Annotated in this window: 37 protein-coding genes; 26 read left to right on the top strand and 11 right to left on the bottom strand. The window is 61.7% G+C overall.

Annotation, left to right across the window (positions count from 1 at the left end; genetic code table 11):
• The coding region (locus BLU76_RS24805) for an OprD family porin (protein ID WP_371915047.1) at positions 1-906 on the bottom strand (906 nt) is incomplete at its 3' end.
• A gap of 902 nt (positions 907-1,808) precedes the next feature.
• On the opposite strand from BLU76_RS24805, the gene BLU76_RS24800 reads away from it, so the two are divergent.
• Positions 1,809-2,171 (top strand): DUF6124 family protein, encoded by a 363-nt coding sequence (locus tag BLU76_RS24800; protein WP_092146055.1) that lies wholly within the window; start codon positions 1,809-1,811, stop codon positions 2,169-2,171.
• Between the two features lie 233 nt (positions 2,172-2,404).
• Positions 2,405-3,025 (top strand): TetR/AcrR family transcriptional regulator, encoded by a 621-nt coding sequence (locus BLU76_RS24790; protein WP_092146051.1) that lies wholly within the window; start codon positions 2,405-2,407, stop codon positions 3,023-3,025.
• A 71-nt stretch (positions 3,026-3,096) separates the two neighbouring features.
• Here BLU76_RS24790 and preA read toward each other — a convergent pair whose 3' ends face one another.
• From preA to hydA, 3 genes are all read right to left on the bottom strand, one after another.
• A complete protein-coding gene (gene preA, locus BLU76_RS24785) occupies positions 3,097-4,371 on the bottom strand; it encodes an NAD-dependent dihydropyrimidine dehydrogenase subunit PreA (RefSeq protein WP_092146049.1) in 1,275 nt (424 codons plus the stop codon).
• On the bottom strand, positions 4,372-5,739 hold the full coding sequence (locus BLU76_RS24780) for an NAD(P)-dependent oxidoreductase (protein WP_092146047.1): 1,368 nt from the start codon (positions 5,737-5,739) through the stop codon (positions 4,372-4,374). It abuts the gene before it with no gap.
• 183 nt (positions 5,740-5,922) lie between these two features.
• Positions 5,923-7,362, bottom strand: coding sequence for a dihydropyrimidinase (gene hydA / locus BLU76_RS24770; protein ID WP_092146043.1), 1,440 nt, complete (start codon positions 7,360-7,362; stop codon positions 5,923-5,925).
• A gap of 608 nt (positions 7,363-7,970) precedes the next feature.
• Between hydA and BLU76_RS24765 the strand changes: the two genes are divergently transcribed.
• The 4 genes from BLU76_RS24765 to BLU76_RS24750 all read left to right on the top strand — a co-directional run bounded on the left by BLU76_RS24765 (position 7,971) and on the right by BLU76_RS24750 (position 12,849).
• Positions 7,971-9,449, top strand: coding sequence for an NCS1 family nucleobase:cation symporter-1 (locus BLU76_RS24765; protein ID WP_092146041.1), 1,479 nt, complete (start codon positions 7,971-7,973; stop codon positions 9,447-9,449).
• 59 nt (positions 9,450-9,508) lie between these two features.
• Positions 9,509-10,792, top strand: a complete 1,284-nt coding sequence (locus tag BLU76_RS24760; protein WP_063320667.1) for a Zn-dependent hydrolase — start codon at positions 9,509-9,511, stop codon at positions 10,790-10,792.
• An 84-nt stretch (positions 10,793-10,876) separates the two neighbouring features.
• Entirely contained in the window at positions 10,877-12,361 is a 1,485-nt protein-coding gene (locus BLU76_RS24755) for a helix-turn-helix transcriptional regulator (RefSeq protein ID WP_092146039.1), read from the top strand.
• A gap of 239 nt (positions 12,362-12,600) precedes the next feature.
• Positions 12,601-12,849 carry a DUF1652 domain-containing protein gene (locus tag BLU76_RS24750; RefSeq protein WP_092146037.1) on the top strand — a complete coding sequence of 83 codons (249 nt, stop codon included), beginning with the start codon at positions 12,601-12,603 and terminating at the stop codon, positions 12,847-12,849.
• Positions 12,850-13,617: 768 nt separating this feature from the next.
• On the opposite strand, the gene BLU76_RS24745 is transcribed toward BLU76_RS24750, so the two are convergent.
• Positions 13,618-15,003, bottom strand: a complete 1,386-nt coding sequence (locus BLU76_RS24745; protein WP_092146035.1) for a sensor histidine kinase — start codon at positions 15,001-15,003, stop codon at positions 13,618-13,620.
• Positions 14,981-15,664, bottom strand: a complete 684-nt coding sequence (locus BLU76_RS24740) for a response regulator transcription factor (protein WP_047230191.1) — start codon at positions 15,662-15,664, stop codon at positions 14,981-14,983. Before BLU76_RS24740 ends, BLU76_RS24745 begins: the two co-directional genes overlap by 23 nt.
• 266 nt (positions 15,665-15,930) lie before the next feature.
• Here BLU76_RS24740 and hcnA point away from each other — a divergent pair, with 266 nt between their 5' ends.
• From hcnA to hcnC, 3 genes are read left to right on the top strand one after another with little or no spacing between them, the layout of a single operon-like run.
• The gene (gene hcnA, locus BLU76_RS24735) at positions 15,931-16,257 is read left to right on the top strand and encodes a cyanide-forming glycine dehydrogenase subunit HcnA (protein ID WP_092146033.1); all 327 of its coding nucleotides are present in this window, start codon (positions 15,931-15,933) and stop codon (positions 16,255-16,257) included.
• Positions 16,254-17,663, top strand: coding sequence for a cyanide-forming glycine dehydrogenase subunit HcnB (hcnB, locus tag BLU76_RS24730; RefSeq protein WP_092224813.1), 1,410 nt, complete (start codon positions 16,254-16,256; stop codon positions 17,661-17,663). Before hcnA ends, hcnB begins: the two co-directional genes overlap by 4 nt.
• Positions 17,656-18,918, top strand: coding sequence for a cyanide-forming glycine dehydrogenase subunit HcnC (hcnC, locus tag BLU76_RS24725; RefSeq protein ID WP_092146029.1), 1,263 nt, complete (start codon positions 17,656-17,658; stop codon positions 18,916-18,918). The genes hcnB and hcnC overlap by 8 nt, the downstream gene beginning before the upstream one ends.
• Positions 18,919-19,198: 280 nt before the next feature.
• On the opposite strand, the gene BLU76_RS24720 is transcribed toward hcnC, so the two are convergent.
• Together BLU76_RS24720 and BLU76_RS24715 are read right to left on the bottom strand one after the other, a co-directional pair.
• On the bottom strand, positions 19,199-19,804 hold the full coding sequence (locus tag BLU76_RS24720; RefSeq protein WP_092146027.1) for a glutathione S-transferase: 606 nt from the start codon (positions 19,802-19,804) through the stop codon (positions 19,199-19,201).
• 30 nt (positions 19,805-19,834) lie between these two features.
• Positions 19,835-20,758, bottom strand: coding sequence for a MurR/RpiR family transcriptional regulator (locus BLU76_RS24715; RefSeq protein WP_063320674.1), 924 nt, complete (start codon positions 20,756-20,758; stop codon positions 19,835-19,837).
• 313 nt (positions 20,759-21,071) lie between these two features.
• Between BLU76_RS24715 and iolC the strand changes: the two genes are divergently transcribed.
• The 14 genes from iolC to BLU76_RS24650 all read left to right on the top strand — a co-directional run bounded on the left by iolC (position 21,072) and on the right by BLU76_RS24650 (position 38,025).
• Positions 21,072-23,009, top strand: a complete 1,938-nt coding sequence (gene iolC, locus BLU76_RS24710) for a bifunctional 5-dehydro-2-deoxygluconokinase/5-dehydro-2-deoxyphosphogluconate aldolase (protein ID WP_092224811.1) — start codon at positions 21,072-21,074, stop codon at positions 23,007-23,009.
• A 193-nt stretch (positions 23,010-23,202) separates the two neighbouring features.
• Positions 23,203-24,096, top strand: a complete 894-nt coding sequence (gene iolE, locus BLU76_RS24705; RefSeq protein WP_092146023.1) for a myo-inosose-2 dehydratase — start codon at positions 23,203-23,205, stop codon at positions 24,094-24,096.
• On the top strand, positions 24,093-24,902 hold the full coding sequence (gene iolB, locus BLU76_RS24700) for a 5-deoxy-glucuronate isomerase (protein ID WP_092146021.1): 810 nt from the start codon (positions 24,093-24,095) through the stop codon (positions 24,900-24,902). The genes iolE and iolB overlap by 4 nt, the downstream gene beginning before the upstream one ends.
• Before the next feature lie 30 nt (positions 24,903-24,932).
• Positions 24,933-26,435 (top strand): CoA-acylating methylmalonate-semialdehyde dehydrogenase, encoded by a 1,503-nt coding sequence (locus BLU76_RS24695; protein WP_092224809.1) that lies wholly within the window; start codon positions 24,933-24,935, stop codon positions 26,433-26,435.
• A 35-nt stretch (positions 26,436-26,470) separates the two neighbouring features.
• Positions 26,471-27,292: a TIM barrel protein gene (locus BLU76_RS24690; RefSeq protein ID WP_092224807.1), complete on the top strand. Its 822-nt coding sequence runs from the start codon at positions 26,471-26,473 to the stop codon at positions 27,290-27,292.
• A 75-nt stretch (positions 27,293-27,367) separates the two neighbouring features.
• Positions 27,368-29,299, top strand: coding sequence for a 3D-(3,5/4)-trihydroxycyclohexane-1,2-dione acylhydrolase (decyclizing) (iolD, locus tag BLU76_RS24685; protein WP_092224805.1), 1,932 nt, complete (start codon positions 27,368-27,370; stop codon positions 29,297-29,299).
• Positions 29,300-29,330: 31 nt separating this feature from the next.
• A complete protein-coding gene (locus tag BLU76_RS24680; RefSeq protein WP_092224803.1) occupies positions 29,331-30,341 on the top strand; it encodes a bifunctional inositol 2-dehydrogenase/D-chiro-inositol 1-dehydrogenase in 1,011 nt (336 codons plus the stop codon).
• A gap of 39 nt (positions 30,342-30,380) precedes the next feature.
• A complete protein-coding gene (locus BLU76_RS24675; RefSeq protein ID WP_092224801.1) occupies positions 30,381-31,433 on the top strand; it encodes a Gfo/Idh/MocA family protein in 1,053 nt (350 codons plus the stop codon).
• A 142-nt stretch (positions 31,434-31,575) separates the two neighbouring features.
• Positions 31,576-31,728, top strand: a complete 153-nt coding sequence (locus tag BLU76_RS31610) for a hypothetical protein (protein ID WP_170845916.1) — start codon at positions 31,576-31,578, stop codon at positions 31,726-31,728.
• 51 nt (positions 31,729-31,779) lie between these two features.
• A complete protein-coding gene (locus tag BLU76_RS24670) occupies positions 31,780-32,706 on the top strand; it encodes a sugar ABC transporter substrate-binding protein (protein WP_092224799.1) in 927 nt (308 codons plus the stop codon).
• A 77-nt stretch (positions 32,707-32,783) separates the two neighbouring features.
• On the top strand, positions 32,784-34,337 hold the full coding sequence (locus BLU76_RS24665) for a sugar ABC transporter ATP-binding protein (protein ID WP_092224797.1): 1,554 nt from the start codon (positions 32,784-32,786) through the stop codon (positions 34,335-34,337).
• Between the two features lie 148 nt (positions 34,338-34,485).
• Positions 34,486-35,508, top strand: coding sequence for an ABC transporter permease (locus tag BLU76_RS24660; protein ID WP_057451073.1), 1,023 nt, complete (start codon positions 34,486-34,488; stop codon positions 35,506-35,508).
• A 327-nt stretch (positions 35,509-35,835) separates the two neighbouring features.
• Positions 35,836-36,240 (top strand): TraR/DksA family transcriptional regulator, encoded by a 405-nt coding sequence (locus BLU76_RS24655; protein ID WP_003202859.1) that lies wholly within the window; start codon positions 35,836-35,838, stop codon positions 36,238-36,240.
• Between the two features lie 180 nt (positions 36,241-36,420).
• Positions 36,421-38,025, top strand: a complete 1,605-nt coding sequence (locus BLU76_RS24650) for a methyl-accepting chemotaxis protein (RefSeq protein ID WP_092146013.1) — start codon at positions 36,421-36,423, stop codon at positions 38,023-38,025.
• A 314-nt stretch (positions 38,026-38,339) separates the two neighbouring features.
• On the opposite strand, the gene BLU76_RS24645 is transcribed toward BLU76_RS24650, so the two are convergent.
• From BLU76_RS24645 to BLU76_RS24635, 3 genes are all read right to left on the bottom strand, one after another.
• Complete coding sequence (locus BLU76_RS24645) at positions 38,340-38,576, bottom strand: DUF2789 family protein (protein WP_072341896.1); 237 nt, start codon at positions 38,574-38,576, stop codon at positions 38,340-38,342.
• A gap of 87 nt (positions 38,577-38,663) precedes the next feature.
• Positions 38,664-38,894, bottom strand: coding sequence for a hypothetical protein (locus BLU76_RS24640; protein ID WP_063320688.1), 231 nt, complete (start codon positions 38,892-38,894; stop codon positions 38,664-38,666).
• A 129-nt stretch (positions 38,895-39,023) separates the two neighbouring features.
• Complete coding sequence (locus BLU76_RS24635) at positions 39,024-39,260, bottom strand: hypothetical protein (RefSeq protein ID WP_092146011.1); 237 nt, start codon at positions 39,258-39,260, stop codon at positions 39,024-39,026.
• A 426-nt stretch (positions 39,261-39,686) separates the two neighbouring features.
• Here BLU76_RS24635 and BLU76_RS24630 point away from each other — a divergent pair, with 426 nt between their 5' ends.
• From BLU76_RS24630 to BLU76_RS24620, 3 genes are all read left to right on the top strand, one after another.
• The gene (locus BLU76_RS24630) at positions 39,687-40,136 is read left to right on the top strand and encodes a hypothetical protein (RefSeq protein WP_003202850.1); all 450 of its coding nucleotides are present in this window, start codon (positions 39,687-39,689) and stop codon (positions 40,134-40,136) included.
• Between the two features lie 171 nt (positions 40,137-40,307).
• The gene (locus BLU76_RS24625) at positions 40,308-41,318 is read left to right on the top strand and encodes an ABC transporter substrate-binding protein (protein WP_063320691.1); all 1,011 of its coding nucleotides are present in this window, start codon (positions 40,308-40,310) and stop codon (positions 41,316-41,318) included.
• A 140-nt stretch (positions 41,319-41,458) separates the two neighbouring features.
• The gene (locus BLU76_RS24620; RefSeq protein ID WP_063320692.1) at positions 41,459-41,896 is read left to right on the top strand and encodes a DUF3995 domain-containing protein; all 438 of its coding nucleotides are present in this window, start codon (positions 41,459-41,461) and stop codon (positions 41,894-41,896) included.
• The last annotated feature ends 124 nt before the right edge of the window (positions 41,897-42,020 follow it).

Genomic DNA, 42,020 nt, shown 5'->3' with positions numbered 1-42,020 from the left:
CTTGGCGTTGTCGTAGCTGGAGTTGTAGCTGTCGTTGGCCAGGGTGCCGCCGCTGGTGCCGTTGACGCGCATCCAGGCATCATCGCCGCCGACTTTCTGCAGGCCGACATAAAAGGTGTTGCCGCCGTACTTGGCCGAGAGCATGGCGAACGCGGTTTTGTTGTCCAGGTCGCCGGCCAGGGCACTGCCGTTTTCCTTGCCGGTGAAGTAGCCGAGGTTGGCGCCCAGGGTCCAGTCGCCGATGGGCTGGCTGTGGGTCAGGTTGAAATATTGTTGCTGGTAGATGTCGGACAGTTCCGCGTACCACACGCCGACCTGGGTGCGTTTTTCGTTGAAGGCGTATTCACCGCCGCCGAAGTTGAAACGGTCGGAGGTGAACGCGCCGCGGCCGTTCATGGACATGTCTTCCATGCTCGCGTCGTTGCGCGGGCTGTTGGCGCGGAACTGGCCACCGTACAGCGTCAGGCCGCTGATTTCGGTGGAGGTCACCTGGCCCCCACGGAAGGTTTGCGGCAGGGAACGGCCGTCGTCGGAGCGCAGGATCGGCAGCACCGGCATCCATTCGCCGACCTTCAATTCGGTCTTCGACACCTTGGCCTTGAGGGCCACGCCCAGGCGACCGAAGTCATCGGCGGGGCGACCGTCGTCATGCACCGGCAGCAGTTGCGTGCCGGTGGTGCCGCGCCCGCCGTCGAGCTTGAGCGAGTACGTGCCGAGCACGTCCACGCCGAAACCGACCACGCCCTGGGTGAAACCGGACTTGGCGTCGAGGATGAAACTCTGGGTCCATTCCTCGGCTTTGCCTTGGGCATTGTTCGGGTTGGTGAAGTTACGGTTGAAATAGGCGTTGCGCAGGTTCAGCGTGGCTTTGGCATCATCGACGAAGCCTTCGGCGCTGGCGGTCATCGGGAGAAACAGAGACAGGCTGCTGCAACCGAGCAGGATCAGTGCAGGGCTGGTGTTGAGAAGGGTACGGTGGTTTGGACGGTGCTCGGGCGAAAAACGGACACGTGTGCTCACTATGACGCTCCCTACTTTTTTGTTGTTTTTATTTGTTATACGTCGTCGTACAACATGAGGGCGATTATTTGGAAGCCGCACGTCGTTGTCAACTGGCCATTATCGGAATTATCCAAGCCGAGGGTGCTTCAAAATGAGGCGTTTCGATGGTTGCAGGTGAGCGAAATGAAGATAGAAGGCTTTGACGCCAGGCCTGTACGGGACTCTGAAAACAGTTGTGCGGGGTGTAGTTGTGCGATGACTGGTCTAAGACATTAGTCGAATGCCCACGATCTAATGGATGCAGAAGTCTCCTGTGGCGAGGGAGCTTGCTCCCGCTGGACTGCGAAGCAGGCCCAAGTTCTTTGTTTCAGCACAAATTTTTGGGGCGGCTTCGCCACCCAGCGGGAGCAAGCTCCCTCGCCACAGGTGTGCTGTTGACCCTATTCCCAGTCCAAACAGGGCAGTGTTTATCCGAATGTAGGATCCTTCTGGATCGGGCTACGTTGTCTTGCGCCATTGCCTACACCTGCGCCAGAATCCGCCGGCTTGTGCGCCTGGCGGTCGGGTTTTATCGTTTCCGGGTCGCTGAGGAATCAGCGATCGGGTTTGGTAGCCCTGGTGTCGGTGCATAGCGTCATCTCTTGCAAGTGCAATCATGCACTTCGCTTTTTGGTGGCCATGCGCAGGGTCTCTTCGGAGGCGCCGGCTCCGATGCCCGGTCTACCAACCTTCGTATGGCCGCCACCCTAATTCGTTTGGTAGCGAGAGGGTGTTGGCTCCCTTACTACAGCATCGGAGCTTCAACTATGTTCAAAGTAACCCCCAACCCACCGGACACCGACCCGACTCCACCACGCAAAAAAACCAAGAAACTCGACGAAGCCGCCGAGCGCGTACTCGACTATTACCTGAACCCCAAGCCGGACAAGCCCGAAGCCGAGGCTGCGCCCGTCCAACTCTTCACCGTCATCCAAAACGTCGACACCGAAAGCCTGCTCGCCAACCTCAGCGAAACCCTGGCCTCGGCCAATGTCATGGTCAACGACCTGGCTTTCGACCTGGATGGTTCACGCCGGCATTTCCTCCTGGGCATCCAACAACTGATCGAACTGGGCAGCCTGCTGGCAAACCGTGCACTGGACAACATCGAAACCCGTCAGCCGACATAACCCCCCGTGGCGAGGGAGCTTGCTCCCGCTGGGTGGCGAAGCCGCCCCAAAAAAATTGTGCTGAAACAAAGAACCTGGGTCTGCTTCGCAGTCCAGCGGGAGCAAGCTCCCTCGCCACAAGGGCACTGTGCACATCCGCCTGAACATGCACGGTCAAATAGGGAGCGAGCCCCCAGTGTTATCGAAAGTGAGTGAATGCTAACCTTGGCCAACGCTGTCCCCAGGGAGCCCTCATGGGCAATCACAAGATCGAGATTCGTCGCAGTAACGTCGAGAAAATCCTGCTGGCCGCCGAGAAGGTCTTTGCCGAAAAAGGCTTCGGCAGCACCGCCATGGCCGACATCGCCGCCGAAGTGCAATTGCCCCGTTCCAACCTGCACTATTACTTCAGCACCAAGAGCGAACTCTACAGCGCCGTGCTTTTCGACCTGCTGGAGGTCTGGAAGCAGGACGCCTTGTGCTTCGAAATGTTCGACGACCCCCGGGTGGTGCTCAGCAGCTACATCCGCGCCAAGATGAACCACTCCCGCAGCCGCCCCTATGGCTCGAAAGTCTGGGCCAACGAAATCATCCACGGCGCCCCGACCCTAGGCCAGGCCTTGGACGCCAGTCTCTACGACTGGGCCAAGATGAAGGAAGCGAAGATCCGCCAGTGGGTGGAAGACAAACGCATCCTCCCGATAGAACCCTCAAGCCTGCTCTACATGATCTGGGCCTCGACCCAGCACTACGCCGACTTCGACCACCAGATCAACATCCTCAACGACCACCAGCCGCTGTCGGACATGCAGTTCGAACGGGCGGTGCAGACGGTGACGAGTGTGATTTTGCGGGGGATTGGGTTGGAGCCCTGAGGTTTTATGCTGTGGCTTAGGGCCTCATCGCGAGCTTGCTCGCGATGGCGTCAGCCCAGGCACCTCAACTTTCAAACCGCCACATGATAGGGATTACGCGGATCATGGTTCCAATCCAGGAACGGCTTGCCCGTGTCCACCGTCACCATTTCGATGCAGTCCTGCACCGGGCAGGTGATCTGGCACAGGTTGCAGCCCACGCATTCTTCATCGATCACTTCATATTTACGCGTGCCGTCTGCTTGCTTGAGGCTGGCGATGGCCTGGTGTGAGGTGTCTTCGCAGGCGATGTGGCAGCGACCGCAGCCGATGCAGGCCTCCTGGTCGATTTTCGCGATGACCTGGTAGTTGATGTCCAGGTACTTCCAGTCGGTGGTGTTGCCCACCGCGCGCCCGGAGAAGGCCTGGAGGTTGGCGTGGCCGTGCTCGTCCATCCAGCGTGACAGGCCGTCCTTCATTTCTTCGACGATACGAAAGCCATGCAGCATTGCGGCGGTGCAGACTTGCACCGCGCCGCTGCCCAAGGCGATGAATTCCGCCGCGTCGCGCCAACTGCCGATGCCCCCTATGCCGCAGATCGGCAAGCCGTGGGTCTGTGGGTCGCGGGCGATTTCGGCGACCATGTTCAGGGCGATGGGCTTGACCGCCGAGCCGCAATAACCGCCATGGGTGCTCTGGCTGCCGACGCTGGGCAGGGCGACCATGCGGTCGAGGTCGACGCTGGTGATGGAGTTGATGGTGTTGATCAACGACACCGCGTCCGCACCGCCGCGATGGGCGGCCCGGGCGGCGACGCGGATGTCGGTGATGTTCGGCGTGAGCTTGACGATCACCGGCAACGAGCAATAGGTCTTGCACCAGCGGGTCACTTGCTCGACGTACTCCGGCACCTGGCCGACCGCCGCGCCCATGCCGCGTTCCGGCATGCCGTGGGGGCAGCCGAAGTTCAGTTCGATGCCGTCGGCGCCGGTGGCCTCCACCAGGGGCAGGATGCGTTTCCAGGATTCTTCGACGCAGGGCACCATCAGCGACACGATCAACGCCCGGTCTGGCCAATCCTTTTTCACCTGGGTGATTTCCCGCAGGTTGATCTCCAGGGAACGGTCGGTGATCAGCTCGATGTTGTTGATGCCCAACACCTCGCGATTGGCGCCGTAATGGGCCGAATAACGCGAGGACACATTCACGGCCGCTGGATCCTCACCGAGGGTTTTCCAGACCACGCCACCCCAGCCGGCCTCGAAGGCGCGGACCACGTTATAGGCCTTGTCGGTGGGCGGCGCGGAGGCCAGCCAGAACGGATTGGGGGCTTTGATACCGGCGAAGACAATCGACAGATCGGCCATTTACGCAGCCTCCACGTTGAGCATGAGTTGAGCGTTGATCGCCTCGGCGGCGAGCTTGCCGTGCTGCACGGCCTGCACGGTGAGGTCCTGGTCCAGGCTGGTGCAATCGCCGCCGGCGTAGACACCGGGAATGCTGGTGCGCAGGTGTTCGTCCACCAGGATTCGTCCGTCCTGGCGCTTGAGCTCCCGGGCCAGCGGGTCCACCAGTGCGTTGTCATCGAAGGCTTGGCCGATGGCTTTGAAAATGGCGTCGGCGGGCAGGTCGAAGGTGTCGGTGCCGATGACCAGCCGACCGTTTTCCAGATGGGTGCGGGAGAAACGCATGCCGCGTACCTTCCCCGCGTCATCGAGCAACACCTGTTGCGGCTGCGCCCACGTCAACAGGCGCACCTGATTGGCCTTGGCGATGTCCTGTTCATGGCCGGTGGCGCCCATGTCTTCCAAGCCTCGGCGGTACACCAGGCTAACGTCCCGGGCGCCGAGGCGAGCCATTTGCACGGCCATGTCGATGGCGGTGTTGCCGGCGCCGAGCACGATGCAGCGGTCGGCCAGGGGCAACTGGCTGAGGTCGTCGGCCTGGCGCAGTTCGCGGATGTAGTCGGTGGCGGCCAGCAGCCCCGGCGCCTGTTCGTCGCTCAGGCCTAGTTGTTTGCTGGCCGCCAGGCCGAGGCCGAGGAACACCGCGTCAAACTGCTGGTGCAGGTCGCTCAGGCTCAGGTTCTCGCCGAGTTTTTGGCCGTGACGGATTTCGATGCCGCCGATCTCTAACAGGAAGTCCAGTTCACGTTGGGCGTAGTCGTCCACCAGTTTGTACTTGGCGATCCCGTATTCGTTGAGGCCGCCGGCTTTTTCACGGGCTTCGAAAACCACCACGTCATGGCCGTGCATTGCGCTGCGATGGGCGCAGGACAAGCCCGCCGGGCCGGCCCCGACCACGGCGATGCGCTTGCCAGTGGTGGCGGCACGCTTGAACGGGTGTTCGCTGAAATGGGCGTTATCCACGGCGTAGCGTTGCAGCTGGCCGATCAATACCGGCGCGCATTCATGGACGTTGTTGCGCACGCAGGCTTGCTGGCAAAGGATCTCCGTGGGGCAGACCCGGGCACAACTGCCGCCGAGGATGTTGGCCGAGAGGATTTTCTGGGCCGCGCCTTGGACGTTGTCCTGGTGGATGTTGCGGATGAATGAAGGGATATCGATTTCGCTTGGACAGGCGTTCACGCACGGTGCGTCGTAGCAATACAGGCACCGGGAGGCTTCCAGGTGGGCCTGGCGCGCATTGAGCGGTGGCGCCAGGTCGCTGAAGCGGGCGGCGAGGGTGGCCGGGTCTTCCTGGGAATGGGGGAGGTGACTCAAGGGCTGGATCATGGAGTGGGCCTCACGGTGTTTGAGGTGCTGCCTCTGGTGGGCAGTGGTTTTTTTCGTTGCCTTGATCGTTCCCGCGCTCTGCGTGGGAATGCCTCTGGGGACGCTCCGCGTTCCGCTCTGGGACGCAGAGCGTCCCGGGCTGCATTCCCACGCGGAGCGTGGGAACGTTCAAAGGCCCGGGTTTCAGCGTTTCACGGCGGTTGGCTTGTTCAACTCCGCCCGCTTGCTCAGCAAATCGAACACCGCCGGATACGCCGGCCGCTCGATATAGCGCCCCGCGCCGCGCTCGGCCCGCAGGTCGCCGTCGGCCCACACCAGCCGGCCCTGGCTGATGGTGTGGCTGGGCACGCCGCGCACGGTCTTGCCTTCGAAGATGTTGAAGTCCACCTGCTGATGGTGGGCTTTGGCGGAAATCGTGCGGCTGCCTTGCGGGTCCCAGAGCACCAGGTCGGCATCGGCGCCGACGCGGATCGCCCCTTTGCGCGGGTAGAGGTTGAAGATCTTCGCGGTGTTGGTGGAGGTGAGGGCGACGAAGTCGTGCATCGACAATTTTCCGCTGTTGACCCCCTCGTCCCAGAGCACGGCCATGCGGTCTTCGATACCGGCGGTGCCGTTGGGGATCTTGCTGAAGTCGTCGCGGCCGGCAGCCTTCTGTTCGGCGCAGAAGCAACAGTGGTCGGTGGCGGTGGTGTGCAGATTGCCGGACTGCAAGCCGTGCCAGAGAGCCTCTTGATGCCCGCGTGGGCGAAAGGGTGGGCTCATCACGTAGCCGGCGGCGGTCTGCCAGTCGGGGTCGCGATAAACACTGTCGTCCAGCAACAGATGCCCGGCCAGTACTTCACCGTAGACCGGTTGGCCCTTGCTGCGGGCGTAGGTGATTTCGTCCAGGGCCTCTTTGGTCGACACATGCACCAGGTACAGCGGTGTGCCCAGGGTTTCGGCGATGCGGATGGCCCGGCTCGCGGCTTCGCCTTCCACTTGCGAAGGACGCGACAACGGATGGGCCTCCGGCCCGGTGATGCCCTGGGCCAGCAACTTGCGTTGCAGGTGATAGACCAGTTCGCCGTTTTCGGCGTGCACGGTGGGCACCGCGCCCAGTTCCAGGCAGCGCTCGAAGCTTGCGACCAAGGTGTCGTCGGCCGCCATGATCGCATTCTTGTAGGCCATGAAATGCTTGAAGCTGTTCACCCCATGATGGCTGACCAGCTCGGCCATTTCTTCGCGGACCTGTTCGCTCCACCAGGTGATTGCCACGTGAAAACCGTAGTCGCTGGCACTTTTCTCGGCCCAGCCACGCCATTGGTGAAAGGCTTCCATCAACGATTGCTGGGGGTTGGGAATCACGAAATCGATGATCGAGGTGGTGCCCCCGGCCAGACCTGCCGCCGTGCCGCTGAAGAAGTCCTCGCTGGCGACCGTGCCCATGAATGGCAACTGCATATGCGTATGGGGATCGATGCCGCCGGGCATCAGGTATTGGCCGCCGCCATCGAGCACTTCGACAGCGGCCGGAACATCCAGGTTGTCACCGATGGCCTTGATCACGCCGTCGGCGCAAAACACATCGGCGCGATAACTTTCATCATGGGTAATAACGGTGGCGCCACGGATTAACAGAGACATTCCGAGTTCCTCGCAGGCATGACCGACTGTTGCCGGTTCTTTATGTTTTATCGATCACGGTAGGTAAAGTCGTGGCGGTTTATATTCTTGTCACGACTGTCAGGATTAGACGCTAGCTGGAGTTTATGAAATGAGCAAGATTATTTTTTATAAGCTTATGCGTTAATTAACTTATTGAAATTAAAGTATTAATTTATAAATTCACCAAAATGGTGAGCCTGCTCACCATTTTGACGCACTTGACAGGATCGTTATTTGAGCGAGATTTGTCATGGTAAATCAGCGGCTTGAAAGCGTTGCAAGTGCGGTCTAGACACCTTGCGTTGATCCGGGGTGCACCACTTTGAATCTCCCCCTCGACAGGGCGTGAAGGTCATCTAGCCTCAAGGGCGGTAAGCAGGGAGTGAAACAAGGCAACAACGTGGCTTTAAAACGTTAAACATCAAAAGGTTGAAAGGGTTATATCGATCATCCGGTCAGCTCAGCGCATTATCCGGCACGGTTATTGAGTGCCGTCGTGGGTCTGGCGGGGTGGTCGGTAGCACGCGTGCAAGTACTCCGGCCATCGCCCGTCGATGAGCAAAAATAATGAAAACAGTGGAGCGGACATGACCAGATCAACAGTGACCGAGCGCGACGGATTGTTCGAGCTTGAAGCCGGCAGCGACGTCCTCGACAGCCCCCGTTATAACCACGACATCGCGCCGACCAAGGTGCATGAGCGAACCTGGAACAAATGGCACATCACTGCACTGTGGGTGGGCATGGCGATTTGCGTGCCGACCTACACCCTCGGTGGCGTGCTCACCGCCTATTTCGGCCTGACGGTGGGCGAGGCGCTGCTGGCGATTCTGTTTGCCAACATCATCGTGCTGATCCCCCTGACCCTGAATGCCTTTGCCGGAACCAAGTACGGCATTCCGTTTCCGGTGCTTTTGCGCTCATCCTTCGGCGTGATTGGTTCCAACGTGCCGTGCCTGATCCGCGCCCTGGTGGCCTGTGGCTGGTTCGGGATCCAGACCATGTTCGGCGGGCTGGCGATCCACCTGTTTCTCGGCTCGGTGTTCGAAGGCTGGAAGAGCCTGGGTGGCACCGGCGAAGTGATCGGCTTCATGGTGTTCTGGGTCATCAACCTGTGGGTGGTGCTGCGCGGTGCCGAGTCGATCAAGTGGCTGGAAACCTTGTCAGCGCCGCTGCTGGTGCTGGTGGGCGTCGGTCTGTTGGTGTGGGCATTGCCCAACGTTTCATTGACTGAACTGATGGCGGTCCCGGCCAAGCGTCCCGAAGGCGCCGGCGTGACCAGCTACTTCCTTGCCGGCCTGACGGCCATGGTCGGTTTCTGGGCCACGCTGTCGTTGAACATTCCTGACTTCAGCCGTTATGCCAGGAGTCAGAAAGACCAGATCGTGGGGCAGATCATTGGCCTGCCATTGACCATGTTCCTGTTCGCCTCCCTCGGCGTGGTCATGACCGCCGCCTCGGAAAAACTGGTGGGGGTGACCGTCTCCGACCCGGTGACCTTGATCGGGCACATCCAGAGCCCGGTATGGGTGGCCCTGGCCATGGTGCTGATTATTGTCGCCACGCTCTCGACCAACACCGCCGCCAACATCGTCTCGCCCACCAACGACTTCCAGAACCTGGCGCCGAAACTGATCGGCCGCACCAAGGCGGTGATGCTCACCGGGTTGGTGGGGCTGGCGCTGATGGCCCACGAACTGCTGAAGAAGCTTGGCCTGATTGTGTCCGAGGTCAGCCTGGAGTCGGTCTATTCCAATTGGCTGCTGGGTTATTCGAGCCTGCTGGGGCCGATTGCCGGGATCATGGTGGTGGATTATTTCCTGATCAAGAAACAGCAACTGGACCTGGCCGGGTTGTACCGCGACGACACTTACCCGGCGTGGAACTGGAATGGCTTCATCGCCTTTGGCGTGCCGGTGGTGCTGACGCTGCTGTCCCTGGGCAGCGATGCGTTCAGTTGGTTCTACAGCTACGGCTGGTTCACCGGCTCGGCGCTGGGCGGGGTGATTTATTACGGGTTGTGCAGTATGCGAGCGAGCCCGTCCGTCGCTAAAACCGCGGTGTGAGGGAGGGCCTCATCGCGAGCAAGCACACCAAAAACATGCCTGAAAAAATGGAGATCCCCATGAACGCAGCCATCGACGTCCTGCAATCCACCCACCCGCACATCAATCGCGATCGCCTGTGGCAATCGCTCATGGACCTGGCCCAGCTCGGTGCCACGGTCAAGGGCGGTGTGTGTCGGCTGGCCCTGACCGACCTCGACCGCCAGGCCCGCGACCTGTTCGTGCAATGGACCCAGGCGGCGGGCTGCACCGTCAGCATCGATGCGGTGGGCAACATCTTCGCCCGTCGTCCGGGGCGCAATCCGAACCTGCCACCGGTGATGACCGGCAGCCACATCGACACCCAGCCCACCGGTGGCAAGTTCGACGGCTGCTTTGGCGTGCTCTCCGGGCTGGAGGTGCTGCGCACCCTCAATGACCTGAACATTGAGACCGAAGCACCGTTGGAGGTGGTGGTCTGGACCAACGAAGAAGGCTCGCGTTTCGCCCCGTGCATGATGGGCTCCGGCGTGTTCGCGGAAAAATTCACCCTCGAAGAAACCCTCGCCAAGGTCGACGCCGAGGGCATCAGCGTGGGCCAGGCGCTCAATGCCATCGGCTATGCCGGCCCGCGCCCGGTCAGCGGGCATCCGGTGGGGGCGTATTTCGAGGCGCACATCGAACAGGGGCCGATCCTCGAAGACGAGGGCAAGACCATCGGCGTGGTGATGGGCGCATTGGGGCAGAAGTGGTTCGACCTGACCTTGCGCGGCGTCGAAGCCCACGCCGGCCCGACCCCGATGCACCTGCGCAAGGACGCCCTGGTGGGCGCCTCGATCATCGTTGGCGCCGTCAACCGCGCCGCCCTCGGTCATCAACCCCATGCCTGCGGCACGGTCGGGTGCCTGCAAGCTTATCCGGGGTCGCGCAATGTCATCCCCGGCGAAGTGCGCATGACCCTGGACTTTCGTCACCTGGAACCGGCGCGGCTGGATTCGATGATCGCCGAGGTCAAGCAGGTGATCGAAGACACCTGCCAGCAGCACGGCCTGACCTTCGATTTGAAACCCACGGCCGATTTCCCGCCGCTGTATTTCGACAAAGGCTGCGTCGACGCCGTACGCGGCGCTGCCCAAGGGCTGGGCCTGTCCCACCTGGACATCGTCAGCGGTGCCGGTCATGACGCGATCTTCCTCGCCGAACTGGGCCCGGCCGGGATGATCTTCGTGCCTTGCGAAGGAGGTATCAGCCACAACGAAATCGAAAACGCCGCCCCGGACGACCTCGCCGCCGGTTGCGCAGTGCTGCTGCGAGCGATGCTGGCCGCCTCACAAGCGATTGCCGAGGGGCGCATGGCGGCTTGAAGGGCCGATGCACTATTGCAAACCCATGTGGTCGTAACCTTCAACGCATCCATGCTTGAAACCTACTGACCACATGGAGACCCAATGAATCAGCAAGTCCCGACCACCGATACCAACCGTCGTCAATTGCTGCAGATCATTGCCGGGCTGTCCGACGGGGTGATGTTGATCGAGGTCGACCAGACCATTGCCTGGGCCAACGCAGCGGCCTTGGCGATGCACGGGGTCAAGGATCTCAGTGAGCTGGGCACCACGGCCAGGCAATACGCCCGGCGTTTCAATTTGCGTTATCGCAACAATCACCCGCTGAGCGACGACAACTACCCCATCGCCCGGGTTGCCCGTGGCGATGAGTTCAGCGATGTGCTGGTGGAAGTCACGCCCCAGGCCGACCCGGATCGGACCTGGGTGCATCGGATCCGCAGCATGGTGCTGGCCGACCGCAACGGCGAGCCGGAGCTTCTCGTGCTGATCCTCAGCGATGCCACCGAATGGGCCAGCGCCGAGCAGCGCTTCGAGAAAACCTTCGGGGCCAACCCGGCACCGGCGGTGATCTGTCGCCTCAGTGACCTGCGTTACATCAAGGTCAATCCGGGATTCCTGGAGATGACCGGCTACAGTCGCGAGCAGGTGATTGGGCGTTCGGTCTATGAGCTTGACGTGCTTGAAGCCGCCGAAAGACGCGACCTGGCCATCGAACGCCTGGGGCAGGGCGCGACCATTCCGCAAATGCAGGCCGAGTTGAAATTGCCTGACGGCACCTGCAAACAGGTGATCGTCGCCGGCCAGCCGCTGGACCTGCACGACGAAGACTGCATGCTGTTTTCCTTCATGGACATGGAGCCGCGACGCAAGGCAGAAACGGCCCTGCGCCAGAGCGAGGAGCGCTTTGCCAAGTCGTTCCGCCTGTCGCCCGTACCCACGCTGGTGTGCAGCGCTGAACAGCAGTTGTTGGAAATCAACGAGGCGTTTCTCCAGACCACCGGTTACGCCAGCGAAGAGCTGTTGGGAAAAACCGTGGAGGAAATCGGCTTTCTCGACAAGGACGCCAGCGCCGCGCTGTTTGCCCGGCTGGAAAAGGCTGCCGCTGTCTCGAGTATCGACGTCAAGGTGCACAAGAAGGGCGGCGAACTCATCGACTGTGAGGTCGCCGCCGATACGGTGCTCATCCAGGACAAACCTTGCTATCTGTTGGTGCTGATGAACATCACCGAGCGCAAACGCTCGGAGCTGGAGCTGGTGGCGGCTATCGAAGAGGTGATGAAAGATGCGTCCTGGTTCAGTCGGACCCTGATTGAAAAATTGGCTAACGTGAAGAGCATCAACGCCCAGGTGCCCAGTGTGTCATTCACCGAGCTGACGGCCCGGGAGCGCGACGTGCTGGGGCTGATTTGCGAAGGCTTGGCGGACAAGGAAATCGCCGCGCGCCTGAAGCTGGCGCCCAATACCGTGCGCAATCACGTGGCTACGCTGTATTCGAAACTGGATGTCCATAGCCGCAGCGAGGCGATTGTCTGGGCGCGGGAGCGGGGGTTATTCGCAAACGAATGGCGAATGAAGGCACCATGATAGCCAGTGCAAATGCACCGGGCATGCTGGTGCAAATTCGGGTTTTGCATGGGGGGGCGGTTCCTTAGGCTGTCAGTGTGCGACATCGTCTGTGATGTCGCGTCCCCACGAAACAGTCAAGGAATACGCCACAATGTGCAGTGAACTAACCCAGTATGAGAGCGACAGGATGCCTATGCGGACCAGGAGGTCGGTGCTGTCCACCGTTCATTTGTGCCCCCAGGGCTGAGGTGCATCTCATGACCCATCTGGCCCCCTTGCGCACCCGCCTGGAAGAAAGCTTTACGCCGCTGGCCTGCGAATGCAGCCTCAATGGTGACGGCACCCTCACTGTACGCCTGTATCACCGTGAAAGCGGCGAGGTGGACCTGGTGGTGAGCGGCATGAGTGTCGACAGCGTCCGCTCGGAAGAGAGCATCGCCAAGTTGATCGAAGAGCTGCGCTATGAGCTGGAAAATATCCCGCTGCATCGCAGTGACCCGGTATAAATAATCAGGACAGGCTAATCACCAAAGTTCAGGCACCGCACACCGCGTGGCGAGGGAGCTTGCTCCCGCTGGGGCGCGCAGCGGCCCTGAAGCCCGGCGACGCGGTGGATCAGGTCGATTGAGCGAGCTTGAGAGGGGGGCTGCTGCGCAGCCCAGCGGGAGCAAGCTCCCTCGCCACGAAAGCTCAAGAGCTCAAAAGCTCAAAAGCTCAAAAGCTCAAAAGCTCAAAAGCTCAAAAGCTCAAAAGCATCCCGGTCGACCAACCGATTTGCTCTTGAAACTAACACTGATTCGAGGCATTCCCTTAACCCGCGCCATGCCCAATTCCCCGTGGCGAGGGAGCTTGCTCCCGCTGGGGCGCGAAGCGGCCCTGGAACCCGGCGACGCGGTGGATCAGGTTGATTGAGTGAGCTTGAGAGGGGCTGCTGCGCAACCCAGCGGGAGCAAGCTCCCTCGCCACAAAAGCTTAAAAGCTCAAGAGCTCAAAAGCTCAAAAGCATCCCGGTCGACCAACCGATTTGCTCTTGAAACTGACACTGATTCGAGGCATTCCCTTAACCCGCGCCATGCCCAATTCCCCGTGGCGAGGGAGCTTGCTCCCGCTGGGCCGCGAAGCGGCCCTAGAACCCGGCGACGCGGTGGATCAGGTTGATTGAGTGAGCTTGAGAGGGGGGCTGCTGCGCAACCCAGCGGGAGCAAGCTCCCTCGCCATAAAAGCTCAAGAGCCACAGGTGCAGTGTTCCCTGCAGCAACACAGGTGCGGTTTCCCTACAATAGTGTCCCCCGGCAATCGAGCACCAACCGCGCGCCGCCATGTTCGCTGCTACCCACCTCCAGCGTGAACCCATGCAGATTGACGATCGCCGCGACGATCGACAGGCCCAGGCCGAATCCGCCGTGCTGGCTGCTGCCCTCGGCACGGTAGAAACGGCGAAACACGGCCTTGCGCTCCGCCTCGGGGATGCCCGGGCCCGAATCGAGCACTTCGATGCGGGTGCTGTCGCCCTGATCGACCCCACGCAGGATCACTGTGCCTCCCGGCGGAGTGAATTTGATGGAGTTGCTCAGCAGGTTCGAGACGGCCTCGAACAATAATGCCCGGTCGCCGTTGAGCAGGGGCAGCGCATCAGGCACCTCGAGGATGAAGGTCAGCTCGCCTTCCTCGGCCAGCGGCAGGTAAAAGTCATGCAGCTCCTGCAATAACTGCAACGGGTCGAGGCGCACGAAACCCGAGCGCCGCTGCTGGTCTTCCAGCTCGGAAATCCGCAACAACCCCCGAAACCGTGCCATCAGGGTGTCGGTCTCGGCGATCACCTGATCCATTTGCAAGGCCTCGGGCGAGCCGTCCGGCGCCTGTTGCTGGATGCGATAAAGTTGCGCACGCAGACGCGTCAAGGGGGTGCGCAGGTCATGGGCGATGTTGTCGCACACGCCCTTGACCTCATTCATCAAGCGCTCGATACGCTCGAGCATGGCATTGACGATTGCCGCCAGCATGTCCAGCTCGTCGCGCCGGCTCGACAGCGGCAGGCGATGGGTCAGGTCGCCGGCAACGATGGCTTCGGCGCTGGCCTGCAACAGGCGAATCCGTCGTAGCGGTCGGCGGCGCAGCAGGTGCCAGCCAGCGATGCCCGGCAGGACGGTCAGCGATACGCCCCAGAACAGCGCGTGCAGGATGATCCGTGTCACCGCGAACAGCGAGCCGTTGTCCCGGGCCAGGACCAGCCAGCGACCGTCCTGGGTCCGGGTCGCCACCGCGTCGCAGCTGTCGGAAGGCACGCCGGGGTCATCGGAATCGACGCAGCCGCCGAGCATGTGGATCTTGCCGTCAAGGGGCAGGTCGGCGGGCACGCGCAGGATCGGCCCGCTCAAATGGCGCAGTTGCGGATCGAACAGCCCGTAGGCGTCAACGCCGCGCTCGTCCAGCGTCAGGCTGGCCATGAGCGCATCTTCCAGTTGATCGCCATGGATCCGGGCGAACAGGTGCTGGCGCTGCATCAGGGAGTGCTTGGCCAGGCTGTCGAGGTAGCCAAACACTTCGTAATACATGACCCCCATCAGGATCGCGCTCCAGATCACGAACAGCGAACTGTACAGCGCCAGCAGACGGCTGCTGGAGGAGCGCCAGCCTTTAGCGGGGTTCAGCAATGACATAGCCGGAACCCCGTACCGTGCGAATCAGCGGTTCCAGGCCCGGCGGGTCGATTTTCTTGCGCAGGCGGCCAATGTGCACGTCGATCAGGTTGGTGCCAGGGTCGAAGTGATAGCCCCAGACTTCCTCGAAAATCATCATGCGCGAGAGGATCTGCCCGCTGTTGCGCATCAGGAATTCGAGCAGCTTGTATTCGGTGGGCAGCAGGCTGAGCAGTTGCCCGTTGCGGCTGGCTTCGCGGCTGATCAGGTTCAGTTCCAGATCGGCCACCCGTAGCGCGGTTTCCGGTTCGCGGGCGCCATTGTTGCGCCGCAGCAGCACTTCGACCCGGGCGGCCATTTCGTCGGTGGCGAACGGTTTGGTCAGGTAATCGTCGCCGCCGGCCCGCAGGCCACGGACCCGCTCGTCCACGTCGGAGAGGGCGCTGATCATCAGGATCGGCGTGGCCACGCCCATGGTGCGCAGCGTGGTGACGATCACCAGGCCGTCGAGCTCGGGCAGCATGCGGTCGAGGGTGATCAGGTCGTAGTCGCCGCTCACCGCCCGTTCCAGGCCTTCGCGGCCGTTGTCGACCCAATCGACGTCCAGGCCGTTGCGGGTCAGCTCGGCGACGATTTCACGGGCGGTCACGGCGTCGTCTTCGATGGTCAGGATGCGGTTCATGGGCGGTACCGTGTGGGGAAGTCGGTGCTATTGCGCAGCATTCTGCCAAAGAATACCTGTCGGCTTTCTGAAAAAAAGTTCATGAGCCGAAAAGCGGATTCACTGGCGTGGATCAACAACTGGTCACAAATAACTCCTAACATAAATCGGCGCGATCCAGCATGTTGTATCTGTTGCCCTGTGGTAGTGCGCTGTCGCTGCCAGGTACTGATACTCGTGGTGTGCCGCAAGGAGCCCGCCCCACAGAACTTTCAAGGAAGAGCAATATGATTCAACCTCAAGACCTTCTACGCCGAAAATTTGATATCCAGCCGCTGACCCAGGCCGACATGACGGTGCACCTGGACGGGCAGGCCGTCAGTGCCGCCCACGGTGAAACCGTCCTCACCGTCATCCAGTCCTTGGGTCAACGGCAGGTGGCCCGCAACGACCACGACCAGATCAGCGGTGCCTATTGCGGCATGGGTGTATGCCAATGCTGCCTGGTCAAGATCGATGGCCGTCACAAGCGCCGCGCCTGCCAGACCCTGGTACGCCCCGGCATGCAGATCGAAACCCGGGTCAACCGCATCACCGAGACGGAGGCGCCATGAACCTCGATCCGGTGATTGTCGGCGGTGGGCCGGCGGGGATGGCCGCAGCCATCGAACTGGCCTCCCACGGCGTGCGCTGCACCTTGCTCGAAGAAGCGCCGCGCCTGGGGGGCGTGGTGTATCGCGGACCGTTGCGCGATGGCGTGCGCCTGGATTACCTCGGCCCGCGCTACAGCGAAGCCCTGGAGAAACTCCACGGTGAATTCCAGCAACACGCCGGCCTGATCGACGTGCGATTGAGCAGCCGTGTCATGGGTGCCGAAGGCTTCCGGGCGCTGGTGCTGCTGGATGCCGACGAGCGCCTGGGCGAGGTCGCCTATTCCCATCTGGTGCTGGCGGCCGGTTGTCACGAACGCAGCGTGCCGTTTCCGGGCTGGACCCTGCCGGGCGTGATGATGCTCGGGGGCCTGCAATTGCAGATCAAGAGCGGTGTGGTCAAGCCGCCGAGCCCGGTGGTGATCGCTGGCACCGGTCCGTTGTTGCCACTGGTGGCTTGTCAACTGCACGCATCGGGCGTGGCGGTGGCGGGTGTGTATGAGGCCTGTGCGTTCGGCCGGATCGCCAAGGAAAGCCTGGCGTTGCTGAACAAGCCGCAACTGTTCCTCGACGGCCTGAGCATGTTGGCCTACCTCAAGCTCAATCGCATTCCCGTGCGCTATGGCTGGGGCGTGGTGCAGGCTGACGGCGAGGGAGAGTTGAGCGTCGTTACCGTCGCGCCTTACTCCACAAGCTGGGAACCCGACCTCAAACGCGCTGAACAGCTCCCGGCCCAGACGCTGGCGGTCGGCTACGGGTTTATCCCGCGGACTCAATTGAGCCAGCAGATGGGCCTGGAGCACGGTTTCAGCGACGATGGCTATTTGCGGGCCGTGTCCGATGCCTGGCAACAGAGCAGCGAAGCGCACATTCACCTGGCCGGCGACATGGGCGGGATTCGCGGTGGTGAAGCGGCCATGCTGAGCGGACGCATCGCGGCGCTGTCGATCCTGATGCAACGCAATGTGCTGGATCCGTCCACGGCCCTGGCGCGCCGCGAACGCTACCAGGCGCAACTGGAGCGGATCATTCGCTTTCGCGCCGCCGTGGATCGCTACACCCAGCGCGGCGCCGGGCAAACCGCGTTGCCGGCCGCCGATACGGTGATCTGTCGCTGCGAGCACACCACCCGCGCCGACATCGACCGGGCGCTGGAGCAAGGCGTGCAAGACATGGCCAGTCTGAAGATGCGCACCCGCGTGAGCATGGGCGATTGCCAGGGGCGGATGTGTGTCGGCTATTGCAGCGACCGCTTGCGCGAAGCCACCGGGCGTGCCGATGTGGGCTGGCTGCGACCACGTTTCCCCATCGATCCGATTCCCTTTTCAGCGTTCCAGAACCTTGGCACGGAGGCCGTTTCCCATGATTAAGCACTATGACGTGGTCATCGCCGGTGGCGGTGTGATCGGCGCCTCCTGTGCCTATCAACTGTCCAAGCGCAAACACCTGAAAGTCGCGCTGATCGACGCCAAGCGCCCCGGCAACGCGACCCGCGCTTCGGCGGGCGGACTGTGGGCCATTGGTGAGTCGGTGGGCCTGGGCTGCGGGGTGATCTTCTTTCGCATGATGTCGGCCAACCGCAAGCGCCAGACCCAGGGCGCCGCGGTGGCGGTGGACGCTAGCACGCCGCACATCCTGCCCCAGTCGTTCTTTGATTTCGCCTTGCAATCCAACGCGATGTATCCGCAGTTGCACCGCGAGTTGATCGACAACCATGGCATGGATTTCAAGTTCGAGCAGACCGGGCTCAAGTTCGTGATCTACGACGACGAAGACCGTTTGTACGCGGAGCACATCGTTGCCTGCATTCCTCATCTGGCCGATCAGGTGCGCTGGCTCGACCAGGCCGCCCTGCGTGAGGCGGAGCCGAATGTCAGCCATGAAGCCTTGGGAGCGCTGGAGTTTCTCTGCGATCACCAGGTCAGTCCGTTCCGCCTGGCCGATGCCTACACTGAAGGCGCCCGGCAGAACGGTGTCGACCTGTTCTTCAACACCAGCGTGACCGAGGTGCTGCGCAGCGGCACGCGGGTGACAGGCGTGAAAACCGCCGAGGCGGGGACATTCAACTGCCGGACCCTGATCAACGCGGCCGGTGCCTGGGCGGCGGACCTGAGTGAGCAGGCCACAGGCGTGCGGATTCCGGTCAAACCGGTCAAGGGGCAGATCCTGTTGACCGAGCGCATGCCGAAAATCCTCAACGGCTGCCTGACCACCAGCGACTGCTACGTGGCGCAGAAAGACAACGGTGAGATCCTCATTGGCAGCACCACCGAAGACAAAGGCTTCGACGTGACCACAACCTATCCGGAGATCGAAGGGTTGGTGCAAGGCGCGGTGCGGTGTATCCCGCAATTGGTCGACATCAACCTGAAACGAACCTGGGCCGGCCTGCGCCCGGGGTCACCTGATGAACTGCCGATCCTGGGGCCGATGCGCGGGGTAGAGGGGTACCTCAACGCCTGCGGTCATTTCCGCACCGGCATCCTGACCTCGGCCATCACCGGGGTGCTGCTGGACAAGCTGGTGAACAACGAACCGCTGCCGCTGGACCTCACGCCGTTCCTGGCGGATCGCTTCGAAGTGGCACCGAGTGTCGTCGAGCCGAAGGACGTGGAGCTGGCCTGAAGGAGACCCATGAAGGAGCTGAGGTGAACACCTATCCCACAGTTACCTGCAAATAACTGTGGGAACATGCACGAATCTGCCCATCGCCACCGTCCCCAGTGGCGAGGGAGCTTGCTCCCGCTGGGGTGCGAAGCGGCCCTGAGACCTGGCGATTCGGTGTGTCAGGCAAATGGTTGTGGCTGCTGCGCAGCCCAGCGGGAGCAAGCTCCCTCGCCACAAGGGATTGGCTGGATACACAATCGAATACACCGCCGAATCCCACAGAAACCACACCCATCCGTTATTCCATCGGCGTACTGACAAACGCCTCCAACCCTTCGGCATAGGCGGTGAACGCGCTGATCAACGGGAAAGCTTTGCCCTGCACCTGGTCCGGCACCACCAGGTTGGTGAAGCTCCAGGCCACCGCGACAGTGATGCCGGCCTGATCGAGTTTGCCATCAGTGCTCAACGGCTGTTTTTCCAGTTCCTGCTCCAGCATTCCATAAGCCGCCGCCAGTTGGCCTTCTACGCGTTCAACCCAAGGCGCGTGCTGGATCTCCCGCAGGTTGCGTTCGTAGTAGATCTGCACCGACTTCTCACAGGCCGCCAAGGCCAAACCAATCAGGCGCAGTGATCGCAGCCGCTGCCCAAGGTCGGCCGGCATCAAGCTTTTCCCCGGAGCAGCCAAGGCCTCCAGGTAATCGATGATCAACGTGGAGTCCATTAGCACCGAGCCATCGTCCAGCACCAGGGTCGGGGCCTTGACCACCGGGTTGATGCGCTGGAACTGTTCGAAATGCCTGAACACCGAAACGGAATCGTGCTCCAGGGCAACCCCCAGGCACTTGGCGGAAATGGCGACGCGTCTTACATAGGGCGAATCCAGCATGCCGATCAGTTTCATGACTTCTCCTTGAGTAATTCCTTGCGGGCGTTAATCCTCGAACCCGACCTGTTCATGGATTTCATCGACCTTGAGTTCCAGTCGGTAAGCCACGGCGATGAACAATGCCTGGCACAGGCACAACGTGGCGCTCAACGAACGGAAGGCGAACGAACTGCCTTCGTTGACCAGCAACACCGCGTTGGCCCGTTTGGCCAGGGGCGACAGATTGCTGTCGGTGATGATCAGGGTCTTGGCCTGATGGTGCTGGGCAATGCGCAGGCAGTGCTGGGTTTCCTTGCCATAGGGCGTGAAGCTGATGGCGATGACCAGGTCGTTGGCGCGCACGCTGCGCATCTGCTCGCGGTAACTGCCCCCCAGGCCGGACACCAGGTGAATGCGTTTATTGGTGTGTTGCAGGTTGTAGACCAGGTAATCGGCCACCGCGAACGAGCGGCGCACACCCACCACATAGATATTGTCGGCGTTGACCACCAGGTCTACGGCCTTTTCGAACGCCTGGTCATCCAGCTCCAACCCCAGCCGCTCGATGCCCGACAGGGTCGCGTTGACGCACTCACGGGCCAGGTCGCCGCCGCTGGCTTTCTGCGACTTGTTGGCGATCATGCTGCGGATGCGCTGCTGGTAGTTCTGCACCGGCGTGGTCTTGTGGGTGTAGGCCTCGCGGAACAACGCCTGCATTTCGCTGAACCCGCTGAAACCGAAACGCTGGGAAAACCTGACGATGGCCGAGGGGTGCACTTCGCACTCCCGTGCGATGTCGCTGATGCGGTCGACCATGATCCGGTCGCTCTGCTGGCTCATGTAGCTGGCGATGCGTTTGAGCTGGCGCGGCAGGCTTTCGTATTCATCGGTGATCAGTTGCAGCAGGCGCTCGGCATTGATCGGTGGGCTCGGGAGGGCGGTTTCGGACGCGCTCTCGGACGGCGCCGGCAGATCATCGGGGCGGGTCATAGAAAATCCTTCTGGCTTGTTCTTATAGGGCGGCCCGAAAAAGGGCCGGCCCTCGACAATAGGTTGGCTGGTCGCAGTCTACAGCGTAGGCGCAGGGAAAATCATGGGCGGACAAATGTTGCGGCAACTGCTGAAACGATGCACTGCGTCTGGTCCGGTTCGGGTATAGCGTATTGGAAAAAATATTCCACGTAAAAAATTTATAGAATAATTATTGATTATTGCCCGTCGCTCGTTTTAGTCTGCATTCACCAACAGCGCTGGCGTCGGTTTTGGCGACAAGCGCAGGCTGATAAAAATAACAGGAGCCAGCATGGGCCAGACTCGTTTTGCCAGTGGGCGTCAATTGGATGTGATCTGCCTGGGACGCCTGGGCGTCGACCTTTACGCGCAGCAAGTCGGCGCGCGCCTGGAAGATGTCGCAAGCTTCGCCAAGTATCTGGGCGGTTCGTCGGCCAACATCGCTTTCGGCACGGCACGCCTGGGGCTCCGGTCGGCGATGCTGAGCCGGGTAGGGGACGATCACATGGGCCGCTTCCTGGTGGAATCCCTGGCACGTGAAGGCTGCGACGTCAGCGGCATCAAGGTCGATCCCGAGCGCCTGACGGCCATGGTCCTGCTGGGTATCAAGGACCGGGAAACCTTTCCCCTGGTGTTCTACCGGGAAAATTGCGCCGACATGGCGTTGCGCGCCGAAGACATCGACGAAACCTTCATTGCCTCCAGTAAGGCGTTGCTGATCACCGGCACGCATTTCTCGACCGAAAGCGTCTACAAGGCCAGTACCCAGGCACTGGATTACGCTGAGAAGCACAACGTCAAATGCGTGTTGGACATCGATTATCGGCCGGTGCTCTGGGGTCTGGCGGGCAAGGCTGATGGGGAAACCCGTTTTGTCGCCGACCAGAAAGTCAGCCAGCATGTACAAGGCATCCTGCCGCGTTTCGATCTCATCGTTGGCACTGAAGAAGAATTCCTGATCGCCGGCGGCTGCGAAGACCTGCTGAGCGCCTTGCGCACCGTGCGCTCGCTGACGGCGGCGACCCTGGTGGTCAAGCTTGGCGCGCAAGGTTGCACGGTGATTCATGGCGCCATTCCGGTCCGCCTTGAAGACGGCGCCCTTTACCCTGGTGTCCGGGTCGAGGTCTTGAATGTACTGGGCGCCGGTGATGCATTCATGTCGGGGTTCCTCGCCGGTTGGCTGGAGGACGCCAGCGATGAGCGCTGCTGTCAGTTGGCCAATGCCTGCGGCGGCCTGGTGGTGTCGCGCCATGCCTGTGCCCCGGCGATGCCGACCCGGGCCGAGCTCGACTACTTATTCAAGAGTCCGGTGCTGATTACCCGGCCGGACCAGGATGCGGTGCTGCAACGGCTGCATCAGGTCAGCGTGCCGCGCAAGACCTGGAAACAATTGTTCATCTTTGCCTTCGACCATCGCTGGCAACTGGTGGAGCTGGCCCAGAAAGGCGGTCGCGACCTGAACTGCATTGGTGACCTCAAGCAACTGTTCATCCAGGCGGTGGAGCGGGTTGAAGCCGACCTGCAGCGCCAAGGCATCGAGGCCGACGTCGGTCTGCTGGCCGACCAACGCTTCGGCCAGGACTCGCTGAACGCTGCCACCGGACGTGGCTGGTGGGTGGCGCGCCCGGTGGAGGTACAGAATTCGCGGCCACTGGCGTTCGAGCATGGGCGCTCCATTGGCAGCAACCTGATCGCCTGGCCGCAGGAACAGATCATCAAGTGCCTGGTGCAATTTCACCCTGATGACGAACCACTGCTGCGCCTGGAGCAGGAAGCGCAATTGATGGGGCTGTACAAGGCTTCCCAGGTCAGCGGCCATGAATTGCTGCTGGAAGTCATTCCGCCCAAGGATCATCCGTCACCCCACCCGGAGGTGCTCTATCGCGCGCTCAAGCGCCTCTACAACCTGGGTATTTTCCCTGCGTGGTGGAAGATCGAGGCCCAGAGCGCTCAGGAGTGGAAACAGCTTGATGAGCTGATCCAGCAACGCGACCCGTATTGCCGCGGCGTGGTCCTGCTGGGCCTCAACGCCCCGGCCGCTGCCCTGGCCGAAGGCTTTCGCCAGGCCAGCCAGAGCACCACCTGCCGCGGTTTCGCCGTGGGTCGGACGATTTTCCAGGAACCGAGCCGGGCTTGGCTGGCCGGGGAAATCGATGATGAAACGCTGATCCGGCAGGTGCAGGGCCGGTTTGTGGAATTGATCGAGGCCTGGCGCAGTGCCCGTGCTTGATGGCAATGCAGGGCTTTTTGTGGCGAGGGAGCTTGCTCCCGCTGGACTGCGAAGCAGTCCCGATCAGCCAGCCCCGGTTCGACAGGCAAACCGCATCCACAGGTTGACGACTGCTTCGCAGCCGAGCGGGAGCAAGCTCCCTCGCCACAGGTGATCGGTTGAACATTTAGAGACAACAATAAAAGGTGCAGCCATGCCCGCTATTCGAATTGGCATCAACCCGATTTCCTGGAGCAACGATGACTTGCCGTCGTTGGGCGGCGAGACGCCGTTGAGCACGGCGCTGAGCGAGGGCAAGGAAATCGGCTACGAAGGTTTTGAACTCAACGGCAAATTCCCCAAGGACGCCAAGGGTGTCGGCGATGTGCTGCGTCCTTATGACCTGGCGCTGGTCTCCGGTTGGTATTCCAGCCGCCTGGCCCGGCGTTCGGCGGCCGAGGAGATCGACGCCATCGCCAGCCACGTCGAGCTGCTGGCACAGAACGGCGCGACGGTGCTGGTGTACGGGGAAGTCGCCGACTCCATCCAGGGCCAGCGGATTGCGCTGATCGAACGCCCGCGTTTCCATACGGATGAAGCCTGGCAAGCCTACGCCGACAAACTCACTGAACTTGCGCGCTTCACCTTGTCCCAAGGCGTACGCCTGGCCTATCACCACCACATGGGCGCCTATGTCGAGTCACCCGCGGACATCGACAAGTTGATGGCCCTGACCGGCAGCGAAGTCGGCCTGCTGTTCGACTCGGGCCACTGCTACATGGGCGGTGGCGAACCGTTGCAGGTGCTGCGCAAACACATCGAGCGGGTCTGCCATGTGCACTTCAAGGACGTGCGCAAACCTGTAGTGCAACTGGCGCGCAATAACCTGTGGAGCTTCCCCGACTGCATCATCAACGGCACCTTCACCGTGCCGGGGGACGGTGACATCGACTTCGCCGCGTTGCTCGACGTGCTGCTGGCCGCCGATTACCAAGGCTGGCTGGTGGTGGAAGCCGAGCAGGACCCTGCCGTGGCGCCGAGTTATGCCTACGCCAAGAAAGGCTACGACACCCTGCGTGCCTTGCTGCAGGAAAGGAGTCCGTCATGAGCCTGTTGATCAAGAGCCATTCCAGCGGTCGAACCATGGTCCAGTTGCCGGCAGGTGAGCTGGAATATGTCGGATTCGCCGCCTACCGCCTGAGCCTGGGCGAAACCCTGCCGGTCGCCGCCGATGACAAGGAATTGTGCCTGGTGCTGCTCAGCGGGCGCATCAGCCTCAAGGGCGAAGCGCCGGGGCAAGGGGCCTTCGATTGGGACAACGTCGGTGATCGCCAGTCGGTGTTCGAGGACAAATCACCCTATGCCGCCTACCTGCCGCCCGGCAGCCAGGCCCAGGTCACCGCGCTGAGCGATGTACAGATTGCCGTGTGTGCCGCACCGGGGTCTACGCAGAACAGTTATGGCCCACGGTTGATCCGTCCGGACAGCATGAAGCGCAGTGTGCGCGGCAAGGGCGCCAATACCCGTTATGTCTGCGACATCCTGCCGGACAGCGAACCGGCCCATTCGCTGTTGGTGGTGGAAGTGCGCACACCGTCGGGGCACTCCTCGAGCTACCCGCCGCACAAGCACGACACCGACGACCTGCCGCACCAGAGCTTCCTGGAGGAAACCTATTACCACCAGGTCAACCCGTCCCAGGGCTTCGTGTTCCAGCGGGTCTACACCGATGACCGCAGCATTGACCAGGCCATGGCCGTGGAGAACAGCGACCTGGTGGTGGTGCCCAAGGGTTACCACCCGGTCAGCGTGCCCTACGGGTACGAGTCGTATTACCTGAACGTCATGGCCGGCCCGAAGCGGGTCTGGCAGTTCCATAACGATCCGCAGCACAGCTGGTTGCTGGACCTCTGATTTCCAACATTCGTACGGAGAACAAGAACAATGAGTGACGCCCCGGTAGTAGGCCATTACCTCAACGGCCAGGTGCAGGACCACGACAGCACGCGGTTCAGCAATGTCTTCAACCCGGCCACCGGTGCAGTGCAGGCCCGGGTGGCCCTGGCCGAGCCGGGCACCGTCGACGCGGCAGTGGCCTCGGCGCTGGCGGCGTTTCCGGCCTGGTCCGAGCAGTCGTCATTGCGTCGTTCGCGGGTGATGTTCAAGTTCAAGGAACTGCTGGACCGGCACCACGACGAGCTGGCGCAAATCATCAGTCGCGAACACGGCAAGGTGCTGTCTGACGCCCACGGCGAAGTCACCCGCGGCATCGAGATCGTCGAGTACGCCTGCGGTGCGCCAAACCTGCTCAAGACCGATTTCAGCGACAACATCGGCGGCGGCATCGACAACTGGAACCTGCGTCAGCCCTTGGGCGTTTGCGCCGGGGTCACGCCGTTCAACTTCCCAGTGATGGTGCCGTTGTGGATGATTCCCCTGGCGCTGGTCGCCGGCAACTGCTTCATCCTCAAGCCTTCGGAGCGCGATCCGTCCGCCAGCCTGCTGATGGCCCGGTTACTGACCGAAGCCGGCCTGCCGGACGGTGTGTTCAACGTGGTCCAGGGCGACAAGGTGGCGGTGGATGCGCTGTTGCAGCACCCGGACATCGAGGCGATTTCCTTTGTCGGCTCCACGCCGATTGCCGAATACATCCATCAGCAGGGCACGGCGCACGGCAAACGTGTGCAGGCCCTGGGCGGGGCGAAGAACCACATGATCGTCATGCCCGACGCCGACCTTGACCAGGCGGCGGATGCGTTGATCGGTGCCGCTTACGGCTCGGCCGGTGAGCGCTGCATGGCGATTTCCATTGCCGTGGCAGTGGGTGACGTGGGCGATGAATTGATTGCCAAGCTGTTGCCCCGCATCGACCAACTGAAGATCGGTAACGGTCAGCAGCCTGGCACCGACATGGGGCCGCTGGTCACCGCCGAGCACAAGGCCAAGGTCGAAGGCTTCATCGACGCCGGCGTGGCCGAGGGCGCTCGGCTGATCGTCGATGGCCGTGGTTTCAAGGTGCCCGGGGCCGAGCAGGGATTCTTTGTCGGCGCGACGCTGTTCGACCAGGTCACCGCCGAGATGAGCATCTACCAGCAAGAAATTTTTGGCCCGGTGCTGGGGATCGTTCGCGTACCGGATTTCGCCACGGCGGTGGCGCTGATCAACGCCCATGAGTTCGGCAACGGCGTGTCCTGTTTCACCCGTGACGGCGGCATCGCCCGGGCGTTCGCCCGCAGCATCAAGGTCGGCATGGTGGGCATCAACGTGCCGATTCCGGTGCCCATGGCCTGGCATTCCTTTGGTGGCTGGAAGCGTTCGTTGTTCGGCGATCACCATGCCTACGGTGAAGAAGGCCTGCGTTTCTACAGCCGCTACAAAAGCGTGATGCAACGCTGGCCCGACAGCATTGCCAAGGGGCCTGAGTTCAGCATGCCGACTGCTCAATAACTCACTTTTGAATGACTGCCGGAGGGAGAATAACAATGAACAAGCCCCTGCGTTTTGCCTTGAACCGAATGGTTGCGCCACGCCTGTCACTGCCCGCTTTCATTGATTTGGCCCTGGCGTTGAAAACCGATGCCATCGAGATCCGCAACGATCTGAAGGGCGTCGAGATCGAAGACGGCATGCCGCCGGCCCGCGTGCGCGAGTTGTGCGAGGCGCGCGGCATCAAGGTACTGTCGATCAACGCCCTGTACCCCTTTGATGTGTGGAACGAGGAGCGCCGCGCCCAGGCCGTGCGGTTGGCCGACTACGCCCGCGAATGCGGCGCCGAGGGCCTGGTGATGTGCCCGCTCAATGACCGCGCCGACCCACGCAGCGAGGCTGAGCGCGCGGCTGGGCTGCGTACGGCCCTCAGCGAACTGGCGCCGATTCTGCGCGCCTTTGGCATCTACGGGTTCATCGAGCCCCTGGGTTTCGAAGAGTGCGCGCTGCGCCGCAAGCGCACGGCGGTGGAAGCGATCAAGAGCATTGGCGGGCTGGATGTATTCCGCCTGGTGCATGACACCTTTCACCATCATTTGGCCGGTGAACAGGAATTCTTCCCCGAGCTGACCGCTCTGGTGCACATCTCCGGCGTCGAGGATGCCCAGGCGCCGCTGGCGACGATCCGTGACGGCCATCGGGTGCTGGTGGGCGAGGCCGACATCCTGGGCAATGCCGTGCAGATCGAGGCGCTACGGGCCGGTGGCTACGAGGGCTACCTGTCCTTCGAGCCGTTCGCCGAGAGCGTCCATGAACTGGCCGACATCCGCCAGGCGTTGGGGGCGAGCATGGACCATTTACAGAATCCGCAGGCCTGACACAGTCATCAAAATGATGATGCCCCCTTGTGGGTGCGAGTCAGCCGCAATTTGCATTCCAGACAAGGTGCAAGCATGACCACAACACGACTGACCATGGCCCAGGCCCTGGTGAAATTCCTCGATAACCAGTACATCGAAGTCGATGGCGTCCAGAGCAAGTTCGTCGCCGGGGTCTTTACCATTTTCGGCCACGGCAACGTGCTGGGCCTGGGTCAGGCGCTGGAGCAGGACAGCGGCGACCTGGTGGTCCACCAGGGCCGCAACGAACAGGGCATGGCCCATGCCGCTATCGGTTTTGCCAAGCAGCATCTGCGGCGCAAGATCTACGCTTGCAGCTCGTCGGTCGGCCCCGGGGCGGCGAACATGCTGACGGCGGCGGCCACCGCGACGGCCAACCGGATCCCGTTGCTGTTGTTGCCCGGCGATGTCTACGCCAGTCGCCAGCCGGACCCGGTGCTGCAGCAGATCGAGCAGTTCCATGACCTGAGCATCAGCACCAACGATGCCTTCAAGGCCGTGAGCAAATACTGGGATCGCATCAACCGCCCCGAGCAACTGATGACCGCCGCGATCCATGCCATGCGCGTGTTGACCGACCCGGCCGAAACCGGCGCGGTGACCCTGGCCTTGCCCCAGGACGTACAGGCCGAAGCCTACGATTACCCGGATTACTTCCTGCAAAAACGTGTCCATCGCATTGACCGTCGCCCGGCCACTGAAGCGATGCTCGGTGATGCCCTGGCGCTGCTCAAGGGCAAGCGCCAGCCGTTGATCATCTGTGGCGGCGGCGTGCGCTACGCCGGTGCCAACGCTGCGCTGCTGGCCTTTGCCGAGCGCTTCGACATTCCATTCGCCGAGACCCAGGCGGGCAAGAGCGCGGTGGTGTCCAGCCATCCGCTGAACGTTGGCGGTGTCGGTGAAACCGGTTGCCTGGCGGCGAACCTGCTGGCCAAGAAAGCCGACCTGATCATCGGTATAGGCACCCGCTACAGCGATTTCACCACGGCATCGAAATGGCTGTTCCAGCACCCGGATGTGCAGTTCCTCAATCTCAACATCAGCCCGTGCGATGCCTTGAAGCTCGACGGCGTGCAGCTGCTGGCCGACGCCCGTTCGGGGCTGGAGGCACTGTCAGCGGCGATGGGCGACTATCGTGCCGAATGGGGAGGACAGATCGCCGATGCCAAGGCCCAGCTGGACGCCGAAGTGGACCGGATTTATCAGGCGGACTTCCAGGCCGAGGATTTCGTCCCGGAGATCAACGACCACATGGACCCGGCGGTGTTTCGCGAATTCATCGAACTCACCGGTTCCTGCCTGACCCAGAGCCGCGTGCTCGGCACCCTCAACCAGACCCTGGCGGATGACGCCATCATCGTCGCCGCCGCCGGCAGCCTGCCCGGCGACTTGCAGCGCAGCTGGCGCAGCAAGGGCGTGAATACCTATCACGTCGAGTACGGTTATTCGTGCATGGGCTACGAGGTGAATGCGGCGCTGGGGGTGAAACTGGCCGAGCCCGACAAAGAGGTCTACGCCCTGGTGGGCGATGGTTCCTACATGATGCTGCACTCGGAGCTGGCGACCTCGATCCAGGAACGCCGCAAGATCAATGTGGTGCTGCTGGATAACATGACCTTCGGTTGCATCAACAACCTGCAAATGGAACACGGCATGGACAGCTTCGGCACCGAGTTCCGCTTCCGCAACCCGGACACCGGCAAGCTCGACGGCGGTTTTGTGCCGGTGGACTTCGCCATGAGCGCCGCGGCCTACGGTTGCAAGACCTACAAGGTCAAGACTCTCGACGAACTGCAGGCGGCCCTGGCCGATGCGCGGCGCCAGAGCGTCTCGACGCTGATCGACATCAAGGTCCTGCCCAAGACCATGATCCACAAATACCTGTCGTGGTGGCGGGTCGGCGTGGCGCAGGTGTCCACCAGCGCCCGCACCGATGCGGTCGCCAAGACCCTCAACGAACGGCTGGCCAAGGCCCGTCAATACTGATTGCCCCAACAATACGAAAGGAGTTCTCTACATGTCTTTGAAGCTGGGCGTCATCGGCACCGGGGCCATCGGCCAGGACCATATCCGTCGTTGCAGCCAGACCTTGCTCAACAGCCAGGTGGTGGCGGTGACCGACATCAACCTGCAACAAGCGGCCAAGGTCGTTGCCGATCTCAAGCTGACCGCCGAGGTCTACCCCGACGGTCATGCATTGATCAAGGCGCCTGACGTGGAGGCGATCCTCGTCACCTCCTGGGGCCCGAGCCACGAAGAGTTCGTGCTGGCGGCGATTGCGGCGGGCAAACCGGTGTTCTGTGAAAAGCCGCTGGCCGTCACGGCCGAAGGCTGCCGCAAGATCGTCGAGGCTGAAATCGCCCACGGCAAGCGCCTGGTGCAGGTAGGCTTCATGCGCCCTTACGATGAAGGTTATCGCGCACTCAAGGCGGTGATCGACAGCGGCCAGATCGGTGAACCGCTGATGCTGCATTGCGCGCACCGCAACCCGAGCGTGGGCGAAAACTACAAGACCGACATGGCGATCACCGACACCCTGATCCATGAGCTGGATGTGTTGCGCTGGCTGCTGGCCGATGACTACGTGTCGGTGCAGGTGGTGTTTCCGCGCAAGTCCAGCAAGGCCCTGGCCCATTTGCGCGACCCGCAGATCGTCCTGCTGGAAACCGCCCGGGGCACGCGCATCGACGTCGAAGTGTTCGTCAACTGCCAGTACGGCTACGACATCCAGTGCGAAGTGGTGGGGGAGACCGGCATCGCCAAGCTGCCGGAACCGTCCCAGGTGCAACTGCGCAGCGGCGCCAAGCTGTCGAATGCGATCCTGATGGATTGGAAGGACCGTTTCATCGCGGCCTACGACGTCGAATTGCAGGCCTTCATCGACGGCGTGCGCACCGGGCAGGTGGGCGGGCCGTCGGCCTGGGACGGCTTCGCCGCAGCGGTGGCGGCGGATGCCTGTATCCAGGCGCAGCAGAGTGGGCAGATCATCAAGGTTGACCTGCCCGAGCGCCCGCGTTTCTACGGCTAACCCACAGGGTGCATTCCAACCGTGACCTAAGGAGCTTTCATGCGAATCGGACTAGTGGGCTATGGCAAGGGCGGACGATTTTTTCATGCGCCGCTGATCAGCAGCCTGCCGGGGGCTACGTTTGTTGGCGTGGTGACCCGGTCCGTCGAGCGACGCGAGCAACTGGCGAGTGATTACCCGCACGTCCAGGCCTTCGACACGCTCGAACAACTGGTAGCGGCCGGCGTCGATGCGGTGGTGGTCTCTACGCCGCTGGACGGCCGCCCGACCGTGGTGATGGAAGCCATCGAACGGGGCGTGGCCGTGGTCAGCGATAAACCGTTTGCCCGCGATGCCGCCGAAGCCGAAGCGATGGTGCTGGCGGCCGAGCGGCGCAATGTGCCGCTTTGCGTGTACCAGAACCGTCGCTGGGATTCGGATTTCCTGACCCTGCGCAAACTGCTGGCGTCCGGCGCCCTGGGCGAGGTCATTCGTTTTGAATCCAGTGTCGAGCGCTATTCACCGACGTCGGTGGGGAAGGGCAGCGGCGGTGGATTCCTGCGGGACCTGGGCAGCCATCTGGTGGACCAGGCGCTGCAGTTGTTCGGGCCGGTGGTGCGGGTCTACGCCGAGCTGGACTACCGGCAGCCGGACCAAGTGTTCGACAACGGCTTCTTCATGTCCTTGACCCACGCCAGCGGCGTGATTTCCCACTTGAGCGGCAATTGCGTGCAAAACGCAGCGCGCCCGCGCTTTCGGGTCAACGGCACCCAGGGCTGCTATACCGTCGAAGGCCTGGACGGGCAGGAAGCCCAGGCATTGGCGGGCTTGAGCCCGGCGTCCGAGGGCGAACGCTGGGGCGCTGAAGAGCATCGGCGCTGGGGCTGGTTCGAACATGGCACCGAGCGCGAGCGGGTGACCTCGGAGCGTGGCTGCTGGCTGGCGTTCTACCAACACCTGCAAACCGCATTGCACGGCGCTGGCCCGCTGCCGGTGGAGGCCCGTGATGCACTGGCGACCACGCGCATCCTTGATGCTGCCAGGCAGAGTGCCGAGCAGGGCGAAGTGGTGCGGTTGTCCACGCCTGTCGGTCATGGAATAAAAAACGAATAAAATTCTAAAATCAGTTGATATGGAAAATATTTTCCAATAAAGTCGATTCCAGGTTACCGACAATCCTGTCCGCCTCCCGCCAAGCCAGCCTTGAACGGATGAAGGACGAAACAAAAACAAGAAACACAGCTAGGTACCGTCGATGAAAACCTTCAGCCGTTCTGCGTTTCACCTGTCACCTCTGCTGCGCCTGTCCGCAATCCTTCCCCTGTTCGAATCCCTGTGCATCCAGCGCAAGGGCGCCGTTGTGTGTTGCATGCCCGGCGCGCCCATCGTGCGTTTGCCCCGTTCCTGATCCGCTACGCCTTATCCATAAAACCAACAACAAAGTGGAGAAAGACCGTTCATGAAGACCAAGACCCGTATCGCCTCGCTGGCCCTGTCGTTGATGCTCACCAGCGGCGCTGCCCTGGCGGACTTGAAGATCGGTGTCAGCATGTCCCAGTTCGATGACACCTGGTTGACTTACCTGCGTGAATCCATGGACAAGAAAGCCAAGTCCCTGCCGGACGGCGTCACCCTGCAGTTCGAAGACGCCCGCAGCGACGTGGTCAAGCAACTGAGCCAGGTGGAAAGCTTCATCAGCCAGAAGGTCGACGCGATCATCGTCAACCCCGTGGACACCGCCGCGACCCAACGCATCACCAAGTCCGCCGTGGCCGCCGGTATTCCGCTGGTCTACGTCAATCGCCGTCCCGACGACCTGAAACTGCCGGCGGGCGTGGTCACCGTTGCCTCCGACGACCTGGAAGCCGGCCACATGCAAATGCAATATCTGGCCGAGAAGATGGGTGGCAAGGGCAACATCGTGATCCTGCTGGGTGACCTCGCCAACAACTCCACCGCCAACCGCACCAAGGGTGTCAAGGACGTGCTGGCCAAGTACCCCAACATCAAGATCGAGCAGGAGCAGACCGGCACTTGGTCGCGGGACAAGGGCATGACCCTGGTCAACGACTGGCTGACCCAGGGGCGCGAGTTCCAGGCGGTGGTGGCCAACAACGACGAGATGGCCATCGGCGCCGCGATGGCCCTCAAGCAAGCGGGCACCAAGAAAGGCAGCGTATTGATTGCCGGGGTCGATGGTACACCGGACGGCTTGAACGCGATCAAGAAGGGCGACATGGCCGTCTCGGTGTTCCAGGACGCCAAGGGCCAGGCCGATGGCTCGATAGACACGGCGGTGAAAATGGTCAAGAAACAGCCGGTCGAACAATCCGTCTGGGTGCCGTACCGCCTGATCACGCCGGAAAACGTCGGTCAGTTCAAGTGACGCTTGGCGCACCGGTCCCACCACAACAATAAACAGGCAAGGTTGCCACGCTGACCTTGCCGAGGGAGTACCTGATCATGTTCGCTTCAGCGACTGCTTCGAGCGCCCCGGCGATGACTTTCCGGCCGGACGTAATACCTGATGAACCGTATCTGCTGGAAGTCGTCAATGTCAGCAAAGGCTTTCCCGGCGTGGTGGCCCTGTCCGATGTACAGCTGCGGGTACGCCCCGGTTCCGTTCTGGCCCTGATGGGCGAGAATGGCGCGGGCAAATCCACCTTGATGAAAATCATCGCCGGTATCTACCAGCCGGACGCCGGCGAACTGCGTCTGCGCGGTAAACCGGTGACGTTCGACACGCCGCTCGCGGCGTTGCAGGCCGGCATCGCGATGATCCATCAGGAGCTGAACCTGATGCCCCACATGAGCATCGCCGAAAACATCTGGATCGGTCGCGAGCAGCTCAATGGCCTGCACATGGTCGACCATGGCGAGATGCATCGCTGCACCGCCCGCCTGCTGGAGCGCCTGCGCATCAAGCTCGACCCTGAGGAGCAGGTGGGCAACCTGAGCATCGCCGAGCGGCAGATGGTGGAGATTGCCAAGGCCGTCTCCTATGACTCCGACATCCTGATCATGGACGAGCCGACCTCGGCCATTACCGAGACCGAAGTCGCCCACCTGTTTTCGATCATTGCCGACCTCAAGTCCCAGGGTAAGGGCATTATCTACATCACCCACAAAATGAACGAGGTGTTTGCCATCGCCGATGAAGTGGCGGTGTTCCGCGACGGCGCCTACATCGGCCTGCAACGGGCCGACAGCATGGACGGCGACAGCCTGATTTCGATGATGGTCGGGCGCGAACTGAGCCAGTTGTTCCCGGTGCGGGAGCAACCCATCGGCGATTTGGTGCTGTCGGTGCGCGACCTGAGCCTGGAGGGCATTTTCAAAGGCGTTTCCTTTGACCTGCATGCCGGGGAGATCCTGGGCATCGCCGGGTTGATGGGTTCGGGCCGGACCAACGTGGCCGAGGCGATTTTCGGCGTGACCCCGAGTACCGGCGGCGAAATCCTGCTGGACGGCCAACCGGTGCGCATCAGCGACCCGCACATGGCCATCGAGAAAGGCTTCGCGCTGTTGACCGAGGACCGCAAGCTCAGTGGCCTGTTCCCGTGCCTGTCGGTGCTGGAAAACATGGAGATGGCCGTGCTGCCCCATTACGTGGGCAACGGCTTCATCCAGCAAAAAGCCCTGCGTGCCTTGTGTGAGGACATGTGCAAGAAGCTGCGTGTCAAGACCCCATCGCTGGAGCAGTGCATCGACACCTTGTCTGGCGGCAACCAGCAGAAAGCGCTGCTGGCCCGCTGGCTGATGACCAACCCGCGCATCCTGATCCTCGACGAGCCGACCCGTGGTATCGATGTCGGTGCCAAGGCCGAGATCTACCGACTGATTTCCTACCTTGCCAGCGAAGGCATGGCGGTGATCATGATTTCCTCGGAGCTGCCGGAAGTACTGGGCATGAGCGACCGGGTCATGGTGATGCACGAAGGCGACCTGATGGGCACCCTGGACCGCGGCGAAGCGACCCAGGAACGAGTCATGCAATTGGCTTCAGGCCTGTCCTGATGCCAGCCCGTTCAACTTAATAACGTCGAGCAACATGTGGCGAGGGGATTTATCCCCGCTGGGCCGCGAAGCGGCCCTGTCCCAGGGGCGCCACACCTCCCGGCAGGGAACAACCCCCCTCGCCAAAGAACAAAAAAGGTGAATGGCTATGAACGCGATACTGGAAAACAAACCCGCGGCCGCACCGGCCAGGGCGCGCCGGCGGCTGCCGACGGAACTGAGTATCTTCCTGGTGCTGATCGGCATCGGCCTGGTGTTCGAAATGTTCGGCTGGATCATGCGCGACCAGAGCTTCCTGATGAACTCCCAGCGTCTGGTGCTGATGATCCTGCAAGTGTCGATCATCGGCCTGTTGGCTATCGGCGTGACCCAGGTGATCATCACCACCGGTATCGACCTGTCGTCCGGCTCGGTGCTGGCGCTGTCGGCGATGATCGCCGCCAGCCTGGCCCAGACCTCGGACTTCGCCCGGGCGGTGTTTCCCTCCTTGACCGACTTGCCGGTGTGGATACCGGTGGTGGCGGGGCTCGGCGTGGGGCTGCTGGCCGGGGCGATCAACGGCAGCATCATCGCCATTACCGGTATTCCGCCGTTCATTGCCACCCTCGGCATGATGGTTTCGGCCCGTGGCCTGGCGCGCTACTACACCGAAGGCCAGCCGGTGAGCATGTTGTCCGATTCCTATACCGCCATCGGGCATGGTGCGATGCCGGTGATCATTTTCCTGGTGGTGGCGGTGATCTTCCATATCGCCCTGCGCTACACCAAGTACGGCAAATACACCTACGCCATCGGCGGCAACATGCAGGCGGCGCGCACCTCGGGCATCAACGTCAAGCGTCATCTGGTGATCGTCTACAGCATTGCCGGCTTGTTGGCCGGGTTGGCCGGCGTGGTGGCCTCGGCGCGGGCGGCGACCGGGCAGGCGGGCATGGGCATGTCCTATGAACTGGACGCGATTGCCGCGGCCGTGATCGGCGGCACCAGCCTGGCGGGAGGGGTGGGGCGCATCACCGGCACCGTGATCGGGGCGTTGATCCTTGGGGTGATGGCCAGCGGTTTCACCTTCGTCGGTGTCGATGCCTACATCCAGGACATCATCAAGGGCCTGATCATCGTGGTGGCGGTGGTCATCGACCAGTACCGCAACAAGCGTAAACTCAAGCGCTGATACCCGGGACGTTGCGACAAAGCGCCACGCCTGACCCGCGTGGCGTTGCCATTTGTCTTCTTAATACAGCTATTGCACCGAATTTCTTGTTATAAACGCACTCCGATGACTGCCAAAAGCCTGTCAGAGAACATTTGAAGGGGTTGTCGGACATTTTCCCTATGTTTTCAGTTGCTGAGGCCTCGACTCGGCCTTAGACTGCCGCCCCTCGTAAATTGAGTGCCGGGTGGCGCTTGGAATAGACGGCGCCTTCCTGATGAGCGTGGCAGCTGCGCTGCGGGACGCTCAATAATTCGCCTTAATGCACGTTTTTTTATAGAGATATCAATGACAAAGGAAAAGTTGCTGGCCATGCCGGCGGATGACTACATGAATGCCGAGCAGCTGGCTTTCTTCACCAAGCTGTTGCAGAACATGAAAGTCGAAACCCACGAGCGCATCGAACAGAACCGAATCGCCATTGAGAGCCTGGACACCCCGGCTGACCCGGCGGACGCTGCTTCCGTAGAAGAAGAGCGTACCTGGCTGGTCAACGCCATTGATCGCGACCAGCGCATGCTGCCTCAGTTGGAGCAGGCCCTGGACCGTATCAACGACGACAGCTTCGGCTGGTGCGACGACAGCGGCGAGCCGATCGGCCTCAAGCGCCTGCTGATCAGCCCGACCACCAAGTACTGCATCGAAGCCCAGGAACGTCACGAACAGATCGACAAGCACCAGCGTCAGGCCTGATTCGCGTTTTCCAAAAAAAGATCGCGACCTTTTGACGAAGGCCGCGATCTTTTGCTTTCGCCCGTGCTCGTACGTCTACTCCCGTTGATCTGCTGCAAGAACGCGACTAATGGACCATGGATAATGGCTCTGTAGTGGCGTTTAATGCATTCATAACAACGAGAAGCGTGGGTGACGAACATGGCGACAGACGGATCTCTGGCGGGTGCGGTGCCGGCCTCGGTACCTGGGACGAACAGCACGGCGCGCTGGCTGACGCCGACCTTGCAGAGTCTCGCCCTGGCATTGCTGCTGTGCGGCATGGCCCTGGGCGGCTGGTCGCTGTACCTGGGCCTGCCGCTGGTCATGCTCATCGTCTGGTTGCCGCGCTTGCGTTCGCGCGTGGCCGCGGCGCCCGCACCCGCGACCGACACACTGGCCGAGCTGACCCGCGACCTGTCCTACACCACCAGCCATAACGCGCTGTCGGCGGCCGGTGTCGCCTATTCGGTCAAGCAATTGGCTGGCAAGGTCCAGTCGCAACTCGATGCGGCGGCGCAAATCGTCAGCAATGCCGAATCGATGATCGCCACCGAGCAAGCCACTTCGCAACTCAGCCAGCAAGCCCTGGGCGCCGCCAGCGAGGCCCATCGCAGCAGTGTGGCCGGGCGCAGCGAGCTGGTGGAATCCATCAGCCGCATGCACCAGCTCAGCCAGCGCGCAAACGACAGCCGCGAGTTGATCGAGGCCTTGAGCGTGCGCAGCGATGAAATCCAGCGGGTCAGCCTGGTGATTCAGTCGATCGCCAGCCAGACCAATCTGCTGGCACTGAACGCGGCCATCGAGGCCGCGCGGGCCGGTGAGCATGGCCGTGGGTTCGCGGTGGTGGCCGATGAGGTCCGTGGCCTGGCCGGGCGCACGGCGGCGGCGACCGGCGAGGTCGGGGTGATGGTGGCCGACATCCAGCAACGCACCGCCCAGGTGGTGGAGCAGATCCGTCAACTGGCCGCTGACCTGGACATTGGCGTGCAGCAGGTCGAGCACACCGGCCAACACCTGGAAAACATCGCCCGGCTCGCCGCCGGCGTCGAAACCCAGGTCAGCGCCATCGCCGAAGGTACCGACACCAATCGCGAACAACTCGACAGCCTGTTCCACGCCATCGAGCAGATGCGTGGCGACCTGTCCATCAGCGACCAGCAGACCCAGCGCCTGGCCGAAGCGGCGGTGCAAATGGAAGGCCAGGCCGAAACTATCAGCGAACGCCTGGCCCAAGTGGGCCTCGACGATTATCACCAACGGGTCTATGACCTGGCACGGGAAGGGGCGAGCCAGATCGCCGCGCAGTTCGAAGCGGACATCGACCAGGGCCGTGTCAGCCTGGAGGATCTGTTCGACCGTAATTACCAGCCCATCCCCAACACCCAACCCGCCAAATACCAGACCCGTTTCGACCGCTATACCGATCAGGTGCTGCCGGCGATCCAGGAACCCTTGCTGGCCCGGCACGAGGGCCTGGTGTTCGCGATTGCCTGCACTCAGCAGGGCTACGTGCCCACCCATAACAAGGTCTTCAGCCAGCCGTTGACCGGCGATCCACAGGTGGACACGCTCAATAACCGGACCAAACGCAAGTTCTCCGACCGCACCGGGATTCGCTGCGGCAGCCATCAACAGCCGGTGTTGCTGCAGACCTACACCCGCGACACGGGAGAACTGATGCACGATCTCTCCGTGCCGATCATGCTCAAGGGGCGTCATTGGGGTGGTTTGCGGCTGGGCTACAAACCCGAGAAGCCGCGTTAGGCCCTGTGGCGAGGGAGCTTGCTCCCGCTGGGCTGCGCAGCAGCCCCAAAAGGCTGGATGCAGCCAGCCTGACACGCCGAGCCAACAGCGCTCGAGGGCGAACCCTGTGGCGAGGGAGCTTGCTCCCGCTGGGCTGCGCAGCAGCCCCAAAAAGCTGGAGGCAGCCAGCAGCCGGAGACACGAGCCGGCAGTACTCCGGGGCGACTGCTGCGCAGTCGAGCGGGAGCAAGCTCCCTCGCCACAAGAGCTGTCTTGTACTTAGCTAAAAGTCCTGGCTGCTACAGGTGCCTTGCCACAGCCAAAAGTCCTGGCTGCTATTTACCGTCATGCAGCCGCACATTCAACTGATCCACCAGCACCGCCTCTTCACCGTCGGCGAGCAGCCATTCGCGCAGCAAGTCTTTCTGCTGGTCCGACCAGAAATCGGCCTCCACCAGCTTGACCTCCGGGGCCAGTGGGTGTGCCACGATGAAATCGTCGATGGCTTTGCCGTCCGAGGGCAGGCCGAGTTGGTCGAACAGGGTGCTGAGTTCGTGCGAAGGCTGTTCCATGGGGTTCTCCTTTGGGCGGGCGCCGTCATGGCGCCTCGGTTGCTTCCCTTTATCTGAGGCAAGCGCTGGTCAGGAGTTCGATCGGACTCAGGCTTTCAAGGCCCCTTCATCCACTGCGGCTTTCAGCGCCCTGGCGGCTTCCCGGGCGGCCTCGGCAGCAATTTCCGCGGTCTTGAACCAGCGATCTTTTTCCACTTGGTGCCAACTGACCGTGGTCAGGGGCGGTTTGGCGCGCATCACGATGACGGCCTGGAACTCGCCTTCGACCTCTCTGGCTTCGCCCCGGATAAAAAATTCGCCGATATCAAATTCCGTCACGTCGCGCCTTCTCAAAAGTCATGGTGTGGGTGCGCGATCCGTCAATGGGTGACGGTCTTCGCGGGCAGGCAGTATGGCAGCAGTTGCCTGTCGGCGGCTGAGTTAAGTCATGAAGGGGCGCATATGAGCTCAGGCACTTCGTTCCAGACGCCTGGCCAGGTGGCAGGCCTCGTTATGATCGGTGCGGAATCCTCTTACACGTCCAGTGGATGTTTCCTCAATATGGAAAAAGCACTTGCCGGCCAGGACGACCCGGTAACGCGGTTGAATCAACGAGACAGGCAGGCAGTCGACCCTGTCGAACGTGTCGGATGTCTCGACGACACAAGGGGCTTCAGGTTGGATCAGGGTTGTGAAAGTAGCCATGTGAATTCCTTTTCTATGGTTTACCGACGAATTGCCGAGCAGTTTGGGTAGTCTCCACGCCTCTGGCTGCTCTAGAATCGGCAGCACCGTGTGGACGGCTTGCCTATCTAAAGCAATTTTTTTTGGGCTCGATGTCAGAAAAATGCTTTTTTAAGTGAGAAATTTCCCTAAAGTTAGTAGTCCCATCTTTTCCGATGCTCAGAGTGGCTTTTTCCTTCAGCCTCTGGCGACCCCCCGGGAAAGACGGCGAGAGCGGCAACCTATAGTCTGCTCTCGGCCCGGGACAGGGCGCGCCGTTCACTTCGAATTTCAGTTACAGGTCCATTACGACGTTACAGTCGGCACGGGTTCTCGTGGTCCGTCCTTTCCGAGGGGCGGGCCTTTTTCAAAGATGGGGATGTTTCCTTGGCAGTAAGTAATCTCGACATGCATGCGTTATTCGTACTTGGTGACCTGCGGGCAAAACTGGTCAAACTCTTCCAGTCACGTTTCGTCTACATCACCGAGCAGACCGCCGAAGGTATTTATGTCGCCGAAATCGACACTGAGTCGGCCCTGGTGGTCGATGACAAGCCCAGGCTCGAACTCAAGGTTGGTGATCATTTTCGCGCAGCGGTGTTGCCCAGCCGCGAAGGTGGCAAGTTTGAAATCCGCTTTCGCGAAATCAAGCTGACGGTCTATGGCCTCGGTGATTACGCCTTCGTCACGACCCCCGGTGGTCAGGCAATCCTGTTCAAGGAAGGCCACAGCGTGGTGACCGTGTTTGCGGCCAACGAACAACTGCAAGAAGGCTTGACCAAGACCCTGAAGGCGGTCACCGCCAAGGCCGCCAAGTGGCGCAAGGGCGAACTGGTGACGTTCAAGGCCAGCGAATGAGGCGGGCAGTGCCGGTGAGCGCGGGGGCCTCGGTCGCCCTGGACCGGTTACAGTTTTAACGAGATATCGCTGGAACCTCGGCTACAGTCAATTGACTGAACTATTCAGAGGCTTGCGTTCGGTGACGCAGGGCCGTTCAGCCATTGCTGTGTTTGGTACGAGGTTAAAAGCATGAAACGAGTTCGACAGTGGCTGGCTGCCTGGGCCACCTTCACTGTGTTGGTTTCGCCGTTCCCGACGTTGGCCGCGTCAGCGCCGATTCACTTCGCTGACTTGAACTGGGAAAGTGGCAGCCTGATCACCGATATCCTGCGGATCATCGTCGAAAAAGGCTATGGGTTGCAGACCGACACATTGCCGGGCACCACCATCACCCTGGAAACCGCCCTGGCCAATAACGACATCCAGGTGATCGGCGAGGAATGGGCCGGCCGCAGCCCGGTGTGGGTCAAGGCCGAGGCCGAAGGCAAGGTGGTCGCCTTGGGTGATACGGTCAAAGGCGCGACGGAAGGTTGGTGGGTGCCCGAATACGTCATCAAGGGGGATCCGGCCAAGGGCATCAAGCCCCTGGCGCCGGACCTGCGCAGTGTCGAGGACCTGGCGCGCTACAAGCATGTGTTCAAGGATCCGGAGAGCCCCGACAAGGGCCGCTTCCTCAACAGCCCCATTGGCTGGACCTCCGAGGTGGTCAACAAACAGAAGCTCAAGGCGTATGGCCTGTCTGACAGCTACGTGAATTTTCGCAGCGGTTCGGGGGCGGCGCTGGATGCGGAAATCAGCTCGACGATCCGCCGGGGCAAGCCGATTCTGTTTTATTACTGGTCGCCCACGCCACTGCTCGGGCGCTTCAAGCTGGTGCAGTTGCAAGAGCCGCCGTTCGATGCCGAGGCCTGGAAAACCCTGACCGACGCCGATAACCCCAACCCGAAGCCGACCCGCTCACTGGCCTCGAAACTGTCGATTGGCGTATCTGCGCCGTTCCAGAAGCAATACCCGGACATTGCCGAGTTCTTCAGCAAGGTCGATTTGCCCATCGAGCCGTTGAACAAGGCCCTGGCCGACATGAGTGAGAAACGCATCCCACCCCGTGAAGCCGCCGAGGCGTTCCTCAAGGCACATCCGCAGGTCTGGCAGGCCTGGCTGCCCAAGGAAGTGGCAGATAAGGTCTCCGCGGGCCTGTAGGAGGGCTCGCGCGCCAGCAGGTTGAACTCTTGATCCTGGGCAATGAGTCATTCGCTGGAAACTGGCAACCTACGCCCGTCCAGCGAAATGCCAAATTCCAGCTAGGATGATTGTTCAACTCTTTTCAGGAGGCTGGCGAGATGACGCTTGTGTTGGCTCGGTCGCTGGTCGCAGTGTTTGCGACCATCAGCTTGATTCATATGTATTGGGCCCTGGGTGGGCGGTGGGCGGCCAAGGCAGTGGTGCCTCAGGTGCCGGTGAAGCAGGGGGAGGCGCTGCGACCGGCGTTCGATCCCTCAGGCTGGTTGACCTTGCTGGTGGCCCTGGCCCTGCTGATGGTGGCGCTGCTGGTCTGCCTGCGGGTCGGCCTGCTGGCGCAGCCGGTCACTCATCGGGCGTTGCAGTGGCTGATCAGCGCGATTGCCTTGCTGATGTTCGCCCGGGCCATTGGCGAGTCGGAGCTGGTGGGTTTCTTCAAGGAGGTCAAGGGCTCGACCTTCGCCAGGCTCGACACCTGGGTTTATTCACCGTTGTGCGTGGTGCTCGGGGCAGGGCTGCTGGCGGTGGCATGGGCCTGACTGGCAGCGCAGTGGGTACACAGCCTGCTTTTTGTGGCGAGGGAGCTTGCTCCCGCTGGAGGGCGCAGCCCTCCCAAAAAGCTGAACACCAGTCAGCCTGACACACCGAGGTGACAGGTCTCAG

This window comes from Pseudomonas sp. NFACC08-1, from assembly GCF_900106735.1.
Lineage (GTDB): Bacteria > Pseudomonadota > Gammaproteobacteria > Pseudomonadales > Pseudomonadaceae > Aquipseudomonas > Aquipseudomonas fluorescens_Q.
Note: the sequence above shows the minus strand (reverse complement) of the source record. Positions and strands in the feature narration are given on the sequence as shown.

Excerpts from the sequence above, each read along its gene's own strand:
- BLU76_RS24665 (WP_092224797.1), top strand. The coding sequence starts at position 32,784 with ATGTTCGCTTCAGCGACTGCTTCGAGCGCCCCGGCGATGACTTTCCGG.
- BLU76_RS24740 (WP_047230191.1), bottom strand. The coding sequence starts at position 15,664 with ATGAACCGCATCCTGACCATCGAAGACGACGCCGTGACCGCCCGTGAA.
- BLU76_RS31610 (WP_170845916.1), top strand. The coding sequence starts at position 31,576 with ATGAAAACCTTCAGCCGTTCTGCGTTTCACCTGTCACCTCTGCTGCGC.
- iolE (WP_092146023.1), top strand. The coding sequence starts at position 23,203 with ATGCCCGCTATTCGAATTGGCATCAACCCGATTTCCTGGAGCAACGAT.
- preA (WP_092146049.1), bottom strand. The coding sequence starts at position 4,371 with ATGGCCGATCTGTCGATTGTCTTCGCCGGTATCAAAGCCCCCAATCCG.
- hcnB (WP_092224813.1), top strand. The coding sequence starts at position 16,254 with ATGAACCTCGATCCGGTGATTGTCGGCGGTGGGCCGGCGGGGATGGCC.
- BLU76_RS24630 (WP_003202850.1), top strand. The coding sequence starts at position 39,687 with ATGCATGCGTTATTCGTACTTGGTGACCTGCGGGCAAAACTGGTCAAA.
- BLU76_RS24715 (WP_063320674.1), bottom strand. The coding sequence starts at position 20,758 with ATGACCCGCCCCGATGATCTGCCGGCGCCGTCCGAGAGCGCGTCCGAA.
- BLU76_RS24655 (WP_003202859.1), top strand. The coding sequence starts at position 35,836 with ATGACAAAGGAAAAGTTGCTGGCCATGCCGGCGGATGACTACATGAAT.
- BLU76_RS24675 (WP_092224801.1), top strand. The coding sequence starts at position 30,381 with ATGCGAATCGGACTAGTGGGCTATGGCAAGGGCGGACGATTTTTTCAT.
- BLU76_RS24690 (WP_092224807.1), top strand. The coding sequence starts at position 26,471 with ATGAACAAGCCCCTGCGTTTTGCCTTGAACCGAATGGTTGCGCCACGC.
- BLU76_RS24745 (WP_092146035.1), bottom strand. The coding sequence starts at position 15,003 with ATGTCATTGCTGAACCCCGCTAAAGGCTGGCGCTCCTCCAGCAGCCGT.
- BLU76_RS24695 (WP_092224809.1), top strand. The coding sequence starts at position 24,933 with ATGAGTGACGCCCCGGTAGTAGGCCATTACCTCAACGGCCAGGTGCAG.
- BLU76_RS24765 (WP_092146041.1), top strand. The coding sequence starts at position 7,971 with ATGACCAGATCAACAGTGACCGAGCGCGACGGATTGTTCGAGCTTGAA.
- BLU76_RS24790 (WP_092146051.1), top strand. The coding sequence starts at position 2,405 with ATGGGCAATCACAAGATCGAGATTCGTCGCAGTAACGTCGAGAAAATC.
- BLU76_RS24760 (WP_063320667.1), top strand. The coding sequence starts at position 9,509 with ATGAACGCAGCCATCGACGTCCTGCAATCCACCCACCCGCACATCAAT.
- BLU76_RS24800 (WP_092146055.1), top strand. The coding sequence starts at position 1,809 with ATGTTCAAAGTAACCCCCAACCCACCGGACACCGACCCGACTCCACCA.
- BLU76_RS24780 (WP_092146047.1), bottom strand. The coding sequence starts at position 5,739 with ATGATCCAGCCCTTGAGTCACCTCCCCCATTCCCAGGAAGACCCGGCC.
- BLU76_RS24625 (WP_063320691.1), top strand. The coding sequence starts at position 40,308 with ATGAAACGAGTTCGACAGTGGCTGGCTGCCTGGGCCACCTTCACTGTG.
- iolC (WP_092224811.1), top strand. The coding sequence starts at position 21,072 with ATGGGCCAGACTCGTTTTGCCAGTGGGCGTCAATTGGATGTGATCTGC.
- BLU76_RS24680 (WP_092224803.1), top strand. The coding sequence starts at position 29,331 with ATGTCTTTGAAGCTGGGCGTCATCGGCACCGGGGCCATCGGCCAGGAC.
- hydA (WP_092146043.1), bottom strand. The coding sequence starts at position 7,362 with ATGTCTCTGTTAATCCGTGGCGCCACCGTTATTACCCATGATGAAAGT.
- BLU76_RS24670 (WP_092224799.1), top strand. The coding sequence starts at position 31,780 with ATGAAGACCAAGACCCGTATCGCCTCGCTGGCCCTGTCGTTGATGCTC.
- BLU76_RS24620 (WP_063320692.1), top strand. The coding sequence starts at position 41,459 with ATGACGCTTGTGTTGGCTCGGTCGCTGGTCGCAGTGTTTGCGACCATC.
- BLU76_RS24720 (WP_092146027.1), bottom strand. The coding sequence starts at position 19,804 with ATGAAACTGATCGGCATGCTGGATTCGCCCTATGTAAGACGCGTCGCC.
- iolD (WP_092224805.1), top strand. The coding sequence starts at position 27,368 with ATGACCACAACACGACTGACCATGGCCCAGGCCCTGGTGAAATTCCTC.
- BLU76_RS24635 (WP_092146011.1), bottom strand. The coding sequence starts at position 39,260 with ATGGCTACTTTCACAACCCTGATCCAACCTGAAGCCCCTTGTGTCGTC.
- iolB (WP_092146021.1), top strand. The coding sequence starts at position 24,093 with ATGAGCCTGTTGATCAAGAGCCATTCCAGCGGTCGAACCATGGTCCAG.
- hcnC (WP_092146029.1), top strand. The coding sequence starts at position 17,656 with ATGATTAAGCACTATGACGTGGTCATCGCCGGTGGCGGTGTGATCGGC.
- BLU76_RS24750 (WP_092146037.1), top strand. The coding sequence starts at position 12,601 with ATGACCCATCTGGCCCCCTTGCGCACCCGCCTGGAAGAAAGCTTTACG.
- BLU76_RS24660 (WP_057451073.1), top strand. The coding sequence starts at position 34,486 with ATGAACGCGATACTGGAAAACAAACCCGCGGCCGCACCGGCCAGGGCG.
- hcnA (WP_092146033.1), top strand. The coding sequence starts at position 15,931 with ATGATTCAACCTCAAGACCTTCTACGCCGAAAATTTGATATCCAGCCG.
- BLU76_RS24755 (WP_092146039.1), top strand. The coding sequence starts at position 10,877 with ATGAATCAGCAAGTCCCGACCACCGATACCAACCGTCGTCAATTGCTG.
- BLU76_RS24645 (WP_072341896.1), bottom strand. The coding sequence starts at position 38,576 with ATGGAACAGCCTTCGCACGAACTCAGCACCCTGTTCGACCAACTCGGC.
- BLU76_RS24650 (WP_092146013.1), top strand. The coding sequence starts at position 36,421 with ATGGCGACAGACGGATCTCTGGCGGGTGCGGTGCCGGCCTCGGTACCT.